This window comes from Rhodothermales bacterium, assembly GCA_034439735.1.
Classification (GTDB): Bacteria; Bacteroidota; Rhodothermia; order Rhodothermales; family JAHQVL01; genus JAWKNW01.
Window position 1 is genome coordinate 1 of sequence record JAWXAX010000018.1, and the last position, 48,170, is coordinate 48,170.

The 48,170-nt window shown below is 62.0% G+C and carries 34 protein-coding genes and 1 tRNA gene; 18 read left to right on the forward strand and 17 right to left on the reverse strand.

All coding sequences use genetic code 11. The features are described 5' to 3' along the window. The first annotated feature begins 2 nt into the window (after positions 1 to 2). From SH809_00730 to SH809_00750, 5 genes are all read left to right on the forward strand, one after another. Positions 3 to 2,078: an oligopeptide transporter, OPT family gene (locus SH809_00730; protein MDZ4698201.1), complete on the forward strand. Its 2,076-nt coding sequence runs from the start codon at positions 3 to 5 to the stop codon at positions 2,076 to 2,078. A gap of 57 nt (positions 2,079 to 2,135) precedes the next feature. Then, a complete protein-coding gene (locus SH809_00735; protein MDZ4698202.1) occupies positions 2,136 to 2,273 on the forward strand; it encodes a hypothetical protein in 138 nt (45 codons plus the stop codon). 261 nt (positions 2,274 to 2,534) lie between these two features. Next, positions 2,535 to 3,485 carry a hypothetical protein gene (locus SH809_00740; GenBank protein ID MDZ4698203.1) on the forward strand — a complete coding sequence of 317 codons (951 nt, stop codon included), beginning with the start codon at positions 2,535 to 2,537 and terminating at the stop codon, positions 3,483 to 3,485. 45 nt (positions 3,486 to 3,530) lie between these two features. Continuing rightward, positions 3,531 to 4,034, forward strand: a complete 504-nt coding sequence (locus tag SH809_00745; protein ID MDZ4698204.1) for a metallophosphoesterase family protein — start codon at positions 3,531 to 3,533, stop codon at positions 4,032 to 4,034. A gap of 48 nt (positions 4,035 to 4,082) precedes the next feature. After that, complete coding sequence (locus tag SH809_00750; protein MDZ4698205.1) at positions 4,083 to 5,810, forward strand: SpoIIE family protein phosphatase; 1,728 nt, start codon at positions 4,083 to 4,085, stop codon at positions 5,808 to 5,810. An 18-nt stretch (positions 5,811 to 5,828) separates the two neighbouring features. On the opposite strand, the gene SH809_00755 is transcribed toward SH809_00750, so the two are convergent. Then, positions 5,829 to 7,091 (reverse strand): putative sugar nucleotidyl transferase, encoded by a 1,263-nt coding sequence (locus tag SH809_00755; GenBank protein ID MDZ4698206.1) that lies wholly within the window; start codon positions 7,089 to 7,091, stop codon positions 5,829 to 5,831. Positions 7,092 to 7,386: 295 nt separating this feature from the next. On the opposite strand from SH809_00755, the gene fsa reads away from it, so the two are divergent. Then, the gene (gene fsa, locus SH809_00760; GenBank protein ID MDZ4698207.1) at positions 7,387 to 8,052 is read left to right on the forward strand and encodes a fructose-6-phosphate aldolase; all 666 of its coding nucleotides are present in this window, start codon (positions 7,387 to 7,389) and stop codon (positions 8,050 to 8,052) included. A 139-nt stretch (positions 8,053 to 8,191) separates the two neighbouring features. Here fsa and SH809_00765 read toward each other — a convergent pair whose 3' ends face one another. The 6 genes from SH809_00765 to SH809_00790 all read right to left on the reverse strand — a co-directional run bounded on the left by SH809_00765 (position 8,192) and on the right by SH809_00790 (position 21,317). Beyond that, positions 8,192 to 9,280 (reverse strand): PorV/PorQ family protein, encoded by a 1,089-nt coding sequence (locus SH809_00765; GenBank protein MDZ4698208.1) that lies wholly within the window; start codon positions 9,278 to 9,280, stop codon positions 8,192 to 8,194. 87 nt (positions 9,281 to 9,367) lie between these two features. Next, positions 9,368 to 12,868, reverse strand: coding sequence for a T9SS type A sorting domain-containing protein (locus SH809_00770; protein MDZ4698209.1), 3,501 nt, complete (start codon positions 12,866 to 12,868; stop codon positions 9,368 to 9,370). Positions 12,869 to 12,923: 55 nt separating this feature from the next. Next, positions 12,924 to 16,313: a TonB-dependent receptor gene (locus tag SH809_00775; GenBank protein ID MDZ4698210.1), complete on the reverse strand. Its 3,390-nt coding sequence runs from the start codon at positions 16,311 to 16,313 to the stop codon at positions 12,924 to 12,926. 742 nt (positions 16,314 to 17,055) lie between these two features. Beyond that, positions 17,056 to 18,042, reverse strand: coding sequence for a UDP-glucose 4-epimerase GalE (gene galE, locus SH809_00780; GenBank protein MDZ4698211.1), 987 nt, complete (start codon positions 18,040 to 18,042; stop codon positions 17,056 to 17,058). A gap of 932 nt (positions 18,043 to 18,974) precedes the next feature. Beyond that, the gene (locus tag SH809_00785; GenBank protein MDZ4698212.1) at positions 18,975 to 20,720 is read right to left on the reverse strand and encodes a hypothetical protein; all 1,746 of its coding nucleotides are present in this window, start codon (positions 20,718 to 20,720) and stop codon (positions 18,975 to 18,977) included. Positions 20,721 to 20,744: 24 nt separating this feature from the next. Then, positions 20,745 to 21,317, reverse strand: a complete 573-nt coding sequence (locus SH809_00790; GenBank protein MDZ4698213.1) for a hypothetical protein — start codon at positions 21,315 to 21,317, stop codon at positions 20,745 to 20,747. 501 nt (positions 21,318 to 21,818) lie between these two features. Here SH809_00790 and SH809_00795 point away from each other — a divergent pair. Genes SH809_00795 through SH809_00805 form a run of 3 tightly spaced genes read left to right on the forward strand, consistent with a single transcriptional unit; the run spans position 21,819 to position 24,946 of the window. Further along, the gene (locus tag SH809_00795; GenBank protein ID MDZ4698214.1) at positions 21,819 to 22,298 is read left to right on the forward strand and encodes a Rab family GTPase; all 480 of its coding nucleotides are present in this window, start codon (positions 21,819 to 21,821) and stop codon (positions 22,296 to 22,298) included. 51 nt (positions 22,299 to 22,349) lie between these two features. After that, positions 22,350 to 23,480 carry a HAMP domain-containing sensor histidine kinase gene (locus SH809_00800; GenBank protein MDZ4698215.1) on the forward strand — a complete coding sequence of 377 codons (1,131 nt, stop codon included), beginning with the start codon at positions 22,350 to 22,352 and terminating at the stop codon, positions 23,478 to 23,480. Positions 23,481 to 23,500: 20 nt separating this feature from the next. After that, a complete protein-coding gene (locus tag SH809_00805) occupies positions 23,501 to 24,946 on the forward strand; it encodes a sigma-54 dependent transcriptional regulator (protein MDZ4698216.1) in 1,446 nt (481 codons plus the stop codon). A gap of 31 nt (positions 24,947 to 24,977) precedes the next feature. Here the strand turns inward: SH809_00805 and SH809_00810 are convergent, their stop codons facing one another. Both SH809_00810 and SH809_00815 read right to left on the reverse strand, forming a co-directional pair. Continuing rightward, positions 24,978 to 25,217 carry a hypothetical protein gene (locus SH809_00810; GenBank protein MDZ4698217.1) on the reverse strand — a complete coding sequence of 80 codons (240 nt, stop codon included), beginning with the start codon at positions 25,215 to 25,217 and terminating at the stop codon, positions 24,978 to 24,980. A gap of 499 nt (positions 25,218 to 25,716) precedes the next feature. After that, a complete protein-coding gene (locus tag SH809_00815) occupies positions 25,717 to 26,607 on the reverse strand; it encodes a DUF3078 domain-containing protein (GenBank protein MDZ4698218.1) in 891 nt (296 codons plus the stop codon). A 241-nt stretch (positions 26,608 to 26,848) separates the two neighbouring features. Between SH809_00815 and SH809_00820 the strand changes: the two genes are divergently transcribed. Continuing rightward, complete coding sequence (locus tag SH809_00820; GenBank protein ID MDZ4698219.1) at positions 26,849 to 29,323, forward strand: heavy metal translocating P-type ATPase; 2,475 nt, start codon at positions 26,849 to 26,851, stop codon at positions 29,321 to 29,323. Further along, positions 29,320 to 29,535 carry a cation transporter gene (locus tag SH809_00825; protein ID MDZ4698220.1) on the forward strand — a complete coding sequence of 72 codons (216 nt, stop codon included), beginning with the start codon at positions 29,320 to 29,322 and terminating at the stop codon, positions 29,533 to 29,535. The genes SH809_00820 and SH809_00825 overlap by 4 nt, the downstream gene beginning before the upstream one ends. Positions 29,536 to 29,599: 64 nt before the next feature. On the opposite strand, the gene SH809_00830 is transcribed toward SH809_00825, so the two are convergent. From SH809_00830 to SH809_00840, 3 genes are read right to left on the reverse strand one after another with little or no spacing between them, the layout of a single operon-like run. Further along, positions 29,600 to 30,301 carry an SDR family oxidoreductase gene (locus SH809_00830; GenBank protein MDZ4698221.1) on the reverse strand — a complete coding sequence of 234 codons (702 nt, stop codon included), beginning with the start codon at positions 30,299 to 30,301 and terminating at the stop codon, positions 29,600 to 29,602. Between the two features lies 1 nt (position 30,302). Further along, the gene (gene folE, locus SH809_00835; protein MDZ4698222.1) at positions 30,303 to 30,953 is read right to left on the reverse strand and encodes a GTP cyclohydrolase I FolE; all 651 of its coding nucleotides are present in this window, start codon (positions 30,951 to 30,953) and stop codon (positions 30,303 to 30,305) included. Positions 30,954 to 30,985: 32 nt separating this feature from the next. Next, complete coding sequence (locus SH809_00840; GenBank protein ID MDZ4698223.1) at positions 30,986 to 31,399, reverse strand: 6-carboxytetrahydropterin synthase; 414 nt, start codon at positions 31,397 to 31,399, stop codon at positions 30,986 to 30,988. Positions 31,400 to 31,677: 278 nt separating this feature from the next. On the opposite strand from SH809_00840, the gene SH809_00845 reads away from it, so the two are divergent. The 3 genes from SH809_00845 (at position 31,678) to coaE (ending at position 34,772) form a co-directional block, all read left to right on the forward strand. Beyond that, positions 31,678 to 32,022 (forward strand): histidine triad nucleotide-binding protein, encoded by a 345-nt coding sequence (locus tag SH809_00845; protein ID MDZ4698224.1) that lies wholly within the window; start codon positions 31,678 to 31,680, stop codon positions 32,020 to 32,022. Next, positions 32,019 to 34,082, forward strand: coding sequence for a hypothetical protein (locus SH809_00850; GenBank protein MDZ4698225.1), 2,064 nt, complete (start codon positions 32,019 to 32,021; stop codon positions 34,080 to 34,082). Before SH809_00845 ends, SH809_00850 begins: the two co-directional genes overlap by 4 nt. Positions 34,083 to 34,169: 87 nt before the next feature. Next, positions 34,170 to 34,772, forward strand: coding sequence for a dephospho-CoA kinase (gene coaE / locus SH809_00855; GenBank protein ID MDZ4698226.1), 603 nt, complete (start codon positions 34,170 to 34,172; stop codon positions 34,770 to 34,772). Between the two features lie 55 nt (positions 34,773 to 34,827). Here coaE and SH809_00860 read toward each other — a convergent pair whose 3' ends face one another. The 3 genes from SH809_00860 to SH809_00870 all read right to left on the reverse strand — a co-directional run bounded on the left by SH809_00860 (position 34,828) and on the right by SH809_00870 (position 37,818). Next, entirely contained in the window at positions 34,828 to 35,832 is a 1,005-nt protein-coding gene (locus SH809_00860; protein ID MDZ4698227.1) for a glutamine synthetase beta-grasp domain-containing protein, read from the reverse strand. Between the two features lie 451 nt (positions 35,833 to 36,283). After that, positions 36,284 to 36,769 (reverse strand): Lrp/AsnC family transcriptional regulator, encoded by a 486-nt coding sequence (locus tag SH809_00865; protein MDZ4698228.1) that lies wholly within the window; start codon positions 36,767 to 36,769, stop codon positions 36,284 to 36,286. A gap of 89 nt (positions 36,770 to 36,858) precedes the next feature. Continuing rightward, positions 36,859 to 37,818, reverse strand: a complete 960-nt coding sequence (locus SH809_00870) for a hypothetical protein (GenBank protein ID MDZ4698229.1) — start codon at positions 37,816 to 37,818, stop codon at positions 36,859 to 36,861. An 846-nt stretch (positions 37,819 to 38,664) separates the two neighbouring features. Here SH809_00870 and SH809_00875 point away from each other — a divergent pair. The 4 genes from SH809_00875 (at position 38,665) to SH809_00890 (ending at position 46,333) form a co-directional block, all read left to right on the forward strand. Next, the gene (locus SH809_00875; GenBank protein MDZ4698230.1) at positions 38,665 to 40,329 is read left to right on the forward strand and encodes a J domain-containing protein; all 1,665 of its coding nucleotides are present in this window, start codon (positions 38,665 to 38,667) and stop codon (positions 40,327 to 40,329) included. A gap of 129 nt (positions 40,330 to 40,458) precedes the next feature. Beyond that, positions 40,459 to 41,253, forward strand: a complete 795-nt coding sequence (locus tag SH809_00880) for a hypothetical protein (protein ID MDZ4698231.1) — start codon at positions 40,459 to 40,461, stop codon at positions 41,251 to 41,253. 123 nt (positions 41,254 to 41,376) lie between these two features. Beyond that, positions 41,377 to 41,452 (forward strand) — tRNA-Ile (locus SH809_00885). A gap of 354 nt (positions 41,453 to 41,806) precedes the next feature. Further along, positions 41,807 to 46,333 carry an ATP-binding protein gene (locus SH809_00890; protein MDZ4698232.1) on the forward strand — a complete coding sequence of 1,509 codons (4,527 nt, stop codon included), beginning with the start codon at positions 41,807 to 41,809 and terminating at the stop codon, positions 46,331 to 46,333. Between the two features lie 20 nt (positions 46,334 to 46,353). Here SH809_00890 and SH809_00895 read toward each other — a convergent pair whose 3' ends face one another. Both SH809_00895 and SH809_00900 read right to left on the reverse strand, forming a co-directional pair. Beyond that, positions 46,354 to 47,097, reverse strand: a complete 744-nt coding sequence (locus tag SH809_00895) for a hypothetical protein (GenBank protein MDZ4698233.1) — start codon at positions 47,095 to 47,097, stop codon at positions 46,354 to 46,356. A gap of 203 nt (positions 47,098 to 47,300) precedes the next feature. Further along, a partial coding sequence (locus tag SH809_00900) for a hypothetical protein (GenBank protein ID MDZ4698234.1) occupies positions 47,301 to 48,170 on the reverse strand: 870 nt, incomplete at its 5' end.

The following is a 48,170-nucleotide window of genomic DNA, read 5'->3' on the forward strand; positions in this document are numbered from 1 at the left end:
ATATGTCTTCATCCTCAGCCGACACCGACCCCATCGTGCCGTACGTGCCGGCGTCGCAGTCGTTGCCCGAGATCACGATCAAGGCCGTTGTACTCGGATTTTTGCTTTCGGCTATTCTGGCGGGGGCCAACGCGTATCTGGGGTTAAAAGTGGGGCTCACGGTGTCGGCCTCGATTCCCGCGGCCGTGATCTCGATGGCTGTCTTGCGGATGTTCAAGAAGTCGAACATCCTGGAGAACAATATTGTGCAGACAGCCGCCTCGGCCGGCGAGGCGCTGGCGGCCGGCGTGATCTTCACCCTGCCGGCGCTGGTGATGCTGGGATTCTGGCAGGGGTTCAACTACATCGAGACCACCGCCATCGCCATGGTGGGTGGCATTCTGGGCGTGTTGTTCACCATTCCGCTGCGACGGGCGCTGATCATCGAGGCGAGGCTGAAGTTTCCCGAAGGCGTGGCGACGGGGGAAGTGCTGAAGGCCGGCGCGGAAGGGGGCAAGGGCGTGCGGTACATCGCGATGGCCGGGATCGGCGCGGCGATCTTCAAGGTGTGCCAGACCGGTTTTAAGCTGGCGGCGTCCTCGATCGACGGGGCCATCACCGCCGGCCGGTCGGTATTCGGTTTCGGGAGCGATTTATCGGTGGCCCTGATGGCCGTGGGATATATCATCGGGCTCAATATCGCAACGCTCGTGTTTGCCGGCGGGCTGATTTCCTGGCTCTTCGGTATCCCGATCTTTATGGCCCTGGCGTCTCCCGATACGGTACAAGGCATCGTCGGTAGTAGTGAGGGGTATGAGGCGGCGCTGGCGATCTGGAGCAAGCAGGTCCGGTACCTCGGCGTCGGCGCGATGGCGACGGGTGGCATCTATGCGCTTTTTTTGCTCGTCAAGCCCATCCGCGACGGGGTGCGGTCATCCCTCGAGGCCGTTCGCGCCTCGCGTAGTGGAAACGCCGTTCAGGTGATCCGCACCGAGCGCGATGCGCCGATCCATATCGTCATGATCGGTGCGCTGGTGCTGACCATCCCCCTGTTCATCGTCTTCACCAGCGTCGTACAGCACCAGGCATTGGACATCAGCAGCGGCCTGTTCTGGTCGACGGTTGCACTCGCCCTCGTATTCGCCTATGTCGCCGGCTTCCTGTTTTCGTCCGTCGCCGGCTACATGGCGGGCCTCGTGGGCTCCTCCAACAATCCGATCTCCGGCGTGACGATCGCCACCGTGTTATCCATCTCGCTGGTGTTATTCTGGATCCTCGGAACGGAAATCGACTTCTCGATCGACACCGCGCGGGCCACCCGGGCGGCCGCGACGGCCATCCTGGTGGGCGCGGTCGTCTGCTGCGCGGCGTCGATTGCCGGCGACAATATGCAGGACCTCAAGGCCGGCCAGCTCGTTGGCGCGACGCCGTACAAGCAGCAGATCATGCAGATGGTCGGGGTAGTGGCCGGCGCGCTCGTGATTGCCCCTGTCTTGAGCCTGCTGTTTCAGGCGTACGGTCTGGGGGATGTGTTTCCACGAGCCGGCATGGACGCCGGCGAGGCGCTCCAGGCGCCCCAGGCGACGCTGATGAGTTCGGTGGCGAACGGCGTGTTCACCCGCAACCTGCCCTGGACGATGATCGCCCTCGGGGTCCTGGTGGCCGTGGCCATCATCGGGATCGATCGGGTGCTCGAGGCGCGGGGTTCCTCGTTCCGGGCGCCGGTGCTGGCGGTGGCGGTGGGCATCTACCTGCCGCTGGAGCTGTCAACCGCCATCTTTATTGGTGGATTGGCGGCGTTCGCCGTGTCGCGTTTTTTCGAGGGCCGCAGGGCCGAACTGGGCGACAGGTATGACGGTGAAGTTGAAAAAGCCGCGCAGCGCGGTTTGCTGTTCGCCTCCGGCCTCATCACCGGCGAGGCGCTGGTCGGCATCCTCCTCGCCATCCCCTTTGCGATCGCCGAGAGCACGGACGTGTTGCGCATCCCCCTCGGCTTGAGCGAGGGAGCGTACGACGTCCTCACCCACACTCTGGGCCTCGGGGCGTTTGTGGCGTTTGTGTTCTGGCTGTACCGGGTGGCGATTCATCGCGAGCCATAAATCATTGTGGGCGACGTATTCACGGTGGGGCCGCAGACCTCCCTTCGGGCCGCCGACATGCTGCGAGCAAAGATGTACGTCCCGATCCACCACGGCACCTTCCCGCCCATCGACACGGCCGCCTGGGCGCGGTCGTTCGAGGAAAAAGGCCACCGCGCCCGGGTGCTGGCGCCTGGAGAAACGCATTCACTCTGACGGCGTCTAAACCCTGGCCCCAATGCACTGAACGCCCGAGTCCAGCCAGCCAGATCGTGACGAAGTAGCGATGGCTCTCGGCCGGACTGGCACAAGAATGTTTTTTTCATTTTCTTGGAAGCGGTTTCCCCCTCCGGTTCTCACTCCGCTTTCTCACTCCGCTTTCTCACTCCGCTTTCTCACTCCGCTGCCCGGACTTTTTTGCAGCCTCGCGCTGCCCTTGCGTTGCCAAGCCCGTCTGCACATCGCGCCTTAGGACTCTTGACGCTGCTCGTTGCAACGGGCGCCGGGGGGGTGTACGCCCAGCAGCCATTCCAGGCTTACGATCCCTTCTACCGGAGCGAGCAGACCCAGCGGGAGTTTTTTGGGGGATACGCCCTTTCGGGCGAAGTCTCGTACCGGGCCGCCGGCGTCATCCAGGACGACGGCCTCCAGTCACTCGAAGCCAACCCCCTGGGCCTGAGTTTTCGACTGGATTACCAGCTTGCTCCCCAGCTTGACATGAGCGGCATCATCGACGCCGCCGGCAACTCCACCCGCGGCGGTCTGGCCCTCAGCTGGGTGGTCTTCACCTACTACGAGCGCAACGAAGAAACCACCTTCGCTCTGCGCCTCGCTGTCGACCCCTCGTTCGACGGCCCGGTGGGATTCCCCCAGATGGACCTCGGCTGGCTCTCTTCGAGCAGCATTACGCCGACGACTACTTCTAATTTTGCCTTCGGCGTGCGCCGGATCCGCCTCGGCTACGAGCAGTGGGTGTTGGGCGACGAGCCGACGCCGGGCGTCGGGAGCGGCAGCTACGTGCTTCATAGCCTCGGGGCTGACGATCCGAATCGGAATGTGGATATCATTTACACCCGGGCCTTCGGATGGGAAGCCCGGTTGATGCTGGGGTACGACTTCGCGTTCGACCCGGCCGGCTCCAATGTCTTCTTCTCCCTCCTCGGCCAGGCCGGCAACTACGACCTCGTCGAAACCTCCTTCCTCGAGCTTTCCCCGAAGGCCTCTCAGAAATCGATCGGCGAGCAGGAAGTGACGATCGATTCGGACTATATCGGCGGCGCTGTCTGGTTGCGGAGTGGGCTCGAGTTCAACCGACCGGGTTATCAGATCCTACCCTTCATTGGCCTGCCCATCGTGCAATGGGCGCCCGAAAGCGCCAACTGGCCGCGGTCGCGCCGGCGCGTCGGCGTGCGCCTCATGCTTCGCTAATCGGATCCCGTCTGTAGTATCCATGCCCGTTAGCCCGCACCCTCCATGCTGATCGGCATCATCGCCGACACGCACGGCTATTTCCATCCTTCGATTCCGACCTATTTCACGGGCGTGGACCTGATTCTGCACGCCGGCGACGTCGGCACGCCGGACATCCTCGATCGCCTGGAAGAACTTGCCCCGACACGCACCGTCTGGGGCAACATCGACGGGCAGTCGATTCGCCGGCGCAGCGAGGAGCACTACAAAAAGACAGTGGGCGGGGTGCGCATCTGGATGACCCACATCGCCGGCCGGCCCGGCGCCTGGCAGCGGGGCATAGGCGCCCTGCTCCGCGACGACCCACCGGATTTGCTCATCTGCGGCCACAGCCACATCCTTCGCATCGAACGCGACAAATCGCTCCGGAATATGCTCTATATTAACCCCGGAGCCGCCGGCCAGCAGGGCTTCCATCTGGTCAAGACCTGTGTCCGCCTGACCCTCACCGATGGAAAAGCCACCCAGGCCGAGGTCATCCATCTCGACGAACCGCGCTCAGTCTGACACTGTCTGTCTGACGCGGTCGCGATCCACTGTTAGTTGTTGCTTTCGATGCAGGATACGCCGTCTCACGTCCAACGCGCCAAACGCTACGATCTTCGGGCGCTATTTGAAGCGAGCCGGCTGCTCAGTGGCTCGCTCGACCTCTCCTTCGTCCTCAACAACCTGCTACTCACGGCGATGAGCAAGCTGCTCGTCACCCGGGGCATCGGCCTCCTCGACGGCAAACAACCCGGCGTCTACCGGGCGGTCATCGTAAAAGGGCTGTGGGATATCCCCGTCGAGAGTACCATCGCCGTGGACATGGCGGCGATAAAACATATCCTGCGAGACGATGAGGTGCCGGAGACGCTCCGTAGACATCAGGTGGTGCTTCTCCTTCCGATCATCAGTTCCGACAAGCTGATTGGTCTCGTTGGACTCGGGAAAAAGGCCACCGGCGTCCCCTTCAGCGATGAAGAGCTCGAATTCATCCAATCGCTCGTCAACATGTCGGCCGCGGCCGTCAAGAACTCGTTGGTCGTCGAGGAGTTGCGACAGACGAACCGGACGCTCGACGGTAAGATCCAGCAGCTGAACACGCTGTTCGATCTCTCGCAACAGTTCAACGCCACGTTCGACCGTTCGCAACTGCTCAAGATGCTGACGTTCACGCTGATGGGGCAGATGCTGATCAACAAGTATCTGTTTATCATGCGCCGGCCCGGCGGAGCGCCCGATACACCGAATGGGCTCCATGTGATCGCCTCTCACAACGTCCCGGACTGCTTTTTTCCGGAGGCCACGATGGACGCACTGGACGCACTGCAGACCGATTGCCTGCTGAGTACAGAGACACCCGCCGAACTTGCGCCAATTTCTGCCTGCGGCATGACGCTCATCCTCCCCATCCGCCACCAGGATGAAACCAGCGCCGTGCTCTGCCTCGGGCCCAAGATGACCGGGAAGCCGTTTGTCGACGACGACCTGGAGCTCCTCTCCGCATTTGGCAACCTGGCCTATGTGAGCCTCCAGAACACCTACCTCGTCGAAGAGCAGATCGAGAAGGAACGGCTGGAGGAAGAACTTCGGCTGGCTCGCGACATCCAGTTGGGCTTGTTGCCCCAGGAAATCCCGGAGCTGGCTGGCATCGAAATCGCGGCCATGGCGTTCCCGAGCCGGCATGTGGGCGGCGACTACTACGATCTCGTTTCGCAATCCAATGGCAGCCTGCTTATGGCCATCGCCGACGTGACAGGCAAGGGGTTGCCGGCGTCGCTGCTGATGGCTAACCTCCAGGCCTGCCTGCACACGTTGACGCCGATGGAGCTAACACTTGAGGAAGTGGCAGGCCACATGAACCGCGTCATCTGCCAGAATACGGCCTTCGACAAGTTTATCACGGCGTTTCTGGCCGTCTACACGCCGGGAGAGCGACGCGTGGACTATGTCAACGCCGGCCACAATCCCCCTATGCTCCTGCGCGCCTCCGGCGACGTTGAACTGCTTGAAAAAGGCGGTCTCTTGCTGGGCGTCATCAAGGGCATCCCGTATGAGCGTGGGACGCTATTTCTCGGTTCTGGCGACGTGCTCGCCCTCTTCACCGACGGCGTCACGGAAGCGATGGGGCCCAACGAAGACGAATATGGCGAAGAACGGCTGATCCAATTGCTGCGCGATCTCCATCAGCAATCGGCCCAGGACATCCTCGACGCCGTGCGGTCGGACATCATTTCGTTCACGGGTAGCGCGACATTACTCAGCGACGATCTGACGATGATCGTCGTGAAAGGCAGTTGAGCGGCTCCCTGCCCGCCTTCACGCCTGAACGGAATGCGCGATGCGGCAAAGCGCCTGAAGACGCACTCGTTCGTCAGCCGTCATGTGGAGGTTACGGCGGGCCATCATCACCTCCGCCACCCGAAGCGCCTTATCGATCCGGTACGGCTCCAGCCCGGATAATGGGCCGCCCCACGAGAAGGACGGGACGTGACGCTCCAGGTAGCCGGCTCCGAAGAGATTACACGACACGCCGAAGACCGAGCCGGTGTTGACCATGGATTGGATCCCCAGCTTGGTGTGATCGCCCATGAAGACCCCTAGAAACTGCCGGCCGGAGGGTTCAAAAGCCTCCAGGTACGCGTTATACAGGGCCACTTCGCCGTAGTCGTTCCGAAGGTTGGAGACATTTGTCCCGGCCCCCAGGTTGCACCATTTCCCGATGTACGAGTGGCCAAGAAAGCCGGCGTGACCCTTGTTAGCGTGGGCGTGCATGATCACGTCGGACACCTCGCCGCCCACCTTGCACCCGGGCCCGATGCTGCTCCCCTCGACTTCCGCGCGGGCACGGACGGTGGCGCGTTTGCCGATATAGACTGGCCCGCGAACGATGGCCCCTTCGAGGACGGACGACTCATCGTCGAGCACGATGGGGCCGTGCGTCGCATTCAGGATGGCGCCGTGGCTGATGTGCACTCCGACACCGATGAAGATGCGTTCTCGCGCGGCCAGGATGGCGCCTGTGCCCAACTCGAGCCCTGTGGCATCCCAGCGCGCCGGCTGGCGTTCGCACGTGCGTGCGTCGCGCACCAAAGCGGGTCGCACCTCGTCGATCAGGTGCCAGAGCCGGCTTATCAGCCGCGCGCCGGCGACCGGCTGGCGCTGGAGGTCGGCGAAGGCATCCAGCTCCAGCGAGGGACGCTGTAGAAGATCGGGATGCGGACGATGCACGCGGGCGGCGATCACGTCGTCGCCCTGGACCAGCACCTGTTCGGTCGCTGAGGGCTCAAAAAGGGCGGCGATCAGGTGGGCGACGGGGCCGGCTTCGGCCAGGTAGCGTCCGTTTACGAATACCACCGGTGCTTCGACCGGGAGCCGGTTCACCGACAGCCCTGTTGCGGTCGCCACGATCGATGCAACGTCTGGCCGCGAGTGAAGTACTACGGGAAACGAATTAAGCAGTAAGCGCGTCGCATCCAGCAGTGTGAACATCCCCGGGCGCAATTGATACACCGCGCGCATATCGATGAGAGGGCGCAGGTGGTGCACCCGGGCGTCTTCGAACAGGCAGAGATGCGTCATAGTATGGCTGTTTTTAGGACCGCGTCGTCTGACAGTCTTGACCGGGGCTTTCCGCTGCCCGGAAGTGCTTGCTGATTAAGACGAACCGCCGTAGCGCCGATATTCAGACACGAGTGTGGCGCCCGGCCTTGCCGGCGACGGATGGCAAAAGCTTCCCGGATCGAGCCGGCGCCCGAGTTTCCGGCTGGTGCACGCGCTTGAGGCGAGAATCAGGCCAGCTGTGTGCGTTTCCGGTTTGTAACGACGTCCTTATAGCGTTTCATCGTCCTCATTAACGACACTTTCGAAACCGATCATGAAGTTCTTTATCGACACCGCCGATCTCGCCGAGATCAAAGAAGCCAATGACATGGGCGTGCTGGACGGGGTTACGACCAATCCGTCCCTCATGAAGAAAGCCGGCAATGTCAACTTCCACGAACACATCTACCGGATCTGCGAGATTGTCGATGGCGACGTTTCCGCCGAGGTGACGGCGACGGATTATGCCGGCATTATCGCCGAAGGGCGGACACTGGCGAAAATCCACAAGAACGTCGTCGTCAAGGTGCCGCTCATCCTCGATGGCATCAAGGCCATCAAGACGTTTACGAGCGAGGGCATCCGGACGAACTGCACGTTGTGTTTCTCGCCGACGCAGGCCCTCATTGCCGCCAAGGCCGGTGCCACGTACATCAGCCCATTTGTGGGCCGGTTGGACGACATCTCGCAGAACGGGATGGACCTGATCCGTCAAATCGTAACGATCTACAAGAACTACAACCTCGCGACGCAGGTCCTGGCGGCTTCGATCCGCCACCCGATGCACGTCGTGGAATGTGCGATGGCCGGCGCGCATGTGGGCACGATGCCACTGGGCGTGATCAAGTCCCTCCTGCACCACCCGCTGACAGACAACGGCCTCGCGAAGTTCCTCTCGGACTGGGAAGCGTTCCAGGCCAAGCAGGGCGTCAAGGGCTGATACCCCGTCGCTACTGAAATAAAAAAGCCCGGTACGCGGATGCGCGCCGGGCTTTTTTCTTGGGGTAGCGACTGCCCCAAAACACGTCATCCCCCGGTCAAAGCCGGGGGATGACGTAGCTGCTACCGTTTCGTATCGATTACAGCGAGAACGAAGCCGTGATGTACTGGACGTCCGAGAAGAAGTCGGTCGGCTGGTACGCGTAGTCGAGCGCGATCCGGGTGCCGCCCACATTCAGGTTCAGACCGCCGCCGAAGGCCGCGCCCTGATAGAACGTCAGATCCATGTCTTCCGCGAACTGGTAGCCGCCACGAATATAGAGAATATTCTGGAAGCCGAGTTCGATGCCGCCCGAGTACAGATCCTGGTCGAACGAGTTCGATCGGAAGTTCGTCAGGAAGCTGACATAGTTGGAGCCGGCGATCGGTACGGTATACGCAAGACCCACGTTGAGCAGCGTCGGCATCTGGACGCCTTCGCTCTCGAGGGCCAGGGTATTGTTGTTGGCCGACGGGTCCTGGCCGGGCACCTTCACGCTGCGCGAGAGGCCCGTACCGGTGAAGGTCAACTCGTTACCGATGTTCTTCAGGCTGACGCCCAGGCGAAGGCCGATCTCACTCAGGTTGTAGGTCATACCCGCGTCGAACGCGACCGCCGAAGCGCTCACGTCGTCGATGGACTCGTTGACCAGCTTCATCGTAGCACCGGCCGCGATGCGGTCGGTGATCTGACGCGAGTAGGAGAGGCCTGCCGTCAGGTACGACACGTTAAACGTCACGTCCGTGATCTCCGGGGAATCCTCCGTGGTTTCGGGGATATCGCCAAAGTCCCAGGCCGCGATCGTGAACGCGATGTTGTTGAAGTCACCAAAGTTCTGCGCGATACCAAAGTAGTTCACGCCGATGTCGGCAACGTACTCCACGCGGCTGAAGAGGCCGGCGGTGCCGGTGTTCAACGCGAGGCCGGCCGGGTTGGCATACAGCGCCTCAATCCCGTTCATGTCCGCCAGACCGCTGGTGGACGTGCCGCCGAGGGCCGTGTAGCGTGCCGTAAGCGGCACCAGCAGTTCGGTGGCGCCGGACGTACCGGCACGGGAGCCGGACGACCCGGTGGTGCCACCGCCGCTACCTACGTCCTGCGCACGCGCTTCCGGAGCGCTAAGGAGCAGCAGGCCGAGCGCCAGCAAGCCGATCCCCAACGACAATGTTTTGTGCATCAATGCTTTCATATCTAAAACCCTGTTGTCTTCAAGATATCGAGGAAGAATCGGGGATACGGGGGGCTTTCGCCCCCCATATCACCACGGGATTCGGTGCTAGAACACGTTCAGCTGGACGCGTTTCTTGACGACGGCGAACTTAATCGTCTGACTGCCCACGTTAGGCACCTCGACTTGCACGAGGTACATACCGCTGGCGATCGGAAGACCCGCTTCCGTCGTAAGGTCCCAGGTGAGGTAGCGTTCCGGGCTGTTTTTCCTCAACGTCCTGATCAGCGTGCCGTGCAAGGTGAAGATGCGGATCGTCGCTTCCGTCGGAAGGTTCGTGATTCGGACTTCATCGATCAGCTGGCTGCGTTCGTAGATCGAGGCGCCCTTGTAGGGGTTCGGAGTGATGCCGATCGTTTCGAGGTCCTCTTCCTTCTGCGTCTGCGATGCCGCCACTACTTCGAAGCCGGCCGTGCTAACCGTAAAGAGGTCGCCTGGCTGGCTCGGTTTGAAGGTGTAGATACGGAACGTCGTGCCATTCTCGGGTCGAGGGGCGTTCACCGTCGGCAACACGCCACCGTTGAAGTTAACGAGCACCGTGCGGGCGAGAATTTCGCCACCGGTACCTGCGGTGCCGAAGAAGAAGTCCAGATAACCCTGAGAACCCGGGGTAACACCGCCGTCTTCCGGCAAGTACCAGTAGACCCAGTCCGTGAACGGATCGTTGTCGCCGCCTGAGATCGGATGATCGCCGCCAAGGTCATAGGTCAGCGAATCCGTACCTGCGCCGCATGCTTCTTCGCACATCCCCGGAATGAGGCGTACGTCGTCTGTTGCATCCCCGCACGTGCCAATGCCGACACGCCAGAGCTCGAAGGGCACCTCCACGATCGCACCGTCATCAAAAGCGCGCCAGGCGAGGCAGTCCGTCTCCGCGATGACGCCATCGATAGCGTCGGCGCATGCCTGCGTGAAGCGCATCTCAAAGTCGAAGAACGAGATGCGATCGAGGTTGTCATTACGTACGGCGCGTCCGAGGAACGTGCTTTCCGTAATCGGGCCGAAGTTGATGCTCGCGGCGCCGCCGGCATGGAAGCCCCAGTTGGCTCCGCTCACCTGCTGCACACCCGTGTTCGGGCGATCGGGAAACGGATAGGCGCCATCGGGCGTGATACCCCCATCCACCAGCGTCGGGAAGCCCGAGCCGTTGAAGGCGAACGCGCCCATGTCCGGCGGATCGACCGGGCCGGCGGAGTTATTCACGACGCCGAAGGCCTTGATGCCCAACTCTGGACCCACGACACTGAACTGCAGGCCGTCGATCACGATAACCTTCTCCCGCTGCGGAGCGGGCTCACTAGTGGAAGAACCGTCAAAAATGACGGTACCGTTCCGTTTGATGTCGTATGTCGTGGCCGTAGCGGCGTTCTTGTTGGCTACCGGCGGCGTCGCAGGAGCCGGATCGATAACGTCATCCTGTTCAGCAAGGCGACCGTCAACCTTGTCCGGGAAATCGAACGAGTAGAATTCGACCGTGTAGGTCGCATTCTGAACCCGGCCAGGATTCACGACATCAACCCAAACGCGGCCTTCGCCGACGCCGGCACGGTCAGCCAATATATCTGGTGCGGCCTGATTCGCGGCGGCTTCGATCGCTGTTTCCGAGATCGTGTCCTCGCCACGGGCGGGGATGATGGAGAACCGAGCGATCGGGCTCGGGAAGATCTTCGGCAAGGAGGCCTCATTGTATGAGTAAGCCTGCACGCCGAAGTGGTAGGTCGTATAGTTCGTCAGGTTCTGGATCCGGTGGAAGTTCTGAACTCCAACGTCCGTACCACTGGCGACGACTTCCGTCGGCTCACCGGGCACACCGTCGATCACACGTGTGACTCCATTAGCCACGTCGTACGTCGCAATGACCTGACCGATCTGGTCCGCTACGTCCGCGAACTGGTAGATCTTATACCCTTCGAAGAAGTAGGTTTTATCTTCGATGGGCGCATCCGGATCTACGACGGCGAGCGGGTCAAATTCGGAGTATGAATCCAGGTAGTTGTTCGAGTTGGGCGGATTGGTCCACTCGAGGACCACTTCCCCGTCCAGCGGGGTCACCGTGACCACCGGCGGGTTGGGCGGCTGTGCGAGGTTGAAGTTCACATCGAACGCCGACTGCGCGGCCGCGTCCACCTGGCGGAGCTTGGAGACGGAGTCCCAGTTGTCTGCCCCAATGGCGAACACGACACCGAAGATGATCTCCTGCTGGTCGCCCGGGTTGATCGTGAACGGACCCGTGGCCATCGCGAAGCGACGGTCACCGGGGCTGATCGGAGCCACGGAGCCAGTAAACGGATCCGGGTTGCGTTCCGTCCACCCCGTGTTGGCTGCCGGATCGCCGGAGTACATGAACCGGGTCGGGCTGGTAGAGCCACCGCCGGCCTCATCACGTCCGTTGCCACCGAAGGTGAACTGACGACCGTCACGCCAACGGCCATCCATGTAGTTGTAGAAGTCTTCCGCCGTAGCCGGGTCGCCCGTGACACCACCGCCGTTGTTGTAGAAGGCGTAGGTGGTCATCCCCAGGTTTTTGAAGTCCGGGATTTTGCGACCACTCACCTGAGCCGTATCACCCACCGAGGGGATGATGGGGCCCTGGAAGAAGTCGTAGCCGGCGGCCGGCGGCGGCGTGCCGTAGCCTTCGCCGCTGATGTCTTCATTGTCCGCGTTGTAGACGTAACCCAGGCCGAGCGTCGAGTCCGAGCCCACGTAGTCATCGGCGAAGTCGCCAAGGTCTGGGTCGGAAACGATACCCAGGTAGGCACGCTCCAGCGGTTGCGAACCTTTGTAGAAGATGTTGTACTTGTAGAAGGTCATGTCGCCGATAGCGCCCGCCTGGTTAAAGGCGAATGCCATACCATGCACTTCGACGCCGATCGGGGCGGACTGGCTGCGTTCGTGCGTGTTGCCGCGGTCGTTCATAACCCACCAGATCGACTGATCGCCCAGGATGGCCGGGCGTTCGCCGCCGGCGAGGTCGATCACGCGATTGACGCGGGAAGCGAGCGGCGCGGCGATGTCGAACTTGATCTGCTCGCCGTCTTCGTCGATTTCGCCGTCTTCGTCGTCGTCGATGCCGTTACCCACGGGGGCGATGGTCGGGGCGCCAAGACCGGTCGGCCAACCGAGCATCGCCGGCGTGGTGGCGCCAGTTGCTTCGTAGTTGTCGATATCGGACTTGTTGACCTTGAATACCCGGTCAAACACACCGCAATCGGCGGGCGGGTTGCCGTTTTCGTCAAGCGGGCCGGCCCAGAATTCCCACGGGCCGTACGTGGAAGCAGCCGTACGCGGGGACGTTTCGTTCCCGACGAAGCCGCCGATCCAGACACCCGACATGAAGATCGCGTTCGAGCCCGATCCTTTTGGTACTTCATAGACGTGGGGTTCCCCACGGTAGAACAGCGAGCCATTGTTGAGGATGCGCGCTCGAACGTTGTTCACGTCGAGGAAGGCCTCCCCAAGCGCTTGCTCGCAGTTCTGTGCCCGTGCCGTAGTGGCGCTCATACCGAGCGCCACTACGAACACGAACATCATTTTAAAGAGAGATTTCATGATGTTTCGCGTCAAGATTGTGTCCTACGATAGCGAAAAAACGCAACGTCAGGGATCAGAAGTTGAGCCGCAGACCGAGGCGCGTCAGGCGGGGCAGACCCACCCAGTTCAGCTGGCGGTTGCTGTGTTCATACAGCGTTTGTCCAACCGGCTGCGAACCAGCCAGCCACTGCGAACCCGCGTCCGTGGCCAGGAAGCCGTCGTTATCCGGAATGCCCGTATAACGCCACACGAGGTTCACATTGCGCTGATCGAAGATGTTCTGCACCCACAGGAAAGCGCTCAGGTTCGCATTGCCGATCTGGAAGGCGCGGTCGATGCGAACATCGAGGCGGCTGCTCCACGGCATGCGAGCGCTGTTGATGGCGCCCTTCGGGTTTGTGGCGCGAGCGGCGCCGGCGCGGTTGAAGGGCTCGATAACCGGCGTGTACGGGAAGCCGCTACCGACGGTCGCCAGTACGTTGACACCGAAGTTCTCGAGCACATGCACACCACCGATCGACGGGCCCTGGCCTTTGCCGAGGCGGTAGTCGACCGATACGTTCACCTTGTGACGCTGGTCGAAGTCCAGCGGGCTGATGAAGTTTGGCGGGGTTTCGTCCACCCATGTGATCGTGCTGGTGGTGTTGTTACTGGAACCCGTGCCATCGGCGAAGGCGAGCGTATAGTTGATGCGAGCCGATGTGTTGCCCGTCCGGCGGAGGTCGAAGTCGAATTCGACACCCTTCACCGTACCGAAGTCTACGTTTTCGTAGCTCGTGTACACGCTCGGCGAGGCGCCACGGATCTCCCGCTGCTGGATCAGGTTCTCGATCTGATGGAAGAAGCCCGAGATCGTGAAGGCCGACCGTTCGCCAAGACGCTGACGGAAGCCGAGTTCGTACTTCGTCGTCTTTTCAGGCTGCAGACCGGTGTTGTCGATACCGCCGGTCCCGGCGAGCGCGTCGAGCGTCGCCAGCGTGTTGGAGGACGGGCGCTGCGACACGACACCGTAGCTGGCGAAGAACAGCGCCTGGTCGGTGATCGGGAAGCTGACGCCGATACGCGGCATGAGGGTGAAGACCGGATCGTAGTCCTTGAACATGTCCTCCGAAATCTGCGCACCCGTCGAGCGAACGTTGCCATTCAGGAGGATGTCGCCGGCGTTGATACCCTGGCCCTGTGCGTCGAAGAAGTTGCCTTCCAGGTCGCGATAGCCAATGACGTCGTCACCGCTATAGAACACCGAGTAGTCGCTTCCGATCGTGCCAGGGAGCGTCGCGCCGGCGCCACAACTCACGCCATTCACCGTGGCACCCAGATCGCCAGCGCGGCAGATCGGACGACGGGAGAAGCGGTCCTTAAGGACGCGGGTATTGTTATCGAACACGTCGGCACGAACGCCCAGGTTCAACACGATATCGTTGAACTCGATCTTGTCCTGGATGTAGCCACCGTAGTAGATCGGCTCGTAAGGCGCGATGTTGTACGATGACAGGGGCTTGTTGACGTCCTGGTCGAGGAAGGCCCCGAAGTTTTCGGAGTCGATTTCATTCTGCCCGCGGAGGTCGTACCCAAAGCCGCCAGCAATGTCATCCAGTACGAAGAAGGGAATTTCATCGTAGCTGGAATAGCCCTGGGGATTCAGGTTCGGATCGCCAGCAACCTGCTCCGCATTGCCGTCATTGACGTAGCGGGCGAGCGTGCGGGCCGTGATGCCCCAGGCGCGGTTGGTCCGTTTTTCGAACTCACCACCGAACTCGATCTGGTGCAGACCGACCTGGGTGGTCGCGGAAGCCGTGAAGCGAATCTGCTCGTTGCGGGATTTCGAGTAGCCGTTGAAGCGGCCCCCGACCGGCGAAACGAGTGCGCTTACCGTACGACCCGAGATGTTTGCGCCGTCGTTGAAGGCGTTGCTATACCGCGGGACCTGGACCGTGAACTCGGTGTCGTCGGACGGATCGTCCGGCGTACCGTGCTGATCGATGCGGGTCTCTGCCACGAACGATGGATTCTTGTAGCCGGCGAGGGTGGAGTAGATCGGGTTGTCGATGTTGCCGTACTCGAGCAAGTCGGCGAAGTCGTTGCCGATGCGCGGGTCGTAGTTCTCGACATGACGGTCGCTGTAGTCCGCCTGCAACTGGAAGAACGTCTTGTCCCCGATGTACTGCGTCCAGGAACCGAAGACCTGATAGTCCGAACGATCCGTCCGCTGCGCCATTTCCGGCGCGAACAGGGCGTCAAGTTCCCGGTTGATCCCATCGAACTGGCCGACATTGACGCGACCGCCCACACGGAGGCGAGCGTTCTCGAGGATATTCCAGGTCAGGTTACCGGTACCCGAAAGATTCTGGGCGGAAGCACCAATTTTATCCTTCTCGAGATCGAAGTCGGCGGCGGTCAGTTGTTCGGCGCGCTCGACCGGCGTAAAGCTGATCGTCGAGCCTTCGACACCGGCAGGGACGGCAATCGTGGTCCCATCGCTGAAAGAGAGCGAGCCGTTGGAGACCAACGGCGCGCCGGCATCGTCAACCAGCAGCGTGGCGCCACTCGTCAGGGACGCCGGGATCGGCATCACGACGGCGCTGCCACTGGCATCGCGGCCACGGAACCCCTGCGGGGCGCCCTGCAGATTTTGAAGCGTCGCTTCGTTCAACCGCAATGCCCCGAAATAGCGCGGGTCGCTGTCGGCTTCGTCCGAATACTCACCGGAGAGGAAGAAGCTGAGCTTGTTCTTGATCAGCGGGCCGCCAACGGTGCCGGATACCAGGTTGTAGCCGAAGGCATCGAGCGACTGCGAGGTGATCGCCTCCAGCGAGCCGAACAACTGGTTGGAGCCCGACTTCGTGGTGATGTTGATAACGCCGGACATCACGTCGCCGTAGCGCGCGTTGATGTTACCGATCAACATCTCCTGCTGCTGGATGGCCGACTGGGGAAGCCCCGTCGAGCCCTGGACCTTCACGCCGTCGATGTAGAAGGTGACCTCACCGCTACGACCGCCGCGGATGAACAGCTCGTCCGAACCGTCTTTCGCGACGACGCCGGCCTGGATCTTGGCCAGTTCCTCGGGGCCACGAACCGGCAGCTGCTGGATTTCGTCGGCCGAAACGATCTTCGGCACACCCACCGCGTCCTTCTGAATCAGCGGACGCTCGTACTCAACGACGATTTCGTCGAGCTCGACGCCCGGCGCCATCTCGAAGTTGAGTTCGCGCGTATAGCCGGCGTTGACGTCCACACCCTGCACGGTCTGCGTGGGGTAGCCGACGAACGAGACCTGGATGTCGTACGTGCCGACCGGCACACCGACGATGGTATAATATCCGTCGACGTCTGTCGCCACACCGAGGTTAATATCCAGGATGACGACACTGGCGCCCGGCAACCCTTCGCCCGACCCGGTATCCAGTACCCGGCCGGTCAGCTTACCCGTGGTCTGTGCAAACGCGAGCACAGGCACCATAAGCATGAAGAGAAGAAGAAGCGCACACTTTTTTCGTAGCATGTTCTCCACCATATGTTTTACTGTGGTTCAAGGATGTTCTGTGTCCCCATAGCGTGTCGCGCCGATCTGCATTGCACCGAGATGGACCCGATACGAATACAAAAAGACATAAACTTCGAATAAGCCGATACGAATCGACTCGTTCGTTCGTTTATGTACTTTAGACAAGGTGTGTGACCCCATCAGAGGGCAGCGACGTTGGCTCCAAGACAAAGGCGCGGTGACCCGCGCGGCATGTGTTTTCCGATTACTCTAAACGCGTGGCAACCTCCCGATGCTGCCTGACGGCCCATACCCGATCGCCGCTCGGGGCAGGTCCGGATGGATAGACCTCGGTCTCTCGTAATCCATCCGGAAGAGCGGCGCCGAGGCGCCAGACAGCGTAATTCTGGAGATTCTCCTTGGTGGCTAGTCGTTTTTAACAGCCCTATAATATTATGCCCCTCCTGTATTTACAATACGTGGATAAAAAACGGCCTTAGCTTCTAAGGTGTCTTTACCTACGATCTGGGCCGTTAAAACCCCTACGTTTCAAAGAAAAGCTCTTCCGAGCCGTTTCCACCTGGCGGAACACCACGACGATAGGTAGGCATTTTAACTCAACATTCATGTGATAGCCGGCCTGAACTGACGAAAAACGGGGTCGGACGGCGTTCTGGCGGATTCGGGCTGGCGTGGCGGAAGGGTGGGGGAGTGGGCGCTACACGCCGTTCGCAAATCCCCGTGGGTGGGCCCGATGCCAGTCCCATGCGCTCTGGATGATGGGGCGAAGCTCGTTGAATGCCGGCGCCCAGCCGAGGTCGCGCCGGATGCGGTCGCTGCTGGCAATCAGGCAGGCGGGATCTCCGGGCCGGCGCGGGCCGCGCACTTCCGGTATCGGGTGGCCCGTCACCAGCCGCGCCGTGTCGATGACTTCGCGCACGCTGAAGCCTTTCCCATTGCCGAGGTTATACGTCCGGCTCTCATTTTCCAGCGCCCCGAGCGCCAGCACGTGTGCCCGCGCCAGATCCACTACGTGGATATAGTCCCGAACGCAGGTGCCGTCCGCCGTGGCGTAATCGTCCCCATACACCACGATCGCCTCGCGCTGCCCGAGCGCCACCTGGAGTACGAGCGGAATCAGGTGGGATTCCGGCTCATGGTGCTCCCCGAGATCGGGCGAAATCGCTCCACACGCATTAAAATAGCGAAGCACCGCGTAGCGCATGCCGGCGCAGGTCTCCATCCAACGTAAGGCGCGTTCCAGGTACCATTTGGACTCGCCGTACGGGCTGCCCGGCGCGATGGGGGTGTCTTCATCGATCGGAATACGTTCCGGAACCCCGAACAGATTGGCGGTGGAAGAGAGAATGAAACGCCGCACACCGTGCGCCGCGGCGGATTCCATCAGGTTGAGGCCGGCCGTCACGTTGTCGCGCAGGTACAGGATCGGGTGCTGCATCGAATGGCCGACGAGGGAGTAGGCGGCGAAATGCATCACGGCGTCCGGACGGAATCCTACCATCGCGTCGTCGATCGCGGCGCGGTCCATCAGGTCGGCCACGATCACCTCCGCACCAGCGCCCACCGCCTCGCGATGCCCCTGGCTCAGATTGTCGAACACCAGTACCTGGTGCCCCATCTCCAGCAAGTGGGCGACGGTCGCGCTGCCGATGTAACCGGCGCCGCCTGATACGAAGACGTTCATGGGAAAAAACGGATGAGGGTTAATTGGAAAGGTCCGCAAAGTAGGGATTTCCAGCCTCATCGCCCCGCGACGGGCTTGATTAGCGAGTAGCGATTCGTGATTAATGCGAATCAGGAGTTGAACTATGTCAAACCCCCCATTCTTCGTCTTCCCCAATCGAGTTGGGAGCCTGCCCCCGGCTTTGACCGGGGGACGACGACCCTGGAGCGTGGGGCGGAAGCCAGTATGCGCCGTGTTTCAACTCCTGATTCGCATGATTCGCGAATAGCGATGAGGTGTTTTAACGGCGCAGGGCGTTCTTGCACGACGGTTCGCGAGGCGCGGCATGACATGAACCCCGGACTCGCACAAAACAAAAAGAGGGAACGCGCCCGACCCACATCGGCGCGTTCCCTCAAGGGGGGATTCAGGGGGGTATTCCCGGGGAGAAGACCTCGCCCGACCCACTAAGGCGAGGCCCCCTCCCTGATGGGAAAAGGGCTCCAAGCATAAGGAGAAGGGACCGCACCCGACCCACTAAGGTACGGCCCCCTCTCCCGACCAGGGATAAACTCCATCCCCAGTTCCTGGAATACAGCCGATACATCAGCTGAAGAGTCGATGGGTAGATGCGCCGAATCCGGCTGTAGCGCGAATAGCCGGCGATGTACCCGAGCGTAAAAACAAGGCGGCCCGAGAGCCTTTTTTTTGTCTGTTAGCGCTGATTACGAAGTCCATGCCAATTGGCCCGGGCCGTAAGGCATGCGCAGTATAGCGCCGGCCAATTCGCACTGACAAGGGGGAAAAAACCCAATCAAGGCCCATTATCCGCTTTTTATTCCCGCCTGGTATTCATACCTGCTCCATACTTCACTCCATGCTGCGCACACGCTGTATGATAATGCCACACAAGATGCTACGGTCCTCCAGTAATGCCGCAACTGCGGTTCGGCTCAGCCGGCATCGATCACGCTAAACGTCACGCTCCGATCCAGAAACGGCTCCCCAGGCCGACCAACCGTCACCCCGGCGCCCGATTCGACGCGTAGCACCTCAGCCGGAACCCCGCGGCTGATAAGCGCGTCGCGCACTATCGCGGCGCGAGCGTCGCGCAGCCGGCGGTTGACGGCCGGGTCGCCCTCGCGACTGGCATGGCCGGTTACGACCGCCGTGCGCGCTGTGCCGGCGAGCCGGCTTCCCTCCGTCAGCTCGATGATCAAGCCGGCGACATCCATGAGGGCGGCCTCCTGCCCCTCACGCATGGCGGCGCTCCCGCTCTGGAAAAACAGGATCGACTGTCCGATGCGCTCGATGAGCTCCTCGATGGGTACACCGCTGATCGGCCGCAGGGACGTATCGATGTATCCGCCTACGCCGGGTGCGGCCAGCGCGCGCTCCCGAGCGCGCCGCATCCAGTCGGCCGACGCCGTACCTGTAGCTACGAGCGTATCGCCGGAGAAATGAAGCTCGACGGTTGGTGGGACCTCCCAATGGGCCTCGATGCGCCGGAGCAGTACGGTCGTTTCGAGGGCGAGGTACGGCTGCCACAGGAAGGTGATGCGGTCGGCATCAGGTCCCTCTGCCGGTGGGACTAGGGCGAAGGGATCGCGTAAACCTCGCACATACCAATCACCGTCGCCACGCCCGGCGTCTACTACGATGATCCCCGGTTCGCCCCGCAGACGGTCCACGTACCCCTGAAACCGCTGGTACTCCATGGCGACCATCGCCAGCCAGATGGCGCTGCCCAGGAAAAACACGCCGAGGCCGAGCCAGACCCAGCGTCCGCTCGAGGCTACAGGCCGCGTCTCCATGTGCAGGCCGGCGTTCAGCAGGGGCCGCAGGTGCTCAAAGGCGGCCATGTCCCCGGAAAAGTCCTGGAACTCCTGGCCATGCTGCAGATGGATGACCTCGATCAGGTCCCGCAGCCGTTCGCTCAGTTCGCGTGTCAGGACGCCCCGCACGACGGCCGCGAGGACGGCCCGGGGGCCGGGCTCGATGAGCAACGTGAGGTCACCGATCTCCACCCGGTTCAGATTCTGCTCCCGCGTCGCCCCGAAGGACTCGCGCATGAAATCCTGCACGGCGCTCATCATCCCCGAAATCACATCCGGATCCAGTTCGGCTGCACGCTCGGAGGTGACGTGTTGGATGGGTAGCCCGCTGCTTCGCTCGATCAGAAAGAGGTGCTCTACCCGATAGGCGAGCGTGTGGCTGATGACGACTTCGGAGAACGGCCGGCCCGTGCGCGCCGCTTCCAGCCGCCACTGCAGGCTTCGCACCGAGAGGCTATGCTCCAGCGTGCGATTGATCGTCTCCACCATTCCCCGCAGCGCCTCCGCGATGCTGCGCCGGATAGCGGGGCCGATGATCGGGAAAAGGGCGTCGACGAACGGTTTGGGGTTTCGGCGGATCGAGTAATGAATCGTTTTTTCGATCGTCGGCCCGAGCGCATTAGCGAGCAGGCGGGAATCCTCGCCGTGGAGCGCGATGGCCTCGGGCAACGTCCGGCTCATGGCGGGGATTTGCCCCTCCTCTTCCATGGCCGCTACCCGATCGACGCGGCGCTCGAGGCGGTCGACCTGTTCGGCTTCTTCGCCAATCAGAAGCCGGCGCAACTCCTGCATCTCGGCCGCGTGGGCCGGCGCGTCGTCGCTCGCGCGTCGCCCGGGGGGCGACGGCGGTGAGGGCTCGTTCATAGGATCGATGGGATAAGACCCGAATCAGGCGCCGGCGCCGTTTAATTGGTCGGCCAGCTGGTTCATGAACGTGGCGAGTTGCCGGCGGTCGATTTTATCCGAATCGAGGCGCGTGTGGGAGGTCTGCAACTGCAGGGATAGGGCTTCGACCTGGGTGTGTAAAGCGGCCGTCAACGCATCCGCGCGGGCGGCGAGCGTGGTGCGGTAGTCCTGCTCCAAGGCCTGGAGGCGCTCGGTAAACGCCTTTTCGGCCGCATCCATGCGTTCGCCGAGGCTGGCGATATCCGCCTGGCGGTCGGCATCGTGGCCGGCGTTTGTCTGGCGATCGTTCGCGAGATGCTCCTCTATACGCGCCATCATGGCGTTCAGCACCTGATCTACGGAACCGAACCGGTCTGCCATTTCTTCGCGGAGCGCGCCGACCTGGCCGGCGAAAGACGCCTCCATCTGCCGCAGCCGCGCCTCGTAGGCACGGATCTGCTCGCCAAAAAGGATGCTGCGGACTTTATCGAGTTCGCCCCCCATCCCATCCTCGGAAACCCGGAGTGCGACGGCGGGGAGCTGTTCCTGTTCGCCTGCTTTCGATTTTATTGCCATGGAAATAGGTGACGGGTGGATAGGTGATCAGTAGATAGTTCTGAGGCGATGCCTGAAAGGAGGCGGAATGAGTCGATGTGGATCGATGCCGGCAAATAATAACGCATCGTCACGGATGCGTGCCAGTATTTTGGACGCCGCGATGCGAATTCGCACCTCTAATACTTCGGACCGTTTACCAAGGACAGTGCTACAACGAACGAATCAGGCCTTCCTCGAATCGAGGAGGGGCCTGATCCACAGGAATGGCTCGGAATAGCAAAAACTGTCCACAGTATTAACCTCGTCCAACCGATCCTCCTCCAATTGACTTCATTCGTTACGCCGGAGCCGCTCTGCGTGGTGGATTTCTGGAACGAATTGTTCCTGTTTGTGTCGCAGAATGCTACACCTCACCTGGGGGCCCTTGCCTTCAGGGCCCCATCCACCCGAATTCACACAGGTCCTGTGAATCCAGCAGAACCGCCGGCCGCTGAACCGAGCCGGAAGATCAAACGCAAAGTGTGCATGCTCGGCACGTTCGCCGTCGGAAAAACGAGCCTCATCCGCCGCTACGTCCGAGGCGTGTTCGACGAGAAGTACTTGACGACGATGGGCGCGAAGGTCGACAAAAAAAACGTACGGGTAGCGGATGTTGGGGTCGATCTTTTGTTGTGGGATTTGAACGGAGAAGACCGATTCCAGGCGCTTTCGATGGAATACGCGCGTGGCGCCGCCGGCTACCTGCTGGTGATCGACCGGACGCGTCCGGCCACCCTCGAGGCGGCCCACGCGTTGCAGCAAAAGGTCCTGCATGCCGTGGGTCCCCTGCCGTTTATCGTCCTGGTCAACAAGTCCGACCTGCCCGGTCACTGGGATCGGCAGCCGGGCGACCTCGACGCGCTGCGTGCCGGCGGGTGGGTGTTCGTCGAAACCAGCGCAAGAACGGGCACAGGTGTTGACGAAGCTTTTATGAGTCTCGCGAGCCGGCTGATCGATTGACGTCGCTCCCGCCGCTTCTCACCTTACGAACGCCTGTAGCGAACTCATGGTATGAGCGCCGTCCTCTCCCGCCTGCTCTCCGACCTCTCGATCGCCGTCCTGGAATCCACCGGTGGCCGCTCCTTTGCACTGGTAAGCGACATCCCGGCGTGGCTGGACGCCCTGTGGCCCACGGCACGGAGCCACGGCGAGGCCCTGGAGCCCGGTGAGACGTTCCTGTTTCTGGACGACTTCATCGATCGGGCGATCGCGCACTGGGAAGCGGGGCGCGAGGAGCCGCTTGTTTCGGGTTTGTGGACTGAGACCCGCGCGGATGGCGCCGAAATCCTGCTCGAAGCGACGGCGCGCTGTATCGAAGGCCGGCCTCTCCTCCTGATCCACATCCCCCCTGAACAGCAGACACGCGGCATCTTCCAGCAGGCCCGCGAGCAACGGCTCGCCTACGAACACCTGCTCGACGAGATCAACAAACGGGAGATCCTGCTCCATTGTATCGTGCACGACCTCTCGAACCCGCTCGCCGGTATCCGCGGCAGCCTGAAGTTGATGGAGCAGGAGTCGATGGTCTCGCCGGACGGCGACGAGCTGCTCCGGATCAGCCTCAGCCAGACCGAAAAAATGCAGCGATCGATCCGTGGCATCCTCGAAGCTTTCTCCGTGGATGCTCGCCCGCTGATGCCTTCCATCGTGGCGGCGGACGTCGCGCCGGACATTCTACTCTGCGCGCACCAGGTCGCGGCGTCGATGGCCGCAACGGCCGCGCTGCGGGGTGTGGCGATTCAGGTGGAGGCCGCGACCTCTGCTGGAGACACCTGGCGGGTGGCCGGCGAGGCCGAGCGACTCGAACGGGTGTTTTTTAACCTGGTTGCCAACGCGCTGCGCTACGCCACCGAAGGAGAAACCATCACGCTGCGTCTGATCGCGGAGGATGCGTATATTCACGCGTCCGTCGAGGACCAGGGGCCGGGCGTGTCGGATGCGATGGCCAGCGCCCTGTTCACCCGCTTCGCCCGCGGCGACGACCGCCCCGGACAGGCCGGGCTCGGGCTGTACTTTTGCCGGATCACGGTCGAACAATGGGGCGGCCAGATCGGCTACCGGCCGGCCGCCGGCGGAGGCGCCTGCTTCTGGTTCCGCGTGCCGAGGCCGGCACAGGGTTTAACGTTAAACGTTAAACGGTAGGATTTCCAACCTTATCACGTATGGCGCTTCGCATCTTTATCGTCGAGGACGATCCCGACTACGCCTCCCTGCTCCGTTTCCAGCTGAAGAAGCTCGACACGCTCATCGAGGTATTCGAAACCGGCGAGGCGGCCCTAGCCGCACTGGATCCCGCGCCCGACCTGATCTATCTGGATCTCGTGATGCCTGGCCAGGGCGGCCTGGAGACCTTGCGTCAGATCCACGCCATGCATCGGCAGCTGCCGATCGTCGTTGTTTCGTCCCAGACCTCCCTCGGCGTGGCCCTCGAAGCGCTTCGGCTCGGGGCGTACGACTACGTCACGAAGGGCGTGGACGACACGGTCAAGATCGAAACCATCGCCCGGCAGATCGCCGACAAAACCGCTTTATCGGCGGAGGTCGAGGCCCTGCGCGATCTATTACCCACGCCGCAGGGCATTCCTGGCCTCATCGGCGAAAGCGCGGCGATGGGGCGGGTGCTGCGCATCCTGCGCAAGACGCTCAAGGGCAACCTTGCGGTGGCGATCGTGGGCGAAAGTGGAACGGGCAAGGAGCTGGCGGCCCAGGCCATCCATTACAACTCGCCCCGCCGGCGCGAGCCTTTTGTCATCGTCAACTGCGCCGCCATCCCGAACGAACTCATGGAAAGCGAGTTCTTCGGCCATGAAAAAGGGTCGTTTACCGGCGCCTATACGCGTAAGATGGGCAAATTCGAGCAGGCGAACCGGGGCACGATCTTCCTGGACGAAATCGGCGAACTCAACCTGAGCCTGCAGGCCAAGCTTCTCCGGGTATTGCAGAACCAGGAAGTGCAGCGGGTCGGCGGCAACGAAACGATTCGGGTGGATGTGCGCGTGATCTGTGCGACAAACCGGGATATCGTCGAGATGACGCAGCACGGGGCGTTCCGCGAGGATCTCTACTATCGTCTGTTCCAGTTCCCCGTCCACCTGCCCCCGCTACGCGAGCGCGACCAGGATGCCTTGCTGCTGGCGGAGCACTTCCGGAAGGCGTTTCTCACGGCGCACAAAGACGTGGAGCCCCGTGAATTCTCCTCCGCGACCCGCCGGGTCATCCTGGCGAACGACTGGCCCGGCAACGTGCGCCAGCTCAAAAATGCGGTCGAACGCGCGTTGCTGGTGTCGGATACGCCGGCGATCGAGCCGCTGGACCTCATGCTCGAAGCGCTCCCCCCGCCCCGCCGCCCGATGGCCGCGAAGGCCCTCGCGCCGTCTTCAGCGCCGATTCCAACACGCGCCGGCTCGCCGTCGGAACGGCTCTACGAAGCCCGAAACGCCGATGCGATCCTTCCCCTGGAAGATCTCAAGCGGCTCGCGATCGAACACGCCTACAAGGTGTGTAAAGGCAACATCGACCAGACCTCGATCCGTCTGGGCGTCACCCGGTCCACCATCTACCGGCTGATGGAGAAATACAAGATGGAAGGCCACGAGATCGTTCCGTAACGCGAACCAGGGGCTCGGGGCGAATCCGGGCTCAGGAACGACGGGTGTCGGACGTGAGATGCCAGGCCGCCTCGTCGGACTCCGAACCGGGTTCAGATTCGAGCTTCGGCGCAGGGTACGGGGCGTGTAGCCAGTCGACAGGCAGGGATGAAGATAGGCTTTGAATGCGCGCGGCGTCCGCGAACGCCCCTCGGGTAAACCAGCCGATCAGGAAGCCCAGAAAGGCCGACACGAGTAAAAAAAGGAGCAGTTGCGCCGTGAGGTAGATCATGATGTCTCGCGCGTTTTGCCGACCCGGCATGGTGCAGATTCGAGTATATCATCCTACTCACAAGGCATATGCCACTTGGACCCGGGTGCTGGATTCCAGCCGGCAACGCCGCTCGGTGTCGCATTGTGCAAAACGAACGTGCCGCAATCGGACAGCACTTCGCTATCCGATTGCGACACGCCGAGATGCGGAATGTATCGACGGCTCTATACAATCAACGCTAGAGCAGGCCAAAGCCGGAAGAGACATTTCGCAGATCAAGGCACGCGACAAGTCGCGAATGAGGCGTACCCAGGTACGCCGCAATGAGCGGCGAGGAGCGCAACGCCGAGATGCGGAATGTATCGACGGCTCTATACAATCAACGCTAGAGCAGGCCAAAGCCGGAAGAGACATTTCGCAGATCAAGGCGCGCGACAAGTCGCGAATGAGGCGTACCCAGGTACGCCGCAATGAGCGGCGAGGAGCGCAACACCGAGATGCGGAATGTATCGACGGCTTACAGGAGCGAGAAGGAGACGCCCGTCGACAGCACCTGCTTCAGCTGCGCCTTGTCGCTGATGTCGAGGTCGTAGAACGTAACGAACTCGAAGTTGACCGACAGCCAGCTATTCACCTTCATCGACACCAGGTTCTCCCAGCGGATGTCTGGCTGATCGAGTTGCGTAAAGCCGAAGAAGAAGCCCAGCGACGACTTCAGGACCACGTTTTTCACGAGCTCGCGATCGAGCTGGGAATACAGGTCGAAGCCGCCTTCCAGGCGCAAGGTCTCATCGATATCGTTGCCATACGCCTCACGCAGCTCCTCGATCGACACGATGGTCTCCTTGGCCGCGAGGCCGAAACGCTGCGAGAACCAGGGGACCGGCTGGTAGGCAAGACCGATGGTTTGTGTGGATGTCGCCGGCGAGAGGAAGGCCGAGACCCGCGTCTGGGGGCTGGTGCCATAATCAAACCCTTCCGCGAACTGGCTACGGAACGAGAAGGCGAGGATCGGATTGAGCGTCTTCCAGATGCGCTCGCCCTGGTACTGGGCGGAGCTTTCGAGGTGGATCAGGTCATCCGCCTTGCGTACATCCAGCGTATCCTGCTTCAGGAGACCAAAAGCAAAACGCAGCTTCCGCTTGCGCAGCCAGTGCTCCGTGTGCTTCATCTGTTCGCCGAGGATGCCGGTCGTAAAGGCGAGCGAGTTGATGCCGCCTTCGCTCCAGTTGCTGTAGGAGGCCTGGCTGCCGGCGAGGCTGGCGATGAGGCTATTCCGCCAGCCGGTGGTATCGACGACGGCATCCTGGGCGCGGGCGGAAGACGCAAAGGAAACAAGGGCAACGGCGAGGAGCGTCAGACCGCGAAAGATCGCACGGCCGGCACGCCCGGTAGTAGCAGTGTTCATGGCGTTAAGATTCCCAGAGGGGAGGATATTGATGGAATGATGGCGTTGGATACAGGCGTGGATCTGCGGGCCTGAAACGTACGGATCGGCCATTAGGAGCCATGCTTCGCGCTTTTTTCATGCGGGGCGTTTTTCCAGCAGACGGAGGGGTATGTACTCTTTGTTTTCCACACGCCGGCGAAGGATCCATGACGGTGTTGACGCTTTCTAAGGGGACCCCCTTCATATCCTCCCCATTGCCATGCACACGCCGGCCCCGACAGCTACCGCCCCCGATGCGACCGAGTGGACACTTCCCGTCGAAGGCATGGAGTGCGCCTCGTGTGCGGTGCGGATCGAAAAACAGCTTCGAAAGCGAACCGGGGTACTCGGGGCCTCGGTCAACCTGGCCAGCAACGAGGCGCGTATTTCGACCGCCGGCGGATCGGTTCACCTCAACGACCTGGTGGACACCATCGAGCGCACCGGTTTCCATGTCCCAAACCTCACTTTCGAGGCGCCACTGCGCCCGGATGCGTCTCCCGATGAAACGGCGCTCGAGGCGGTGTTCGAGCGTACAAACGGCGTCCTGACGGCGCGGATTGAGAATGACGGCATCGTGGTGCGATACGTGCCGGGGGTCGTCGAGCCGGCGGTGATTCAGGAACTGCTCGTCCTTCGCGGCTACATAGCGTCCGGCGCGCCGGCGGTGTCCGAGGTAGCATCGTTCGATCCACACGCGCTTGCGTTCCATAGTCTCTTCCGCCGTTTCCTGCTCGCGGCCGTCTGCACGCTTCCGGTGGCGATCCTCTCAATGGCGCATGGCGCGCTCGACTTCCCGGGCGTGCACGTAGTCCTCCTGGTCCTGACGACCCCGGTGGTGGTCATCGCCGGCGGCCCGTTCTTCCAGAGCGCGTGGCGGTTGCTCCGTCACGGCGGGGCGGACATGAATACCCTGGTGGCCCTCGGCGTCGGCTCGGCGTATGGCTACAGCATGGCCGCGACGCTGGCTCCGGGTTGGTTCGAGGCCGCTTTTGGCCGCGCGCCGGACGTCTACTTCGAGGCGGCCGCCGTCATCGTCACGCTTATCCTCTTGGGCCGGCTGCTGGAGGCTCGGGCGAAACAGCGGACGAGCGAGGCGATCGAAAAACTCATCGATCTTCAGCCGGCGATTGCGCGGGCGCTGGTGGATGGGCGCGAAGTGGAGCTTCCCGTCGCCCAGGTAGCGGTGGGGCAGCGCCTCGTCGTGCGGCCCGGCGAGCGCATCGCGCTGGACGGCGTGATCGTCGAGGGCCAGTCCGCCGTGGATGAGAGCATGATCACGGGCGAGCCGCTGCCGGTCGAAAAAGAGCCCGGCAGCGCGGTGACCGGGGGGACGCTGAATCGCACGGGTGCGTTTGTCTTCGAGGTCAAGCGAATCGGGGCGGAGACGACGCTGCAGCAGATCGTCCGCTTCGTGCGGGATGCGCAGGGACGCAAGGCCCCCATTCAGCGCCTGGCCGACGTCGTCGCCGGCGTGTTCGTCCCGATCGTCCTGGGCATCGCCGTCCTCACCTTCATTCTATGGTCGATCTTCGGGCCGGAGCCGGCCACCGCCTACGCCCTCGTCGTGTTTGTCTCCGTCCTCATCATCGCCTGCCCCTGCGCCCTCGGCCTGGCGACGCCGACAGCCATCATGGTGGCCACCGGCAAAGCCGCAGAACACGGTCTGCTGGTGAAAGGGGGCGACGCGCTCGAGGCGCTGCACCGGGTCGACACCGTAGTGCTGGACAAAACCGGCACGCTGACCCTGGGAGCGCCGGAGCTGACCGATGTCGCGCCGGCCGGCGACTGGACCGCAGAGTCGCTGCTGCGTCTCGCGGCATCGGCCGAGCAACGATCCGAACACCCGGTCGCCCATGCCATCGTGCGCGCCGCGATAACGCAGGGGTTGGCGCTGAGCGCGCCATCCGCGTTCGCGTCGGCGACCGGCCTGGGGATCGAGGCCGTAGTGGAGGGCCGTCCGCTGGTCATCGGGAACGAGGCGTTCCTGGCGAAACAGGGCGTCGGCATCGACGCCCTCGCCAGCGTGGCCGAGGTGCTGCACGAGGCGGGCAAGACACTTGTCGCGGTCGCCGTCGACGGCCGGTTCGCGGGATTTCTGGCTATCGCGGATGCACCCCGGCCCACCTCCCGCGCGGCCGTCGCGGCCATGCGCCGACTGGGGATCGAGGTGATCATGCTCACGGGCGACCATGAGCGGCCGGCGCGGGCGATTGCCCGTGAGGTAGGCATCGACCGCGTCATCGCCGGCGTCCTGCCCGACGAAAAGGCCCGGACGATAGAACGGCTGCAGGCGGAAGGGCGCGTCGTGGCCATGGTGGGCGATGGCGTCAACGATGCGCCGGCGCTGGCGCTGGCGGATGTGGGCATCGCCATTGGCGGCGGCACCGATATCGCCATCGACGCGGCCGACGTCACGCTCATGCGCAGCGACCCGGGCGCACTGGTTGCGGCGTTTGCATTATCCGCCCGTACCATGCGTACGATCAAACAAAATCTGTTCTTTGCCTTTATCTACAACATCGTCGGCATCCCCATCGCCGCCGGGGCCCTGTACCCCGTGCTGGGTTGGCTCTTGAGTCCGATGATCGCCTCCGCCGCGATGGCGCTTTCGAGCGTCTCGGTGGTGACGAACAGCCTGCGGCTAAAGCGATGGAAGCCGGCGGATACCCCTACAACTGGACATCTCCCATGAGCATCAAAAAAGAAACCCTCAAGATAAATGGAATGAGCTGCGGCGGCTGCGTGAAATCGGTCACCCGGGCGCTTACGCAGACGGAAGGCGTGACGGTCGAACGCGTGGAAATCGGCCTCGCGGAGATCACCTACGATCCGGCCCTGGTAACCCCCGAAGCGATCGCTGCAGCCATCGACGAAGCCGGGTTCGAGTTAGCGGAAGGGGTTTAAGGTTCGAGGTTCAAGGTCCAAGGGATTTGGTCCATTAAACCTTAGACTCCGAACCATAAACCCTCTACACGTCCCCAAGCCTCGGCCGTAGGATGAGCTCTTCCACGACGGTGCGGTCGCTAAGGCGGTAGACGTCCAGCAGCGCTTGAGCGATGTCTTCCGCCGGCATAAAGCGTTCTTCGGGAAGATCGACGCCTTCCCAGCTGGGCGTGAACGTGGCGCCAGGGAGCAGGGCGGTGACGCGCAGGCCGTGCGACTTCGTTTCTTCGCGCACGCTCCGCGCCAGCCCAAGCAGCCCGTGTTTGGCCGCGCAGTAGGCGGCGCCGGCGGCATAGGCGCGGATGGACGCGACGGAAGCCATGTAAAAGAGATGACCGTTGCCCCGCCGGATCATCGGCTCGAGGAACGCGCGGGTGACCAGGAAGGCACTGGTGAGGTTGACGTCGATCTGCCGGCGAAAGGCCTCGGCGGAGGTCTCGAGGATCGAGCCGGGCTCGAATACGCCGGCGTTATTGACCACCACATCCGGAGCACCCCACACCGTCTGCACGGCCCGCGCCATCGCGGCGACCTGTTCATCGACTACGACATCACAAATAAACACCTCCGCCAGGGCGCCGGCCGCGCGGCACGCCCGGGCCACGGCTTCCAGTTTTTCGGCGTTGCGGGCAACAAGTGCGAGGCGAACGCCGGGCTCGCCGGCGAAGGCGAGCGCGATGGCGGCGCCGATACCCTGGCTGGCGCCGGTGATGACGACGACCGGCATATCAGTGGCTGCCGATCAGACGCATGAACTCGGTCCGCGTCGCGTCCCGGTGAAATTCGCCGCTGACGGCGCTGGTCGTGGTAGTCGAATTCTGCTTTTCCGCCCCGCGCATCATCATGCACAGGTGCTGAGCCTCGATGACCACCGCGACACCGAGGGGCTTGATGACCTCATCGATGGCATCGCGAATCTGGAGGGTGAGGCGTTCCTGGACCTGGAGCCGGCGGGCGAACACATCCACGATACGCGGCAGCTTGCTCAAGCCCACGATCTTCCCGTTTGGGATGTAGGCGACGTGCGCCTTTCCAAAAAACGGCAGCATGTGGTGCTCGCACAGGGAATACAGTTCGATGTTCTTTACGAGGATCATCTCGCTATAATCCTCCTCGAACAACGCGGCCGACAGGATCGCATGGGGATCCATCGCATACCCCTGGGTGAGGAACTGGTACGCTTTCGCCACCCGCTCGGGCGTCTTGAGAATACCCTCTCGCTCCGTATCCTCGCCGATGAGCTCGAGAATGCCGGATACATGGTTGGCAATGGACCGCGTGACGTCCGGCGTATACCGTTCTTCACGGGTGTAGAGTGTGTCGAAGGTCGTATGCGCCGACCCATTTGAATCGTGTGATTCCGTCTTTTTCTTCTTCATTGAAGTAGGATAGATAGAGGGATCGGGGGGCGTCATTCTCCCCGATATTCGGCCACGTTGCGCTCCGTTTCGTAGAGGCGGATGGCATGCAACCGGCCCGCCGGGACCACGTCGACGAGTTGCCGCCAGATGGCCACCACTACGTTTTCGGTGGATGGCAGGATGCCCTGCATGAAATCGACATCTAGATTGAGGTTGGCGTGATCCACCTTGTCGAGCACCGTTTTTTCGATCAGCTGCTTGAGCACACCCAGGTCGATCACGTAGCCGGTTTCAGGATCCGGCTCGCCAGCGACGGTCACTTCCAGCGTATAGTTGTGGCCGTGCCAGTTCGGATTGTTACACTTCCCATAGGTACGACGATTCCACTCGTCGGTCCGCTCCGGGTTGTGCAGGCGATGGGCCGCGTTAAAATGGACGACGCGGGTCACGTAAACGGTAGGCATGATCACTCCGGACGATTGGGTAGCTCGGTGGCGGTTTTCAGCGTCGGACGTACTACGCCATACTACACAGTGCGCGAGCGGTGGTGACCAGCAACAGGGCCGCCTATTTCCTGCACGCGAGCCCGATGCTAACACGCGAGCGTTGAAATCGGTCCCGTTTGCGGTGACCGTCGGAAAGCAGGCATTCTGCCGGCCGCTGAAACGGAGTATCGGCAATCGAGTATCTCAGCTTCACCGATCCGCCGATCGCCTTTTTCCAGCCATCGTGTTGACCGTCCATGCCTGATAAAACACTCTTTCAGAAAATCGCCGACCGTGAGATCCCCGCCGAACTCGTCTATGAAGATGCGCAGAGTTTCGCGATTCGGGACATCCACCCGCAGGCGCCGACGCACCTCTTGATCGTGCCGAGAAAGCCGATTCCGAGTCTGGATGATCTGGAGGAGGGGGACGAAACGCTTGTGGGGCATCTATTTACGGTGGCCCGCCTCCTGGCGGCGCGTGAGGGTCTCACGCACGGGTATCGAACCGTGTTTAATTGCGGGCCGGCCGCCGGCCAGACGGTGCCCCATCTCCATCTCCATCTTCTGGGCGGGCGCACGCTCACCTGGCCCCCGGGATGACGCGGCATGCCAACACCTCCTCCCGCATCGGGAGCCCTCTTTCCCTGCCGCTCGCTCTGACACTGGCGGTGCTGGCGGCCTGGATCGCCTTTCTGCCGCGTCTCTCTCTGTCGCAGGCGCCCGGCGCCGCGACGATCGGGTATGAGCGCGAGATCAACCGATACCGCTGGACGGCGCACCTGGACGTGGACGAGCGCGCCGGCGCCTGGCAGGTGCAGGCCGTCAATCGGTTTGCGTCGGACGCCTATGTGTTGTTCGACAACCGATTGAGCTTCCGGGACGAGGACCGGTTTCGGTGGGCGCTCACGCGGCCGGCAAAAGGCAAGGTGGCGGCGGGATTCCGCGGATCGACCGCCTGGTTCAGCCAGAGTCGTGTCCTCCAGCAATCGATAGCCGGCGTGTTACCCATCACCCCCTCCCGGTGGATGCTCCTCGAGCCGGCGCTGGGCGTCACGCTCGACCAGCGGCCCGGGGCGATCAACAGCGAGGGGTTTTCGCCGTTGCGGCGGGACGCCGGCCCGATGTTCGGAGGGCGCATCCAGCTGACGCCCGGCGAAATCGACGGCTACCGCATCCGGCTGGCGAGCGAGGCCAACCTCCAGCTCATCACGCCCCGACGCGGCCGGCTCCTACAGGTCGATGGAGCCGTAGAGCGTCTGTTCGACCAGACGCGGTTCGCTACCCGCCTCACCTACAGCAACGTCCGCCGCGACGCCTATCAGGCCGTCTCCTTCCTTAACCGCGACGCCATCACCGCTGCCGCTCCCGAAACGGTGGAGGCCACAACCAGCGATACGCTCGCGGCAGGCTTCGACCTCTCCACCCCCATCGCCCGGGGCCTCACCCTCGCCGGCCGGTTCGACCTCGGGGCCAACAACCGGATCGTCCGTACCTTCCACGCCCCCGACGACGCCCTCTTTTTTGACACCGACTTTCACCGCCGATCGATCGATGTCGAAGCCGGGTTACGGTATACCTCACAACCCGTGCAGTCCTCGCTCACCTTCAGCATCGGCGCTGAAACCGAGGCCCGCACGCTGGCCAACCGCGACGCGTTGCCGCCGGCGCAGGCCGCGCAAAAAGGAGCGTTGCTGGAACAGGCGGACTATGACCGAAACTTCTACACGCTCCAGCTTCGCACCCAGGCCTCCCTCACGTCTCGCCTCACCGTGCTGACGGAAGGTACGGCCACCATCCTGCGGCACGATACACCGGTCCTCAATCAGGACGACCGCGACGAGGTCTTTTTTAACGGCCAGGTCGGCCTCCAGTACCAGATCAACCCCGCTCTGATCGCGGATATCCGCCTGCTCAGTTCCTATTACCACACCGTGTATCTCAAGGCTCAGCGTTCGGCCGAGAACAGTGTGCAGCGATCCCTACGGCTGCGGCCCAATCTAACCTGGACTCCCACGCCGTCCACCCGCGCCCAGATCGGCTCCGAGGTGCGGGCGACGTATACGGTGGACGATTACGTGCTGGAGGGCCGGCGGCCCCAGGACCAATCCGCCCGCGAATTGCGCTATGACGGCACACTCGAGCAGGACATCGGTTCGGGGATGCGGGTGCTGGCGGAGGGGACCCTCAGCGACCTTCGCCTCGGCCGTTTTTTCCAGGATCGTTTTGCCGAGATTCCATTCGACACCCTGCGAACGTACGGCGGCCGGCTCCAGCTTCAGGCCGGCCGGCGTGTGGTAGCCCGCGCCGGCGTCCGATTTTTTATCCGGACCGATTATGACCGGGCGACGACGGTGCGGTATCGCCGGGTGGACGACGCCGGTGCGTTGTTGCTGGATGAGGGTGGAGCCGCGGTCCGCACCACTGTCACCCGGCCCGGCCGGCGTTGGATCGAGCAGATCGGCCCGACCGGCGCCATTGATTACCGCATGCTCGGGGGTGGCAGCCTGCGCTTTGAGGGCTGGCTCAACCTCCAACGCATCCGTTACCGGCTCTATGGGGATCTCCCTGAAGAATCCGCCGCCCACATCCGCGCCGAGGCGCGCCGGGGCAGCCGGCGCTATATTCCCAACCTGGCCGTGACGGTGGTCTGGCCGTTGTAAGGCTTAAGAAGATTAGCGATTAGCGATTAGCGATTAGCGATTAGCGATTAGCGATTAGCGAATAAACCCATTAAACCTTAAACCCTCTTGAAATCCCTCGGCGTCACAGGCGGTATCGGCAGCGGCAAGACGACGGTGTGTCGGATGCTGGAAGGGATGGGGGCGGAGGTGTTTTACGCAGACGCGGAGGCTCGGCGGTTGATGAACGACGATGCGGAGTTGCGGAAAGAGCTGGTAGCGGCGTTTGGGGAGCGGGTGTACGACGCCGCGGGACGGCTCGACCGGGCGTATCTCGCTCGGGAAGTCTTTGGCGACTCCGAGCGGCTGGCGCGACTCAACGGGCTGGTTCATCCGCGGGTGCGACGGGCGCTGCAGGAACGCAAGGCCGGCGCCGCACATCGCGGGGCACCGCTACTGGTCTACGAGGCGGCACTGATCTACGAGACGGGAGGTGAACGGTATGTCGACGCCGTGGCGGTGGTGCAGGCGCCTGTCGCCCTTCGAATCGAGCGCGTGACGACGCGGGACGGCGTGGAGGCGCATCAGGTGGAGGCGCGCATGCAGCACCAGTTGCCGCCCGAAACGCTTCGGGAGCGGGCCGACTTCCTCATCGAGAACGACGGCGACCTGGAGCACCTGCGCCGGCAGACGGAAGCGCTATACCGGCGGATGGTAGTACGTTCCGAGTGACGAGTTCCGGGTTCTGAGTGGTTCTCGGAACCCGGAACTCCCTACACGGAATGCCTCACTTCACCTGCTTGAGTGTCTCGATCAAACGAGCGGCTACTTTGTACGGATCGGCATTGGAGGCCGGCCGGCGGTCTTCCAGATACCCTTTCCAGTTGTCGCGGATCATGCCGACGGGGATGCGGATCGACGCGCCGCGGTCGCTGGCACCGAAGCTGAACTTCTTGATGCTCTGGGTTTCGTGTTTACCCGTGAGCCGGAGTTCGTTGCTCGAGCCGTAGACGGCGATGTGTTCTTTGTGGCTGGCCTTGAACTGTTCCATGAGCGCCATGACGTACTTCTCGCCGCCTTTCTCGCGGATGCGGGTGGTGGAGAAGTTGGTGTGCATGCCGCTGCCGTTCCAGTCGCCTTTGATCGGCTTCGGATGAAGTTCGACCGTCACGCCGTACTTCTCGGCGGTGCGGATGAGGAGGTAGCGGGTAAGCTGGACGCTGTCCGCCGCTTCCTTGGCGCCTTTCCCAAAAATCTGGTATTCCCACTGGCCGAGGAGTACTTCCGCGTTGATGCCCGTCACTTCGAGGCCAGCGTTGAGGCAGAGGTCCAGGTGTTCTTCGACGATCTCGCGTCCGGCAACCTTGCCGGTGCCGACGCCGCAGTAGTACGGTCCCTGCGGGCCCGGGTAGCCATCGGTCGGGAAACCCAGGGGTTTGCCGTCCATCGTGAGCACGTATTCCTGCTCGTAACCCAGCCAGAGATCCGGATCATCCTCGAACGTGGCGCGGGCGTTGGTGGCGTGGGGCGTGCCATCGGCGTTGAGGACCTCGCACAGCACCAGGTAGGCATTGGCGCGGTCTGCATCGGGCGCGAGGCGAACCGCTTTGAGCAAACAATCGGACGAGCGGCCTTCCGCCTGCTGCGTCGAGCTGCCGTCGAAACCCCACTCCGGGCAGTCCTTGAGCGTCGGCGGCTTGCTCAGCGTGACAATTTTCGTTTTGCTACGAAGATTCGGCTCGGGTGTATACCCGTCGAGCCAGATGTACTCGAGCTTATACTTGGTGCTCATAGGGATGGAAGCGTGGATGAATAAGTGCGTGGATAGAAAACTCCGATGGAGCGGATAAGCCCCGGCCTCGCCGTGCTCGCGAGGCGAGCGCTGGGTCAACGAGCTACCGTGGCGCGTCGCCCGAGCACTCATACCAGTGCCATACATGCGGACGGCGCATACTGTCTTAAAAAATTAGGCTAATCCGGCCCCAAATATAGCTTGCGTCTTTTTCCTATTCAATCGGAGTCAAAAAAGCAGGACGCACTTCGCCAAATATTTATGAATCAAGAGCCGGTGAACACATTAATAATTAAGCAGGAACAGCGTGGATGGTGCCGTATCGATGAGCCGGCGCAGTTAGTTCCGGCGCTTATTTTCTTAAGCGACGGGGAGGAGAGGTACTCGATGGAGAAGAGCGCGGACCCACAAAAAAATGGGGGCCGGAGGGGATCCGGCCCCGAAAGGGGTCTCAGGTGGGCTCGCCGGCCAGGAGATCGGACGGCACTACGTCTATCTCTCGCGTCTCCTTGTAGGTGCTCAGCACGATGCTCGTCGAGGTCCCCTGCACGCTCGGCCACGACTGGAGCCGGGCGAGCAACTGCTCGAGCGTCGTCGTGTTGCGCGTGCGGATTTTGAGGATGTGCGAGCCCTCGCCGGTGATCGAGTGGACCTCCTGCACCTCGGGCAGCTCCGACGCGCGGCGGACGAACTCGGGATACCCATCCGAGTTTTCGACCCGCACGCGGATGAACGCGGTGATGTCGATATGCAGGCGTTTTGCGCTGACGACGGCAAAGTAGCCCGTGATCACACCACGCTCCTCCAACTTGCGCATCCGCTCGCTCACGGAAGGGACCGAAAGGCCCACCTCCTCCGCGATGCGGTTGCGCTTCATCCGTCCCTGCGCCTGGAGCAGCGAAAGGATTTTTACGTCGATCTCATCTATTCTGTCCATTGACAGCGTCTCCTAATAATTTTAACATTCACGCCGCAAAGCTACATCAACGGCGGGAGACGAGTCAACAGATAGTTTAAATTCTTACGTCACGCCTGATTTTTGAGGTATACGAGCAGTTGTGAGCGGGACAGTTTGGTGATGTACTCCAGAATATTGCGATGCTCCTGGCTATACGATCCCCGCGACAGGCTCGGGATATACGTCTTGAGCGCGTCGAAGTAGGAGCCTACGGGCGCCGCGTCGCGGACGAACTGCGAGGTAAGGATGTCGCGGACGGTATGGAAGTAGGTGTCGAAGGTGGAGACACACACCTTGCCCTTCTTCACATACGAATCGTGCATGACGGTCTGCACCTTCTGCGTGGCCTGTTCGATGGCCTGTTCGACCTCTTCCGGGCGGAGCACCTGCTCGTGCGCGGCGGCGGCTTCCTCGTTGGTCTCGCCGACATGGACGTAGGCGGAGCGGATGGCCTGCGCGAACCCGGTGACCGGGTAGGCATTACAATAATACGGGTGTTCGGCCGCGAACTCGACGAAAGACGAGACCAATTCGTGCGAGCTGGCCGAGCGGCACAGCCAGGCCGTCAGATGGGCTTCGAGCACCTCGACGGGCGCGATCGGCGCGCTGCTGAGTTCGGACGATTCGAACGAGCCGGCGATGAGCCACGCGCTGCCGTTGTAGCGCTCGAGTTGGAGGCGCTCATCGGCCTTGACCGCATCCTTGATGTTCCGGATGATCTTGGCGAGCGTCGGGTCCGCTTCGCGGTAGCGACGGAAGAGCCCTTCGTTGACCTTACTGAAGATGAGCCGGCGAAGGACGATGTAGAGATCCTGGTCGTTCAACTTCTGCCATTTCAGCGGGCCGAAGTACTGATCCAGGAGGTTGAACCGGCCTTTTTCGTCACGCTGAAAGAGATCCGCGTAACAATCCAGTGCCAGGTCCTCCAGCGTAAGCCCGAATAAATGAGGCAGCAAGTAGCCGGACCGGGCCTTTTTCTGCAGGTACGCCAGCGCAAGCCGGTAGCATTCGTCAACTAATTTATTCACCGAGGCGCGCTCGGGGCGATCACAAAGAGTCGCTGCGAGGATTCGTTTGATTTTCAACTTCTTCGGTCGTCATGGGGTGGTGAGTAGATCGCTAGCCCAGGGGTGGTGCATGATACCACCAGTCAGCAGGGATTTTTTCAGCGCAAACCGCAGGAGGTTATGCGCCGTCGACTGGTGATGAATGCGCCTTTTATCGATCGATCACGGAAGGGTTGGTATTCCTCGAAGAGGCGTGATCCGGCGGTTTTATGCACCGCCTGGAGAGCGAAACGAACACAGAGCGTTGTGCATGCCTAATCAACTGAGATAACGCCTCGGGAATGTCACGAAGCTGTGTCCTTTCAATCGTAAGTGTATTGTAATGTGCTGGTTCATTGTGGTAGAGACGCTTGAGGTGATGAGAGGTGTTTGCAGAACGGTTTCGATAGGCTATCTTGGGGACCCGTGCGCTCAGCAGCGCCAGTTGCCCTTCCGTGTTTTTTAGCCGCTTCCGGCTCCGTGCATCCGATTCGATGCGACGAGAGTACCAGTGCATCGGAATCGGTGCGGTGCAATGTGCCCGCGCATGCACTCCACGATGCCCCTGTAGTGCGAATGCCCGACAGGATTCCACGACGTATTCCGTCGTGTGCCGGCCTCTTGTATACGCTCTTGTATGCTGCAAGCGTGTATACGGTACATGCATGCACACTGTAGATTCGTGCACATTGTACATGTCTGCGCACTGTACATGTATGCAGACTGTACATGTATGCAGACTGTACATGTATGTAGACTACGGCCCGGACGGTACTCGTAGCACCTTTGACTCCACGTGCCGAATAACGATTATTCGCTGGTGCCTTGATGAAGCAATACTTCGACATACTTGAGCTGCAACCCGGCGCCACCCCTGAAGAAGTGAAGGCGGCGTACCGGGATCTGGCCAAGGTCTGGCACCCTGACCGGTTCGAAGGAGATTCGAGATTAAAATCGAAGGCCGCAGAAAAGCTCGCGGAGATCAATGACGCGTATGAGAAGATCCGTGCCTACCAGGCCCGGCAGCGTGCGCGTGCGGATGCCAATGCCACCCAGCGTCCGATCTACCCTTCGGCTTCGGAAACCGAGCAGCCCGGCACGACACCCGATACGACGGGCATTCACCAGCCGGGAGGCCAGCGCCCATCAAACGGCGCGTCGGGCGCCTATTATAGCGGATACCGGCGGCCGACGAATGGCCAGAGTGGACGCCGGCGCCCAGCTGAACGTCCGTCAAACGCAGGTAGCTTCAATGCGTTTCGCGACGAACAAAAACAAAATTCCTGGGCGGAAAGCGCCGCCAATTCTAACCCTTCCTCCACCGGCGCCAAGGCACGCGGATGGGCCGCGCCGGCTTCGCTGACGCGCCGCCGCGCCTCGATCCAGTACGGTCGGTTCGGAAACGCTTACACGAACCCTTATCGCCGCACGCGCAGTAAGCGCAGCCCCGTTATCCTCTACCTCTCCGCCGGCATCCTGCTCATCCTGGGCTTCGCCGCCATCCTCTTCTTTACCCAGCGGGAGGATCGGGTGGCTGATACGAGCTGGATCGAGAACTTGGAAAAGGAAGCGCAGGCTGGCAGCCTCGCCCGGCCTGCCGCCGGCCGCGACGAGACCCCCCTGGCAGACCCGGATTCGGCGGATTTGTGGGAGGTTGAAGCAGGCGGCGCCAATGACGAACCTCGCGCCAGCGCCGCGCGTCGGCGTCTCGCGCCGGCCGTGCCCCCGGGCTATTTCACCCTGGGCTCGTCGAAGGCCGACGTCGTCGCGGCGCAGGGGCAGCCGGACATCATGCGCGACAACCTCTTCCGTTACGGCTTCTCGCAGGTGGTGTTCGACGACGGCCGTGTCGTCGGCTGGCACCAGGCGCCCGAGCGCCCCCTCATGGTTCGCCTCCTTCCTTTTATCTACCGCGACGGGGAGTTTTTTACGGTCGGCTCGACGCGCGACGAGATTATCTCGATTCACGGCACGCCCGATCGCTACGGCGAAGACGGCCGTGAGATGATGTACGGGAAGTCCCGGATCACGTTCGAGCGCGGGCGCGTCATCAACTGGCACCAGACGAACGAGAACCCCCTCAACGCCCGCCTTCTGCCGGGATCGCGAACGAGCGCCACCTACTTCACGCTCCGCTCAACAAAAGATGAGGTCGTGGCCGCCCAGGGCAGCCCGGACAGCTTCAACGAAAACACCCTCCACTACGGCTACTCCACGATCTCCTTCCGCGACGGCCGTGTCGTGGGGTGGCACCAGTCCCCGTCGAATCCCCTCAACGTCATCCTCGAACCCTCGCGGCCCACGAGCTCGATCTCATTCGCCGTCGGTTCGACGCGCGACGAAGTCATCGCCGCCCAGGGCACGCCCGACCAGTACACGGACCGGATGCTCAAGTACGGACACTCCACGATCTCGTTCGAAAACGAGCGCGTGGTCAGCTTCTACGAATCGGCCACCTCGCCGCTCAAGGTCGCCGCGGAATCTCGCCACTGACATTCTCGGGACGCCCAGGTAAGCAGTCGCTTAAGTCCAGTTCGCGCCGGCCGATGCTTCCAATGGGGACCAGCACCGCGCCCGGGGGGGCGTGGCGTCTATCAACCGTTCCCGCAAAGCGTGTCCGCTATGGAAGAACTGGTTGAAAAAGTGCGTCATCTCGAGCGGCTCTACAATGCCGTACTCGATGCCGCCATCGAACAGCACGACATCGAGAAGGCGCATGCGCATCTGCGCGCCTACCATCGGGTGCGACAGGATATCCGGTTGAGCCTGCTGCCGCGCTCGGTCACGCCGTTGCCGGAGATCCGGGACAAGAAGATGCTGGCCCGGCTGCAGCAGATCAGCTCGGGGGAGGATCTCCCCGCCGGCTTCATGCGCGGCCTGTTCCAGGATACCCTCGACGCCGAACGCATCAAGGAGCTCAGCGAGGATCTGTTTTTCTCCTGGTTCGATCCCTACGGCTATGTCGAGGGGTTGTACGAAGTGGGGACGCTGGTGCTGGGCGTCGGGCGGCTGCCCGATTTCCTCGAGGATCTGGTGAAGGAGTTGCGGAATTGCTTCGTCTTCCAGCAGTACAACGCCACTTGCGCGTTATGCCGGACGGCGCTGGAAGTCTGTGTGCGCGACACCTTCGTGCGCGCCGGCCTGGACGATACGCATTCCCCGAACTACCTGTATGTCGAGCAGCGCGTTGCACGCACCTCGCAGCGCTGGTTCCTGGACGCGGAGGACCCCTCACTCGCCCAGATGATCGGGATGTTGTGCCTGCTGAGGCCGTACCGGGCGCTGAAGCATCAGCTGCGCCATATCGTCGACCGCGGCAACGACCTGATCCACGGGCACGTGAAAGTCGACCGCCTGGAGGCCGAGCGCATGCTCCGGTCCACGCTCCAGGCGATTCACGATCTCTACGAGGTCTGAGGAAGGGTTTAAGGTTCGATGTATAAGGTTCAAGGTATGGTGGACGAAGCGGCGTGTAAATGTGGTCTCTGCCGCGAACCCGCCACGCCTTGACACGTAATACGGCCTGATCTCGTCAGATTCGGGCCCGTAGCTCAGCGGTTAGAGCCGTGGACTCATAATCCATTGGTCGTAGGTTCAAATCCTACCGGGCCCACCACCTTATCGTTCGTCACGCGCGCCTCGGGTCTTCTGACCGGGCCGTTTTGCGCTTTCATGAACCCCGGCGAGCTCCGGAACCGCGAAAATAGTCGCCGGTAGCAGAACGCCTGAATCTCTTCTTTTTCCACGGCCGCCGCATGTCCCGGCTCGTGTCACGTACCCTTCTTTCCCCAATCGTCGTTTCGGCCATCTAGCGGCCTCTGGCACTTAAGAAAACGTCCATTCCAGACGATACTTTAAGACATCGAAGCAGGTGTCGTCCCCACTCGCCGCCGCGCCCCTAGCGCATCGGCCGGTGTCCGACACGGTACTCCGCCCCTCGGTCCTCCCGCATCCTGCCAACCCCGATTTCATGCTCTGTTTACTACTGAGAGGCGTCTATCTCATGGCCCTTGTCGCCGGGATGGGAGGACGCATTGCCTGGGGACAATCGGTACAGAACCCGCCGTTGCCTGCGGATCGAGCCCTTACGCAGATGGTGCGCACGGCGTGGACCACCGGTGAAGGCCTGCCGCAAAACTCCGTAAATGCCATCGCGCAGACCACCGACGGCTTTATCTGGCTCGGCACGCAGGAAGGACTCGTCCGCTTCGATGGTGTCGCATTCGACGTCTACGATGCGAGCATCTCGGAGGCCTTCCGATCCAACAATATCCGCACGCTGCTGGCGGACCGCCGTGGCGGACTCTGGGTTGGCACGCACGATGGCGGGCTCATCCGGTATGCGGACAACCGCTTCACCCACATCAACAGCCCGGGCGACGAGCGGGTGATGGCCCTGCTGCAACGCGAAGCCGGCGACGTACTGGTCGCGACGGGAAATCGGGTTTTCACGCTTTCCGACACCACCGTCACGCGTGTGGATGTGCTGCAGGAAGGCCGCATCTCGGCCCTCGCCGAAGACACCCGCACCGGCGAGGTGTGGATCGGAACAGGCAAAAGCGGTCTGTACCGGCTACTGGATGGAGTCGTTTCGAAGGCCTTCGCCGCCCACCCCGTGGCATCCGCCGGCATCAACGCCCTAGCCTTCAGCCCCGACGGCACATTGTGGGCCGGCGCCCGCGACGGCATCTACCGGATCGACGGCGAACGTATCGAACATCTCACCCGAAACGATGGGCTCCCCAGCGACGCCATCGTAACGCTGCTCCCTGACGCCTATGGCAACCTCTGGGCCGGCACCGCCGACTCGGGGATCTTCCGGATGGCCACATCGCCTACGCTCCCAGTTCCCGCCCGCGATCAGCTGGCTCGCAGTCCGTACGGGCTCACGGACACCAGCGTAAAGGCCCTGTTCATCGACCGGGAAGGGAGCCTCTGGATCGGCATCGACGGCGGCGGCGTCCAGCAGCTCCGCGCCGGCAAGGTAACCCCCTTCACCATCGAGCAAGGCCTGGCCGACGACCACGTCTACCCCATTCACGAGGACCCTGCCGGCGCCATCTGGTTCGGCGGCGAACTCGGCGTTACCCGCATGGAGCCTGACGGGAGCACGACGCTTTATAACCAGGCCAGCGGTCTCCCCACCAACTTTGTGCTCTCGATCGCCAGCACGCCCGACGGCGCGGTATGGCTCGGCACGATGAACGGCCTCGCCCGCGTGTTAAACGGCCGGATCCGCACCTACACCGAGACGGACGGCCTGCCGGACAACGCCATCTATGGCCTCTATGCGGATCGTGCCGGCGCCCTGTGGATTGCCACAGGCGGCGGCCTGTCTCATTTCGACGGGCGCACGTTCACCAACTACTCGGAAGCCAACGGACTCGTCAGCAACTACGTCACGGTGGTACTGGAAGACCGCCACGGAACGGTGTGGATCGGGACGTACGACAAGGGCCTTAATTTGATGAAAGACGGGACCCTGTACACGCTGAAGAAGAGCGACGGCCTCTCGCACGACGGCATCCTCTCGCTCCACGAGGACGACGCCGGCGTCCTCTGGGTGGGCACGTACGGCGGCGGCCTGAACCGGATCGAAAACGGCGTCATATCGTTCGTCACCAGCCGCGACGGCCTGTTCAACGACAAGGTGTCGCAGATCCTGGAAGACGAGAATCGAAACCTGTGGATCAGCTCGAACAAAGGGCTTTACACGGTGTCGCGCGACGAAATCGCACGATTTGCCGCCGGCGAAATCACCCGCATCACCTCGCATCTCTACGACCGCAGCGACGGGTTGCTCAGTCAGGAGTTTACGGGCGGCATCCAGCCGGCCGGCTGGAAATCGCGCGATGGCCGTTTCTGGTTTCCCTCGGACGCCGGCGCGGTTATGGTGAACCCCGGTGCGATGGTTACAAACGCGATCCCGCCCCCTGTCGTCATCAAAAAGACGGAGATGAACCGGCCGATGACCTATGTGGATGGGGTCTACACCCTCCCGGCCGGGACGTCCAGATTTGAAATCCAGTTCACCGCGCTCACGTATGTGGCGCCGCAGAAAACCCGTTACCGGTACATCCTGGAAGGGGAGGATGAGGACTGGATCGATGCCGGGACGCTGCGCGACGCTCATTACCGCAACCTCGAACCCGGCCACTACCGCTTCCGCGTCCGCGCGCAGAACGCGGATGGGCTCTGGAGCGATAACGAGGCGATATTTTCGTTCGAGCTCGAACCGTTTTTCTATCAGACGTCGATCTTCTACATCGTGATCAGCGGGCTGCTGGCAATGCTGATCCTGGCCGGCCACTTCCTGAGCGTCGCCCGGATGAAGGCCCGCGAACGCGAACTGGAGTCGCTGGTCGAGGAACGAACGCACGACCTGAAGCTGGAGAAAGAAAAAACGGAAGAGGCAAAGGCCGTCATCGAGGCGCATGCCGACAAGCTGCGCGAGCTCGATCGGTTCAAGACGCGCTTTTTCGCGAACGTGTCGCACGAGTTCCGGACGCCGCTGACGATGATCATCGGGCCCCTTGAAAACGCACTCAATGGCACCTATGGCGCGCTCAACGCCACCATGGGCCGGCAGGTAGACATCATGCGCCGCAACGCCCTGCGCCTGATGCGGCTCATCAACCAACTGCTCGACCTCTCGAAACTGGAAGCCGGCAAGATGCAGCTCCGCGCCCGACCGCAGAATGTCGTCCGCTTCCTGGAGGATGTGATACTCACCGTGGCCCCGTTCGCCGAAAAAAAGGACATCCGCCTCACCTTCGCGGCCGAACAACCCGAACTCGAGGTGTACTTCGAGTCCGAAAAGTTCGAGAAGGTCTTCTACAATTTGCTCTCGAACGCCTCGAAGTTCACCCCGGCTCGCGGGGCAATCGACATGACCGTCCGCGAGCAGACGCTGGCCGGCGGGACGCCGGGAGTCGAAGTCCGCGTCCGCGACACAGGCCGTGGCATTCCGGCGGACCAGCTGCCGTTTATCTTCGACCGCTTCCACCAGGTGGACGGCTCCAACACGCGCGAACATGAGGGCACCGGCATCGGGCTGGCGCTGGTGAAGGAGATGATCGAGTTACACGGCGGTGGCATCGCCGTTGAAAGCGAAGTGGGCGCCGGCACGGTGTTCATCATCACCCTCCGGCAGGGCGCGACGCATCTGCAGCCGGAAGAGGTCGTGGCGACGGTGGAAGGCGACTTCGAACCTCGGGCGGATCTGGCGTTCGACGGCGAACGGCCTGCCGGCGATTCCGCGGCCACGGCCGTTCCAACCCGCCGGGCCGAGGCTTCGCCCAATGCGCCTACCGTACTCATCGTGGACGACAACGCCGACCTGCGAGACTATCTGGAGAGCATCCTCGGCGAGCACTACCACATCGCCCAGGCCGGCGACGGACTGGAGGGGCTCGCGAAGGCGCGGGAGATCCGGCCGGACCTGATTGTTAGCGACGTGATGATGCCGCTGATGGACGGCCACGCGTTGTGCCGGGTCATCAAGTCCGACCCCGAACTCAACCACACGCCGCTTATTCTCCTCACGGCGCGCGCCACCAACGAGATGATGTTGGAGGGCCTCGAAGAAGGCGCCGACGACTACATGGCGAAGCCGTTCAACGCCCGAGAGTTGCTGGCCCGGGTCCACAATCTGCTCTTCATGCGCGAACAACAGCGGGAGCTCAGCCGGTCGAACGAGGCACTCCGCGAATCGAACGAGCACCTCATCCACGCCAACGACACCCTGATCCAGCGCACGGTGGAGCTCATCCATTCGCTCGAAAAGAACAACGAGATTCTGGGCGTGGCCTCACACGATCTCAAGAATCCCCTCGCCGGCATCATTGGCCTGGCCGAGATCATCCTGGAAAACATCCGCGATTCCACGGACGACGACATCAAGGCCGAAGCGCTCGAGTGCATCACCCTGCTCCATTCCGAGGCCGCACGGATGCTCCGGATCATCAAGGAATTGCTGGACAAACACCGCGAGGGTGAACAGCTGACGCTGCACAAAGAGTCCATCGACCTGAATGATATTATCGAGACGGCGCTGCGTTGGAATCATCTGCAGGCCATCCAGAAGCAGATCGGCATCCACTACCAGCGTGATCGCCGGGTTCCGGTGGAGGTGGATGTAGATGCGATCATGCGCGTTATCGATAATCTCGTTTCAAACGCCGTCAAATACAGCCCACCCGGCAGCCAGGTATGGATCGGATTGGAGCACGATCGCGGTAGCGCCGTCCTACGGGTACGGGACGAAGGGCCGGGCCTGACCTCCGACGACCTGGGCCGTGTCTTCGGCAAGGGCCAGCAACTGAGCGCCAAGCCGACGGCCGGCGAACACAGCACCGGGCTGGGGCTCTATATCGTGAAGCAGCTCGTCGAGCAGCACCAGGGCGAAGTAGGCGTGGATAGTGTGGCCGGCCATGGGGCCACGTTCTGGGTGCGCCTGCCCGTCCTTCAATTCGATCCCATCACGGCTCTTTCCTGACGGCCAACGGCGTATAGGGCTCAGCGCATCGCCGAGGCCGTGACGGGTTCGGGCGGCACGAAGGCGAACGCGGCCGGCTGGACCTGGCTCAGATACCGCAGGCTGGTGTGGATCGCATACAGGATAGCGGACATCTCCAGGAATTCCTCGATCGTCACCAGGATGTCGAACAGCGGACCGGGGCCGGCGGCCTCTGTGTAGACGCGCGCCTCGAGCATTTCAAACCCGAGCGCGGCTCCCACATACAGCGCGGCCGCCACGGCGTAGGGCCATTTGATCGTCGCCGGTAGGCCGAGCCAGAAACGGCCGAAGACGACGAAGAAGGCGGCTACGAGCCCCCCGTAGAGAATCACCCAGGGCCAGGCCAGAAAACCGCTCGTTTCGAGGCTTCCCCAGATAAGATCAGTATCCAGCTTCTCGTGGATCTGCGCGGCCTCATCGAGGGTGAGGAAGAGGAACACGCCGGCGAGAGCCATCCAGTGGCCACTCTTCGCTCCGTCAATGGCCCGGGCACATCGACCGATTAACCCGAATAACGCCGACGCTAGAAGCAGAAGAACGGCTGAAAAAAAGGCCGGGATGTTCCCCTCCCCACCGAATGAGAATTTCTCCACCAGCAATTCGCTCAATCGGTTTTGCCCGGTCCACCACAGGGCCATGCTGAACACATGCGCCACGGTGAGTAGCAGGATCACGCCGGCCAGCACTTTGACAACGCTGATTGCCGTCACGGGCACGATAATACGGTCGGGTATCAGATTCACCTTGTGGGTCAGTTAAGGATTACATAGTAATTTGATCACGTGACGCATGGTACAACCGACGACGTGGCGCGGGAATGGCGGAAAAGCGCGATCCTCACGAGCGGAATGGCGCATAATCCGGGATGATCAGATACCAGAAACGCCCTGACCGCAAGCGGCCAGGGCGTTTCCCAAGATATCAGCCGTGTGAAGAGTGCCGTGGGTTACAACTCGTTCAGCATCACGTCGTCCACCTTGAGGGACCCGTTCCCCCCATTGGTGACGATCCAGAGGACGATCGTCTCCGTATCGTCGGGCGCGATTCCGGCGACCGAGAACGAGCGGTATCCGGTGCCAGGTGTGATCTGCTGCACGACCTCGCCGATTTCGTTGCCGTCCTCGTCTTTAAAGTCGATCCCGAAGCCCGCCCAGTCCGACAGGCCGTCCATCTTAAACTGCCCGGAGAACGCGTAATATTCCTCATCGTCCACGGGGATTTCGAGATACAGACGGCCGTTCGCGACCACCTGCAACGCCTTGGAGCCCGTTCGGGCGTCGGTAGTCTGCCAACCGTTTGATAGAAACCACGGGCCGGTTTCGAAGCCGCCGTCCGAAATCAAGTTTGTCGACGACGAGCCCTGGCGGAGGGAAATGTCGTCCACCTTGAGCGAGCCGCTGGCGCCGTGCGATACGACCCATACGCGGATCTGCGCCGTGCCGGCGGGGGCGTAGCCATACGTGGAGAGCCCGGTGTAACTTGTCGTCCCCGTGAAGGAACGCAGCGTTTCGCTGATTTCATTCCCGTTGGCGTCGAGGTAATCGACCCCGAATCCGGTCCAGGTGGGCTGGCCAGACCGTTTGAATCGTCCGGATACCGTGTACTTCACGCCCGGCTGAGCGGGAAATGTGCGCAAAATGCTACTGGTCGCGTTCCAACCCATCTCGATGGCCTGGTCGCCGTTGCTTTTGTCGTCCGTCACCCAGGCATTGGTGGCATGCCAGGGAGATTGCTCGAAACTACCATCCGCGAGCAGGTTCGGCAGCACTTGACCCACCCACACCGACTTCATCGTGGTATTCGCCGGCGCGCCGGC

What these genes read in the sequence shown, in the direction of transcription:
- SH809_00730 (MDZ4698201.1), top strand. Translation starts at nt 3, where the DNA reads ATGTCTTCATCCTCAGCCGACACCGACCCCATCGTGCCGTACGTGCCG.
- SH809_00735 (MDZ4698202.1), top strand. Translation starts at nt 2,136, where the DNA reads ATGCTGCGAGCAAAGATGTACGTCCCGATCCACCACGGCACCTTCCCG.
- SH809_00745 (MDZ4698204.1), top strand. Translation starts at nt 3,531, where the DNA reads ATGCTGATCGGCATCATCGCCGACACGCACGGCTATTTCCATCCTTCG.
- SH809_00750 (MDZ4698205.1), top strand. Translation starts at nt 4,083, where the DNA reads ATGCAGGATACGCCGTCTCACGTCCAACGCGCCAAACGCTACGATCTT.
- SH809_00755 (MDZ4698206.1), bottom strand. Translation starts at nt 7,091, where the DNA reads ATGACGCATCTCTGCCTGTTCGAAGACGCCCGGGTGCACCACCTGCGC.
- fsa (MDZ4698207.1), top strand. Translation starts at nt 7,387, where the DNA reads ATGAAGTTCTTTATCGACACCGCCGATCTCGCCGAGATCAAAGAAGCC.
- SH809_00765 (MDZ4698208.1), bottom strand. Translation starts at nt 9,280, where the DNA reads ATGAAAGCATTGATGCACAAAACATTGTCGTTGGGGATCGGCTTGCTG.
- SH809_00770 (MDZ4698209.1), bottom strand. Translation starts at nt 12,868, where the DNA reads ATGAAATCTCTCTTTAAAATGATGTTCGTGTTCGTAGTGGCGCTCGGT.
- SH809_00775 (MDZ4698210.1), bottom strand. Translation starts at nt 16,313, where the DNA reads ATGGTGCCTGTGCTCGCGTTTGCACAGACCACGGGTAAGCTGACCGGC.
- galE (MDZ4698211.1), bottom strand. Translation starts at nt 18,042, where the DNA reads ATGAACGTCTTCGTATCAGGCGGCGCCGGTTACATCGGCAGCGCGACC.
- SH809_00785 (MDZ4698212.1), bottom strand. Translation starts at nt 20,720, where the DNA reads ATGAACGAGCCCTCACCGCCGTCGCCCCCCGGGCGACGCGCGAGCGAC.
- SH809_00790 (MDZ4698213.1), bottom strand. Translation starts at nt 21,317, where the DNA reads ATGGCAATAAAATCGAAAGCAGGCGAACAGGAACAGCTCCCCGCCGTC.
- SH809_00800 (MDZ4698215.1), top strand. Translation starts at nt 22,350, where the DNA reads ATGAGCGCCGTCCTCTCCCGCCTGCTCTCCGACCTCTCGATCGCCGTC.
- SH809_00805 (MDZ4698216.1), top strand. Translation starts at nt 23,501, where the DNA reads ATGGCGCTTCGCATCTTTATCGTCGAGGACGATCCCGACTACGCCTCC.
- SH809_00810 (MDZ4698217.1), bottom strand. Translation starts at nt 25,217, where the DNA reads ATGATCTACCTCACGGCGCAACTGCTCCTTTTTTTACTCGTGTCGGCC.
- SH809_00815 (MDZ4698218.1), bottom strand. Translation starts at nt 26,607, where the DNA reads ATGAACACTGCTACTACCGGGCGTGCCGGCCGTGCGATCTTTCGCGGT.
- SH809_00820 (MDZ4698219.1), top strand. Translation starts at nt 26,849, where the DNA reads ATGCACACGCCGGCCCCGACAGCTACCGCCCCCGATGCGACCGAGTGG.
- SH809_00825 (MDZ4698220.1), top strand. Translation starts at nt 29,320, where the DNA reads ATGAGCATCAAAAAAGAAACCCTCAAGATAAATGGAATGAGCTGCGGC.
- SH809_00830 (MDZ4698221.1), bottom strand. Translation starts at nt 30,301, where the DNA reads ATGCCGGTCGTCGTCATCACCGGCGCCAGCCAGGGTATCGGCGCCGCC.
- folE (MDZ4698222.1), bottom strand. Translation starts at nt 30,953, where the DNA reads ATGAAGAAGAAAAAGACGGAATCACACGATTCAAATGGGTCGGCGCAT.
- SH809_00840 (MDZ4698223.1), bottom strand. Translation starts at nt 31,399, where the DNA reads ATGCCTACCGTTTACGTGACCCGCGTCGTCCATTTTAACGCGGCCCAT.
- SH809_00845 (MDZ4698224.1), top strand. Translation starts at nt 31,678, where the DNA reads ATGCCTGATAAAACACTCTTTCAGAAAATCGCCGACCGTGAGATCCCC.
- SH809_00850 (MDZ4698225.1), top strand. Translation starts at nt 32,019, where the DNA reads ATGACGCGGCATGCCAACACCTCCTCCCGCATCGGGAGCCCTCTTTCC.
- SH809_00860 (MDZ4698227.1), bottom strand. Translation starts at nt 35,832, where the DNA reads ATGAGCACCAAGTATAAGCTCGAGTACATCTGGCTCGACGGGTATACA.
- SH809_00865 (MDZ4698228.1), bottom strand. Translation starts at nt 36,769, where the DNA reads ATGGACAGAATAGATGAGATCGACGTAAAAATCCTTTCGCTGCTCCAG.
- SH809_00875 (MDZ4698230.1), top strand. Translation starts at nt 38,665, where the DNA reads ATGAAGCAATACTTCGACATACTTGAGCTGCAACCCGGCGCCACCCCT.
- SH809_00880 (MDZ4698231.1), top strand. Translation starts at nt 40,459, where the DNA reads ATGGAAGAACTGGTTGAAAAAGTGCGTCATCTCGAGCGGCTCTACAAT.
- SH809_00890 (MDZ4698232.1), top strand. Translation starts at nt 41,807, where the DNA reads ATGCTCTGTTTACTACTGAGAGGCGTCTATCTCATGGCCCTTGTCGCC.